Genomic DNA, 57,671 nt, shown 5'->3' with positions numbered 1-57,671 from the left:
CGCCAGAGCGGACCCGCGTAATACTGCCCGACCCGGCGCTGATATTCCGCCTCAGTGACACACTTGTTGAGGCGGTAATCCGTATCCGAATAGCCTGTGCACATGCGTCCTCGAGAAAGCTCACCCGTGTCCAGATGACACGTTTCCACCTCGATCCAGCGATAACGATGCTCGCGTTCGTACAGTTCCAGAAAGTCAGACTCGCTGCACTCGAACTGAGCGGCAATGATGTCGATACCGTCTGCCGCTTCGGTGGAGCATGAGGCCAGCTCCAAACTGTCCGGCGGCATGCCATGCCGACTGATGAACACGATGCCCACCTTATCAAACACGCGGCGATAGCCTGGCACTCGCACCAAACGGTAATTGCTTAGATTCGGAACAGTTTCGCGCGCGGACTGCTCCGACAGCAGCGAGCCATACCCCACAACGGAAATCATGGCGTTACCAGAAGTACCAAAGCGCCACAATGGACGCCAACACCAGCGGCAGCATCAGCAACAACGCCTTGAGGTCACCCAGCAGGCGTTGAACCAGCACCAGATGCACCACCGGAAAGGTGATGAACAGGCAACTGACGGGAATCCACCAGTCAAGATGCCGAATGCCATAAGCCAGCGCGCCGATCAGTGTCAGCGCTCCCAGGTTACCGGCCATCACTACGGTCACCGCACCGTTGCGGGTCTGCATGAACGCCGGGCGCTTCTCCTCCGGCAACTTGTTCAGTGCTCCGGCACTCAGTGCCGCCGACATGGACACCAGGCCCGTCGCCAGAAACAGATACAAAGCTTCGTACATCAGAACTCTCCTTCAAATCAGCGCAGATTGTAAAAGATCAGGCCGCATTTCGGTATCAATATCCCTGACCGGGAAAAGTGCTGCGGGGTAATGCTAGAATTGCACTTTGCCGTTTGTGATTCAGGTACACCACCATGCCCGACTTTCTGGTTGATGAAACCATTGAAGACTATGCCTTTGTTAACACTCGCTCAGAGCCGCCACTGCTGCAGGAGCTGATCGACCAGACCAACCTCAACATGGGCTGGCCGCAAAAACTGTCGGGCCGCCTGGTAGGCCGCACGTTGAAAATGCTCAGTGCCCTGGCACAGCCAAAGCAGGCACTGGAGATCGGCATGTTCACCGGCTACTCCGCCCTATCAATCGCAGAAGGCATGCCAGCCGATGGCAAGCTGATCTGCTGTGAAACCAACCCTCGTGCCATCGAATTTGCCAAGGGCTTTTTTGATCGCAGCGAGCACGGTCACAAGATCGAGGTAATTTTCGGCCGTGCGCTGGATACGCTGGAAACACTGGATCTGGAGCTGGATTTCACCTTCATCGATGCCGACAAGCGTAACTACCTCAACTACTATCAGCGCGTTAAACAGATGACCCGTCCCGGTGGGCTGATTATCCTCGACAACGTGCTCTGGTCAGGCAAGGTGGTACAGCCCGAATCCGAGATTGACGACATTCTGGTTGAAACCAACCGCTTCATCGCCGCCGATCCCGAGGTGGAAAACGTGTTTTTGACCGTGCGCGACGGCCTTAACGTAGTCCGCAAGCTGCCATGAAGAAGTGGCTGGGCCTGCTGTTTCTGTTACCACTGTTGCTGGCAGGCCTGGTGTGGCTGTCCCTGCCGTGGAGCGCCCAGTATCTGATCGAGCGCTGGCTGACTGAACAGGGCTTCGTTGCACCCGCATTCAATATGCGCCACCCCTCATGGGAAAAGCTTCATATTGATCACCTAAGTGTCAGTCAAACCGGCGATGGCCGGCGTGTAACACTCAGCGCCGATCATGTTGAGCTGCATTTCGACCCGATCAACCTGTTGCAGGGACAGCTGGCCGAGCTGCGCGTGCAACAGGCTCGCCTCGATATCGAGGCTGATCATTCGCTCAAGGGCCGTACTGAACAACTTCAGCGACAACCCGACCCGATCGATCTGACCCATTTTCACCCACGGCAGCTGTTCAGCTACGCCCCCTCAAAACGATTGGTGATTGCCCAACTGGAGCTGAACTACACAGCGCCGGAGCAGCCACCCCTGACCTTGCTTGGCAATGTGGACATGGAGCCTCAGCTGCTGCAGAGCCGAATGCAGATCCAACTGGACCAGCAACCGCTTGGTTATCTCGATCTCAACTTTGATCCCGGTTATCAGCTGCAGCTTAGTGTGAGCAACACCCAGCAACCATTACTGCAGAGCCAACTACAGCTGTCTCCTGACGCACAACACTGGCGTTTTGAAGCCGATACCACGGTTCATCTCCAGCACCTGCTCCCTGCTCTTGAGTCATTGCAGATTTCACTGCCACAAGAAGTGCGCCGGCTCAGTGGCGTACTGAAGCTTAACAGTCAGCTGGAATTGCCGGTCCAGCTGACACCTGACGCGCAAACAGTGCTGCATCTCGACAGTCGGCACGACATTGCCGCTCAGCTCAGGCTGCCCGGCCAAAATTCCATGCCCGGCAGCAATCTGAATCTGCAAGCCGGCCTGCAATTCCTTGATGGCTCAATTCGCCTGCAATTGAAACCCTCAACCCGGCTGGTACTCCAGCAACCGGATATTCCAGAATTACCGCCGATCAGTTTGAGTGCCGACCTGCAACTGCAGCCTCACCTTATGCAAATAAATGGTGTGGTCGGCCTGCGCACACAGGAACCTCCGTTGCAGCTGGACACCGAACTGACACTGGATGCCAACCTCAATGGCCAAGCCAGCCTGAACCTGCAACCCGTTCAACTTGCTGCACTGTTACCGGCATTACAACGTTTACTGCCTCAGCAGACAACCTGGCCTGATATTCACCAGGGGCAACTTCAGGCCGGGGGTGAACTCCGTTTGAGTAAAGGTGATTGGCAACTGGAGCTGCGGCCAGCACTGACCAGAGTCAATCTCAGCCTGGACAACACTCATATCCACAGCCTGAATCTGGATAGCCAGATCGAGCTTGCGCCAAGTGGACGTTTCAGCGCACGCGGCAACTTCAGTATCGACCATACCGATACGGGCCTTAGGGTCCATGGCCCTGACCTCGACTACATCCTGACCGGCTATGGCAACAGCCAATACTGGCTGCAGTTGACCCCTTTCAGCCTGTCAGCCTTGGATGGCATCATCGCAGTACCGGCGCTGGGGTTTGATCCGCTCAAGCCTGATCTGGACACTCGCCTGGCCGTCTCGGCCTTTGACCTGAGCCGGATTCTGGAGCTGTACCCCCAGGAGGGCCTTTATGGCAGCGGTGTGCTGGGTGGAGAGCTGCCCATCCGTATCAACGGCAATAAGGTCAGCATCCAAAACGGCCATCTGCTCAGCGGCGCAGAAGGTGGCGTAATCCGCTATCAACCCTCCCCTGAAGTCGCGCTGATGGGACAACAGAACCCCGGCATTCAACTGGCACTGGGTGCCCTGACAGACCTGCGCTTTGAACTGTTGGACCTTAAGCTGGACTACCAGCCCAACGGTGATGCCGATATGAGAGCCCGGCTTAAGGGACACAATCCTGGCTGGCAGCAGGGCCGACCGGTCGATCTTAACCTGAATATAGAGGAGAACCTGCTTGACCTGTTACGCACGCTTCAGCTCACAGGCCGTGTCACCGACTCCATCGACCGTCGTTTCCGCCGCTAGCCCGTTTCCGTTAAGGCTGCTTTCAGCTAAGCTGCTGCTCAATGGAAACCATTGATGCGATTCTGTGTCAGACCGCATACAGCCCAGCAAGAAAAGGAACCTATTATGCTCAGCCGACAACTGCTGCCCGCCACGCTCTGCGCGCTTGGTCTGCTTGTCGCAGCCGGCTGCACCCCTACCGTGCAAGTGGCCGCGCCGTCCGAGCCGATCACCATCAATCTCAACGTCAAGATCAAGCATGAGATTCTGGTCAAGGTCGACAAGGAAATTGACTCCATGCTGGATGAAAACAGCGAACTTTTCTGAGGGGCGAACCATGTTGCGCACATTGAGTAAAATTCTGACCACAGGCCTGTTGGCTGTAAGCCTGAGCATGCCCGCCTTTGCCCTGTCACTGGACGAAGCCAAATCCAGCGGCGTTGTAGGTGAAAGAGCCACCGGCTACCTCGGCATCGTGACCTCCAACCCCAGTGCCGATGTAAAGGCGATGGTGAATGAAATCAACAACAAACGCCGCGCGCTGTATCAACAAAAAGCCAGCAAGGCCGGGGTTTCACTGGACGTAATGGAACTGCGTACAGGCCAGCGCCTGCAGGAAATGACCCCAGCCGGAGAGTATATTCAGGACGGTAACGGTCAGTGGCGTCGAAAGTGAAGCAAACTCTCTGTCTACTGAGCCTAGGCTGCCTGGCCTCGGCGGTAACCGCAGCCGAACAACCACCGGCAGAATCGCCCTCGCTCAACCCGGATCAAAGCTGGACAGCCAATTTCTATTTTGAAAACGACCTGTTCAGCGATACTGACCAGCAATACACCAACGGTGTGCGGCTATCGTTTGTATCGCCGGAAATCGACAACTTTATCGATGACCCAGACCTGCCCGGCTGGATGCGTGATGCCAACCGCCTGCTGGCACCGCTTGACCCCGAGCCTGTTCGTCTTGGCGAAGACGTGAGCCGCCGCCTGATCTTCACCTTGGGGCAATTGATGTATACGCCGGAGGATCGCGAGCGTACCAGCATCGACCCAACCGACCGCCCCTATGCAGGCTGGTTGTACATGGGCTTTGGCTACCATACCCAAACCCGAGATCGGATGAACTCCTTTGAGGTGAATCTTGGTATGGTTGGTCCTGCCGCACTGGCACAGGAGTCACAGGACTTCATCCACGACCTGCGCGGTATCGACAATTTTAACGGCTGGCATAACCAGTTGCGCAATGAACCGGGGCTGCAGCTGGTGTATGAACACAAGAACCGTTGGCTACGTCAGTCACTGGGCAAAGGCTGGGAGCATGAAGTCCTGCTGCATGCCGGTGGCAGCCTCGGCAACGTCGCAACCTATCTGAATACCGGGGCTGAGTATCGTATCGGCAAGCACCTGCCACATGACTTTGGCACCTCGGCGCTGCGCCCGGGGGGCGACAACAGCGTTCCGGGACGGGGCGATCCTCGCTTTCGACATCACTGGGGCATTCACGGCTTTGTGTCTGTTGACGGCCGTTGGGTACTGCGGGACATTTTTCTTGATGGTAACACCTGGCGCAGCAGTCACAGTGTCGACAAGGAACCACTGGTCGGCGATGTCGCCTTTGGCATTGCGGCCACGTGGCAACAGTGGAAGCTGTCTTACGCCCGCATCTACCGCACACGTCAGTTTGAAACTCAGCAGGGCAACCATAATTTCGGCTCTCTTGCCGTTTCCTATACATTTTAATATCTGTATCAACGTCAGCTGATTTAAGGGTAATTCCGTAAATCAGCTGACTAAAATTGCTTCACTTGTTAAACTTCTCGCTTTATTCCTGCAACGACACGCTGACACCATGACAACAACAAAACCGATCAACCTGCTGCTGGTTGATGACAGTCGTATTGCACGTCTCAGTCTCAGCCGTCACCTGAAATCTCTGGGCCTGGAACTGAATTTGCTGGAGGCTGATTCGGCTGATGCAGCCGAAACCCTGCTGCAGAGTCAAGCCGCCGATATCGCCCTGATCGATTTCAACATGCCCGGTCGTGATGGCCTCGAACTGGCCGAGGCGCTCAGTGCCCGTTTTCCGCAATTGCGGATGGCACTGGTGACCGCCAACATACAGGACGCACTGGCCCAGCGCGCCCGCGACATGGGCATGGCGTTCCTGCCCAAGCCCACCACCGCCGAGCAGCTCGCTGCCTTTGTCTGCCAGGAGGCGTGAATGGACCTGTTCAGCGCCGATGAGCATGACCTGATTGTAGAGCTGATGAATCTGGGGGTTGGCCGTGCTGCTAACGCCCTGTCACAGCTGGTCAATGACGAAGTCCTGTTGTCGGTCCCGCGTGTAGAGTTCATCTCTGTGCCCGAAGCTCAGGCAGCCTTCCGCAAGGACTTGCCCTCATTTCTGGCCGGTGTGTTGCAGGATTTTGAAGGCTTTATCAATGGCCGTGCCGCGCTGCTGTTCCCGGAAGCCCGAAGCCTGGAGCTGGTAAACGCCATGATCGGTGAAGAACTCAGTGCCGATGAGATCACCGAACTGGAACAGGAGACCCTGGCAGAGCTGGGCAACATCCTGCTCAACAATTGCCTGGCCACGCTGGCCAATCAGTTGAAGCAGCAGGTTCAGACCGATATTCCCAAAGCGTTCAGCGTCAGTGCAGCCGACCTGCCCAGCACCCTGAGCCTGTACGACTCAGACAACGAAAACACGCTGGTAATGCTGGTTCAAATCGATTTCAGTCTGCGACACAGTGCACTGCGCGGCTATTTAGCCTTCATTATTGATCTGCGCTCGGCTGATACGTTTATTACCGCCCTTCGCAGCTACCTTGCTGAGTTGTTGTAAGCAGGAATCGCATATGCACCAGACTGAACTCCAGAGTGCCTGCCTGTCCGATAGCCTCGAAAACCTCGACTGCACCGAACTGCTGCACAGCCTCGATGGCGGTGTCTTGCTGCTGGACGATGAGTGTCGCATCATTTTTTGTAATCGCTGGTTCAGCCGCCACACAGGCTTGACCGAACAGCAGATTGTTGGCCACACCATTGAAAGTCTGTTTTCCGCACAACTGCCCCTCGCTTTACTGGACGCCATTGAAAGCGGATGCCGGCTGCGCATGGGCCGCATTCTGTCACATCAGTTACACAAACGACTGCTTCCGCTTTGGCGACGCGGACCCGGGGGTGAACAGACGCCCCTGTACCAATCGATCCTGATCAAACCGCTCAGCCACAGTAACCTGACGCTGGTGCAGTGCCTCGACATCACCAATGCCGTCAAACGCGAGCAACACCTGCGCGCCAGCGAACGCATATTACGGCTGGAACGCAGCGTGCTGGAGCTGATCGCCACCGGTGACTCGCTGGAAGAGGTCTTGCTGCAGCTGTGCAATACTGTTGAAAGCCTTGTGCCGGGCGCCAGCGCGGCAATACTCCTGCCTGACGAAAGCGGTCGACGCCTGCATATCAAAAGCGCTCCGAACCTGCCCGGACATTTCCTGCAGCGCCGCGAGGGACTGGGCCTGACGGCAGAAGGTACCACCTGTGCACAGGCGTACCTCAGCCGTGGGCTTACAATCTGCCCGGATATCCATCAGGACAACAACTGGAACCATTGGCGTGATCAGGCACAACGCTACGGCATCGCTGCCTGCTGGGCCCAGCCGATCATAGCGGCCTATGATGAAGTGATCGGGGTGTTCGCCTGTTATCCACACAACCCGGCGGTGCCGGACGACACTCAGCGTCAGCTGCTGCAGCGCATGGCCCATTTGGCCGCGATCGCAATGGAGCGACACAAGCGCATCGAACGCATCCGATTTCTGGCGATGCACGACCCGCTGACAGGACTGCCCAACCGCAGCCTGCTCAACGAGCACCTGGGACGCAACCTGCGTCGCGCTCATCGCGAAGGCAATCAGTTTGCGCTTATGTTCATCGATCTTGACGGTTTCAAGCAGATCAACGACCTGCATGGACACGATGCCGGTGATGACCTGCTGTCGGTGTTGTCCGGCCGCATTACAGAGCAGCTTCGTGGTACCGACACCTGCGCACGCATTGGTGGAGATGAGTTTGTAGTAATGCTGGAAACCGTCACCACAACAGAAGCGTCAGAGCAGGTGGCAGAAAAGCTGCTGGAATGTCTCAGCCGCCCGGTCAAGCGCGGCCAACTGCAGTTGCAGGTGTCCGCCTCAATCGGCATTGCACTTTATCCACAGGATGGCAGCAGCGCGGATGCCCTGCTGACCCGTGCCGACGACGCCATGTACCGTGCCAAGGCACTGGGCAAGAATCGCTGGCACCGACTGGATTAATGCAGGCTTAGTGCCGGAACTTGCTGACAGCCTTTTTCAACTGCATGGCAAGCGCCGCAATCTCCTGACTGGTCGCCGCTACACTGTCAGCCGCTGTAGATGTTTCATCCGCAGCCATATTGATGCGAGTCAGATTCTGGTTCATCTCATCAGCGACTGAGCTTTGCTCTTCAGCAGCACTGGCGATTTGAGTATTCATATCATTCATTCGCATGATCTGCTGAATAATCGTCTCCAGCGCTTCATTGGCACGCGCGGCCTTTTCCACTCCATCAGTGGCCTGCTGCTGCCCCTGCTGCATCACTTTGGCCGCCTTGACCGCAGCCCCCTGCAGATGACTGATCATGTCATGAATTTCAGTGGTTGACGTTTGGGTGCGGCCTGCCAGGCTGCGCACCTCATCCGCCACCACCGCAAAGCCACGCCCCTGCTCACCGGCACGGGCAGCCTCAATGGCTGCGTTCAATGCCAACAGATTGGTCTGTTCCGCGATCTCCCGAATCACATCCACAACCTTGCCTATCGCCTGAGCATCTTCGGCCAGTTCCGCTATTACCTGAGCAGCTGACTCAACCTCGGATGCCAGATGGTTCATGCCATCAACGCTGTCGGTCACCACCGACTGACCATGGTGAGCCGACTCATCCGCGGCCGTAGCGCTTTCAGCAGCGGTTGCCGCACTCTTGGCTACGTCATGCACGGTGGCGTTCATCTCATACATGGCAGTTGCCACCAGATCGGTTTCAGCCTTTTGTGCCTGAATGCCACTGCGCGATTGCTCAGCCATGGCAGCCCCGCGCTCGGCCTGCTCACTCAGAGACTCACCAACCTGACCAATTTCACGTGCCAATTGGGCAAGGCTGTTGCGGGTCTGGATGAAGCGTTGGGTGATACGCCCCACTTCATCCTCATTCGAAGCAAACGGCAATGACTGGTCCCGGAAATCCCCAGCCGCCATGTTGTCGGCAATACTGCCCAGATTATCCATGCCGCGGTTGATACGGCGGGTCACGAATAAAGCGAAACCAAACGCCAGCAACAGGCCGAGAACACCAACGGCCAGTAGTTGAAGGTTCAACATCACGGCAGTTGCACTCATTTCAGCGCGTGCTTCCTGCGCCCCCCTCAACTTGCGGTCACTCAAGTCGGCACGTGCCTTGTCAGCCGCGGCAAAGAGTGGATTGACCTGTTGCAGAATCTGCCAGTTCGCCCCCACATAATTACCCTTTTCAATCAGGTCCAGAGTCGGATTCACCCCTTTTTCAAAAAAATTCTCGAACTCCTGTTCAAAGGCGCGGGACAACTGTGCTGCTTCTTCACCGTGGTGGACTGACATAAATGCTTGCCACAGGTTTCGAACCTGCTGCTCGTAGTCACGAACCAGATTGGTATGCAGACTGGTAGGATGGTTGTGGGCCTTGACGAATTCAGTCCCAGGCTGGTGCTGAATACTCAACAGCAGCTGCGCACGAATATCCCCCATCAAACCGCCAATGCGCTCCACCTGATACAGCGGCACCATGCGACGGTCGAAGTTATCATCAAACTGAAACGCTTCGTATTTGAGGCCATACATGGCGAAGCCGGTCAGGGCCACAACCACCAGAAGAAAAAGCGCCACAAGCATGCGAAGCAGGTTTTTGATCGAGCCGAACAGACTAATGTGCATAGAAACTCCTTGAGTGGGGGCAGTCCTGAATAAAACATGTAGTTATTCTAATACAGTTGAACACCTGTTTGTATAAGAATAATCTCATTGATCGATCTTACGCATGGCACCCGACAATTCGTTTACTCGCGTGTGTGTTTCTTCGACCAATTGTCCGATCTCACGGGCCGATTCACCCGATCGCTGAGCCAGCCCACGTACCTCGTCCGCTACCACCGAGAAGCCTCGACCCGCCTCTCCTGCTCGCGCTGCCTCAATGGCGGCATTCAGTGCCAAAAGATTGGTTTGCTCAGCAATCTGGTTAATGCTGGTGACGATATTGGCGATACGGTCACTGACCTCCTCTACCGAACTCATCGCCTGCAGTGTTTGAGTCACCGCCACCCGCCGATCAGAAATATCGATACCAAAGCCAACCAGGCGAGTAATCCTTCGTTTGAAGTCCCGCAGGGCACAGAAGCGCATATCCAACGTCAGAGGGTCTCCACTGGCGAGGGTAATCCCCAGCTTACAGGCCAGCTCACCCTGCTCTTTCAGCCGGTTAAGCTGCTGCGGTTCAATCTGTTGCCACAGGCTGTGAGCGACCTGCTCCGCACGGTTGCGACTGCGCTTTGTGAAGTAGGTGTTGGCCGATGCAAAGTGGCCCTCAGGGGTGTACTCAACCATCAGAAGGGATTCACTGATCGCTTTGAGACGGACTTCAGATTCCAGTGCTTCGCGCTTGGTTTCGGTAATATCCGCCTGGATGGAGATAAACTTGTCTGCGTGGCCGCGCTCATCCAGAACCGGTGAGATCGACAGCGACACCCAGTAGGGCTCGCCAGCCTTGTTGTAGTTGAGAATTTCATCATAAAACACATCCAGATCACGCAGATGCTGACGGATGCGCTCAATGGTTTCAGGACTGGTCTCTTCACCCTGCAGGAAGCTGCCTGGCTTGCGGCCCTGCACCTCAGCCAGCGTGTAGCCAGTCATACGAATGAAGCCGTTATTCACATACTCGATACAGCCTTCCGCATCGGTAATAACCACCGAGTTTTCAGTCTTGTCCGCGACCAGACTGAGCATGCGCATCTCTTCGCGCCGCTCGACCTCTTCAGTGATATCGCGCAGGAAGGCTGTGTAGGTGACGCGATCATCCACCGCCACCTTGGACAGAGACAGCAACGCCCAGCGGTGACCACCGTCAAGGCGCTCAATATCAACTTCACGTGACGTGCCGACAATTCGATCCTGTCCGCCCTCGCGATTGCGGCGTACATACTCATCATGGCGTGGCTGATGTATCTGGGGCACCAGCATTTTGACGTTTTGCCCCATCACCTGATCACGAGAACACCCCCAAAGTACCTCGGCCGCCTTGTTGAACAGGGTGATGCTATTGCGCTCATCAATGCAAACCACCGCATCCAGCGCCTGCTCAAGCGTTTGCTGCATCATCTCGCGTGCACTGCGCTCGGCCGTTACGTCACGCACGAAAGCGCTGTAGTATTTCTTGCGCCCGACCTTAACCTGCGACAGCGCCAGCTGAACCCAGATGCGTGAGCCATCCTTGCGTTCGACCTCAACTTCTCTCGAGGTCCCCACTATTCTGTTTTCACCGGTTTTACGGTGATGGCCCACATAATCATCATGCCGACTCTGGTGCTCCTGCGGCACCAGCATCGACACGTTGCGATTGATCACTTCTTCGCGACTGTAGCCCCACAACGCTTCGGCAGCCCGGTTGTAGCGTTTGATGCGGTTGCGCTCATCAATCATGACTACCGCAATCAGTGACTGATCCAGTGTTTGATCCGCCGAGCTTTTCCCTGGCCATAGGTGCATCTGTTGTCCTCTTCAACCCACAGGCCATCGAACGCTACCTGTGAGTGTCTTATTTTTATAACGGTTGTATAAACGTGAAATTTAGCAGCTCTGCATAAAGGGGGGGAACCAGCGATTGGGGGTAAATACCAGGGCCTCACGCCTCGGCAGGCTCCCCTGCGACATTATGTCTCAAGTCAGGTATGTCGCATTCCCCTAGAATAGCTCCAATTTTTCGCCCTTATGGACATCTCTCATGCGGCACCACAAGGTGAAACTTGTGGCATGACCCGCATCAGGGAATACACAGGAGACATCATGAGTAACACCTTCAAGGCTTCCCGGTTCAAACAGCGTCAACTGCTGACTGCGATTGCATGTGCTTCACTTTCTCATGCTGTTTGCGCAGAGCCTGGGCAAGCAGAGTCCGTGCTCATCGTAACCAAACCCGCGCCAGAGGTACTGGACCATTCTGTACAGCAGTCTCCTGCGGTGATTGACATGCTTCGAGCCGCAACCAATGACAGTGCCAGCCTGCTCAGAGATATGCCTGGCGTCAGCCTGAACGGCGCCGGTGGTGTTTCCAGTTTGCCCTCGATTCGTGGACTTGCAGACGACCGTCTACGCATCAAGGTGGATGGCATGGACTTGATTGCGGCCTGCCCCAACCACATGAATCCGCCCCTCTCATACGTTGAGCCGAGCAACATTGGATTGATGAAAGTCTATGCCGGCATCTCACCTGTCAGTGTGGGGGGTGACAGCATTGGAGGTACCATCATTGTCGAGAAACCAGAGCCTGAGTTTGCTCACGCCGGCAATGACAGTATTACCAAAGGAGAGGTTGGCGCCTTTTATCGCAGCAACAATGACGCCGTTGGCGGTCATCTCAGTGCCACTCATGCAACTGAGGACCTGAGCATCAACTACAGTGGCTCATGGAGCAAGGCTGACAATTATACCGCAGGTGCCGACTTCAAGGATTTTGTCGAAACCGGCACGCTGGGTCATACATTGAGCCTGGATGAAGTTGGCTCGACCGCTTACGAAACGCAGAACCACGCATTGGGGCTTGCCTTCAAGGCCGGGGACAATGTGTTCGAGTCCCGATTCAGCTACCAGGACATGCCTGAGCAGCTGTACCCCAATCAGCGCATGGACCTGTTGGAAAACACACAAAAGCTTGCGAACCTTACATGGACGCGTAATTTCAACTGGGGGGTCATGGAAGCAGCCGCATACCATGAAACCGTTGATCACTTTATGGACTTTGGAGCGGATAAACGCTTTTGGTACGGCGCTCTCTCCAACACACCCGACCCAACAGTAGGCGTACCTTGCAGCCCAATTGGCTTTATGGTCGATGGCATGATGAATACATGTGCCGCAGGGATGCCGATGTACTCTGAAAGTGAAAACACCGGCCTGAGCCTGAAAGCCGATATCAATCTGAATTCAGACCGTCTGCTGCGCGTTGGTACTGAACTGCAGCGCTATCGCCTCGACGACTACTGGACAGCCTCCGGTGGTGGCATGGGCCCTGACACCTTCCTTAACATCAACAATGGTCAACGTGACCGTGCAGCCCTTTTTGCAGAGCTTGAGTCTAAGCATGATGCGCGCTGGACCACTCTGATGGGTGTTCGCTATGAGCGTGTTCGCATGGACGCAGACGAAGTGCATGGCTACAGCATGATGGCAAATCAGGGGGCTGAATCCGCGACCTTCAATGCACAGGATCGCTCACAGACCGATGACAATATCGATGTGACGGCGCTCGCTCGCTACCAATACAGCGACCAGCTGGATATCGAAATGGGACTGGCACGCAAGGTACGCTCTCCCAACCTGTACGAGCGCTACACCTGGTCCAGCTGGGCCATGGCCGCCACCATGAACAACTTTGTCGGTGACGGCAACGGTTATGTGGGTGATGTAAACCTCGAACCGGAAACAGCCTATACCCTGTCGACCACCTTTGACTGGCACGCAGCTGATCGCAGCTGGAATGTAACGGCAACCCCCTTCTACACCCACGTCGATAACTATATTGATGCTGTTGCCCTGCCGGCCTGGGGTGATGATCAGTTCAACGTACTCCAGTACGCGAATCAGTCGGCCAGACTCTACGGTATCGACCTGTCTGCACAGGTACCGCTGGGCAGTAATGCATGGGGTCAATGGGGCTTCAAGGGCGTCATCAACTATACCAACGGCGAAAACCGCGATACCGGCGATGCACTGTATAACGTCATGCCTTTGAACGGCAGCTTCACCTTGACTCACCAAAAAGCTGGCTGGGACAACGCAGTGGAATGGGTTGTTGTGGACTCCAAGAAAGACGGTTCAGATGTACGCAATGAGATTGACACCTCCGGTTACAGCCTGCTCAACCTGCGCTCCAGCCACAGCTGGAATCAGGTGCGCCTCGACCTTGGCGTCGAAAACCTGTTTGATCGCAGCTATGCGCTCCCAACCGGCGGTGCATACACCGGTCAGGGGCGTACCATGTCAATCAATGGCATCCCCTGGGGCATCGCAGTACCGGGTATGGGGCGTTCAGCCTATATCGGTATAAACGTTCAATTCTAAGCATCACTCCTCCCCTTCAAAGCCGGCAACGCCGGCTTTTTTCATGCTTGTGAATAACCTTCCGCTGATAACACGACCTGTGCCCTGCCTCTCTTACGACCAGAGTTCTGCTGCGCCGCTCCCCTCTTCCCTGCTAGAATAGCGCCCATTTGATGAACAATTCGGGATCGATCTGCCATGAGTGAACTGTCTTTGCGCCCGCTGCATGCCCTTGAACAGCAGGATGCCTTTATCGGCCGCCATATCGGCCCTTCAGCAGACGAAGCCGCCGCCATGCTGGCAGAACTGGGCGTTGACAGCCTTGCGGCACTGATCGATGAAACCGTGCCCGGCAGCATTCGCGTCAAGCAGCCGATTGCATTAGGTAACCCGAAGACCGAAGCCCAGGTTTTGACCGAGTTGAAAGCGATTGCCGGCCAGAACCAAATCAAGCGCTCTCTGATCGGCATGGGCTATCACGACACACTCACGCCCAATGTCATTCTACGCAACGTGCTGGAAAATCCGGGCTGGTATACCGCCTACACCCCCTATCAGCCAGAAGTGTCGCAGGGCCGTCTGGAAGCGATTCTGAACTACCAGCAGATGGTACTGGATCTGACCGGACTGGATCTGGCCAACGCCTCCCTGCTGGATGAAGCCACTGCCGCCGCCGAAGCGATGACCCTGTGCAAGCGCATGAGCAAGGCCAAGCGCGCCAATGTATTTCTAGTCGATGAAGAACTGCACCCCCAGACCATCAGCGTGATTCAGACCCGTGCCGAACCACTGGGCTATGAGGTTATCGTCGGTGATGTGGAGGCCCTGCTGGATCAGCACGAAGCCTTTGGCGCAGTGGTTCAGTACCCCGGCACCAGCGGTGTGGTGCGCGATTTCTCGGCACTAATAGAAAAGGCCCACGCACAGAAGGCACTGGTCTGCGCCGCCGCCGATCTGCTCAGCTTGGTACTGCTGAAATCGCCGGGCGAAATGGGGGCCGATGTGGTGTTCGGCTCTGCCCAGCGCTTCGGTGTTCCCATGGGGTACGGTGGCCCACACGCCGCCTTCTTTGCCACCCGTGACGAGTACAAGCGCTCAGTGCCCGGCCGCATCATCGGTGTGTCGGTGGACACCCGCGGCAAGCCGGCGTTGCGTATGGCGATGCAGACCCGCGAGCAGCACATCCGCCGAGAAAAGGCGACTTCCAACATCTGTACCGCTCAGGTACTGCTGGCAAACATGGCCGCCTTTTACGCCATCTATCACGGCCCTGAAGGGCTGAAGACTATTGCCGGTCGCATCCACCGTCTGACCGACTTGCTTGCAGCAGGCCTGCAGGAAAAAGGTCTGAAGCTGGTACATGACAGCTGGTTCGACACCCTCTGTGTTGAAGCCGGCGACCAGCGCGATGCACTGTATGAGTCCGCTCAGGCTGCAGGCTTCAACCTGCGCAAACTGGGAGATGATCGACTGTGCATCAGCCTGGATGAACGCACGGACCGCAATGAAATTGAGGCCCTGTGGACCGCTCTGCTGGGCGCTGATCATGGCCTGAATATCGGCGCACTGGATGCAGAACTGGTTAGCAACGGCTCCGATAGTATTCCTGCCGGACTGGAACGCACCTCAGCCTTCCTGACCCATCCGATATTCAACGAGTACCACAGCGAAACCGAAATGCTGCGCTACCTCAAGCGGCTGGAGAACAAGGACCTGTCGCTGGCCCACAGCATGATCGCGCTGGGTTCCTGCACTATGAAGCTCAACGCCACCGCCGAGATGATCCCGGTCACCTGGCCCGAGTTCGGCGCCCTGCACCCCTTCGTGCCGGTCGAGCAGGCACAGGGCTACAAAACGCTGATCGATTCGCTGGAAACCATGCTCAAGGCCGTCACCGGCTTCGATGCGATCTGCATGCAGCCCAACTCCGGCGCTCAGGGTGAATATGCGGGCCTGCTGGCCATCCGCAACTACCACCAGTCACAGGGTCAGGGCCATCGCAACATCTGCCTCATCCCTACCTCCGCTCATGGCACCAACCCGGCCTCGGCCGCGCTGGCGGACATGAAAGTGGTACTGGTCAACTGCGACGACAAGGGCAACGTGGATATCAACGACTTGCGCAGCAAGGCCGAGACCCACGCCGAAGACCTGTCCTGCCTAATGATCACCTACCCCTCCACCCACGGCGTATATGAGGAAGGTGTCCGCGATATCTGTGACATCATTCACGCCAATGGTGGTCAGGTCTACATGGATGGCGCCAACCTCAACGCGCAGGTAGCGATCACCCGCCCGGCGGACATCGGTGCCGATGTATCGCACATGAACCTGCACAAAACCTTCTGTATTCCCCACGGCGGCGGTGGTCCCGGCATGGGTCCCATCGGCGTCAAGGCACACCTGGCACCCTTCGTTGCCAACCACCCGGTGGTCGGCATTGACGGCCCCAACCCGGAAAACGGGGCCGTATCCGCTGCACCCTGGGGCAGCGCCAGCATCCTGCCGATCAGCTGGGTGTATATCGCTTTGATGGGCGGCGAAGGTCTGCGTCAGGCGACCGAGTACGCCATTCTCAACGCCAACTATCTGGCGAAGAAACTGGGGGCACATTACCCGGTGCTGTATTCGGGCCGTAACGACCGCGTGGCACACGAGTGCATCATCGACCTGCGCCCGCTCAAGGAGCGCTCCGGCATCAGCGAGGAAGACGTGGCCAAACGCCTGATGGACTTCGGCTTCCATGCACCGACCATGTCCTTCCCGGTACCCGGTACGCTGATGATCGAGCCGACCGAGTCCGAATCCAAGGCCGAGCTGGACCGCTTCATTGAAGCGATGGTGAGGATTCGTGAGGAGATCGCGCTGGTGGAAGCGGGCGAGCTGGATGCGGACAACAACCCGCTGAAAAATGCTCCACACACACAGGCCGACCTGATCGACCCGGACTGGAACCGCCCCTACAGCCGCGAGCAGGCAGCCTTCCCGGCCAGCTGGCTGAAGGAGTCCAAGCTGTGGCCATCGGTCAACCGCATCGACAACGTCTACGGCGACCGCAATCTGTTCTGCAGTTGTATACCTCTGGATGCATACGCGGATTAGACAAGCATAGATGAAGCCGGTTTAATAAGCCGGCTTACATTTATAATCAGGATGATTGGAGCTTCATGGCATGCTTAGATTTGGAACCATATTTTTTGTTTTGCTTGTATCACTGTTCACAATAGAGCTGCTGAACCCTGTTCAGGTACATGTAATCACCCCTTTCACCAGCTTGATTGCCGACATCAGTGCGACCCTTATCCGATTGTTTGACGAAAATGTCATATCCTACGGAAAAATAATTCAAAGCACAGAAAACGGCTTTGCCGTATCAATTGAACCTGGCTGTAACGGTGTAGAGGCGATCATAGTTCTCGCAGCAGCCGTTATCGCATTTCCCGCTTCGATAAAGCATAAAATCTACGCAATATTTTTCGGTTTTATTTTCATACAGATATTCAACCTTGGCCGAATTATAAGTCTTTTTTATATTGGGCAATGGAATATTGATATTTTTGAATGGGCGCACCTATACATTTGGCCAGTCGTAATCATGCTTGATGTACTGATTGTATTCCTGATCTGGCTACGATTCTTGCCAAAGGCACACAGTCAAGAGGAGCCTCAGCATGAGTCATGAATCTGCACAGTTTAACCTGAAAAAGTTCTTCGTTGCTGTAATATTTTGGATGAGCTGTAGCTTTGTTTTCTGGTACCTGCTCCATGACCTCCTCATACAACCGGCAATATTAATCTCAAGCCTGGCTCTTGAATCCATACTACCCGACGTTTTCGATAGCTTGAAGTTACATAAAGGTAATATTGTATTAATCACCAAGCTGGGTGAACTCAATGGTATGATCATGTCTGCAAAAGAAGCAGGCAATCAAATCGCGTATCAAATAAACCCTAAAGTTTTATCTTACTCTCTACCTTTCATCGTTTCCTTGTTGTTGGCATCATCAGATGAAAAAACTTTCAACAAGATACTAATCGGCATTATCATACTCTATCCGATCATAGTCATGGGCATTTTATTTCAATCCATGAAAGAGCTTTTCTTCGGCAATGCGTTAATGCATGATTTCATCACCCAGAAAGTGGACTTTCCCCTTGTTAATGAAATAATTGCCATTGGTTATCAATTCAACACTCTTATCATACCAGCCGTGACTCCAATTATTATATGGTCTTGGCTTGAAAACAAAAAAATATCAAGTATTGCAAACAATAAATAGAATATCAGTACAAATAGCGCGTCACTTTTAGAGCCGGAGAACAGCAGTATGAGTTCCAGACCTGAGTCAGCCAATCACTACCCAAATGACGAAATCGATCTCTTTGATCTCATGGAGAGTATTTGGGAACACAAGTGGACAGTTGCCATCATTACAGCCTTGGCGGTGGTAGCTGGCGCTGTCTATGCTTTTTCAGGAACACCCGTTTACAAAGCAACTGCTCAAATTCAGCAACCGCTGGCTCATACCGCTGCCCCGCTCAAAGCGCTCTATGGTCTCAACGACCTCACCTCTAGTCAGTTAACCAATATGTACTTCAGAACCCTGAATTCGAATGAGTACAAACGGTACTTCATTGATAATCTCAGCGATACAGTAAACGACTACCTGCCAACCGATACCAGCAGCAACCACCTGATCACGCGGTTGAACAGCATGATTGAGTTGCAAATTCCCGACACCGAAAAAACGAGCGCAATTGAATCAGGCAGTATTACGCTTGCAGCATCTCCCGCGGCAACCGCCGATGCAATGCTGACCGAGTATGTAAACACGGCAAATCAGTACCTGGTCGACGTACTACGGAAAAACTTCAATCAGTTACGTCAAGAAGAACAGGCTCGTATCCACCGAGAAATTACAGCACTGGAAACAGCCGAGGTGCAAAAGCGCCAATCCCGCATCAAGCGCCTGGAAGAACAACACGCTCTTGAAATTATAAAACTTCAGGATCAACTCAAGGCACAAAAGGAATTGTATGACGCACGTTTAAGAGACCGCATCATCAACCTTCAGGAAGCCCTTACAATTGCAAAAGCTCTGAACTTTGATGAACCGGTTTCCTTGTCACAGCTGAATAACCAGGTGCGTGGACAGGTCGTCATCAGTGCTGATATTCGTAGCCTGTCAGACCCTTTGTACCTTAGAGGCACCCGGCTGCTGCAGGCCGAACTGACAGAACTTAAAAACCGCCCGACCGATCATTACCCTGATAGTCAGGTCAGAGAACTGGAGGCCATGTTGGCCGCACAGTCCAATAACAGAGAAGCAGAAATACTTGCTGCACGCAGTAATGACGGTGACTTCAGCGAAGAAATCATAGATCTGAAGAGCCAACTGATCGAACTTGAAAGTCAGCAATTTCCTGATTCATTAGCTCTCAACTTTATCAGTGGCAATGTCGTTACCGATCAGACTCCAACGACCCCCAGCAAGAATTTGATTTTGTCGCTTTCTGCAATTTTGGGCTTTATGGCCGGCATATTTGTTGCCCTTATCATGGGCGCCATTCGCAAACGCAGGGCAGCCTGTAACGCGTCATGACGTCGCTTTTTTAAGCCAATCAACCGAGGTAGCAGGCGTGAACCCACTCACTGCCTGCTGCAGCCACTCAATGCCCGCCTCACAATTACCCTGCAGCATGGCCGTTTCAATGCCCTGCATAACCTGCTCCAATTGCGCTTGAGTCAGGCGTTCCTCATGCGCACGCATGATCTTGGGATGTTCAGTCCCCACTACATGCTCACCGATCAACAGCTCTTCAAACAGTTTCTCGCCGGGACGCAAACCGGAAAACTCGATGGCAATATCACCTTCAGGATACTCGTGAGAACGCACTTCATAGCCCATCAGCTGGATCATTCTGCGCGCCAAATCTACAATTTTCACCGGCTCTCCCATGTCCAAAACGAATACATCCCCTCCTTCCGCCATTGATCCTGCCTGAATCACCAGCGAAGCCGCCTCGGGAATCGTCATGAAAAAGCGGGTTATATCCGGATGCGTAACAGTTACCGGCCCCCCTGCCTGGATTTGCTGTTTAAAAAGTGGCACCACCGAGCCGGAAGACCCCAGAACGTTACCGAACCGCACCATGGAAAATACAGTTGAGCCTTTATTGTTTTCATTGCCCTCAACGGCGAGACTCTGAATGATCAGCTCAGCCAGTCTTTTTGTAGCTCCCATTACATTGGTGGGACGAACAGCCTTGTCCGTTGATATCAATACAAAGCGCTCAACCCCCGCTTTTTGGGCTGCTGTTGCCAGCACTCTCGTGCCCATGGCATTGTTACGCACGCCTTCAAAAATATTATGTTCAACCAATGGCACGTGCTTGTAGGCAGCCGCATGGTATATGGTTTTGACCTCAAAATGGCTGATCACCCGTTCAACACGGACTTGATCCAACACAGAGCCCAATAAGGGATAGACAGGCACTGCCAACCCTTCATTCCTGGCAATTAACTCCAACTCCTGAACAATTTTATAAAGCGCGAACTCACTCAGCTCGTACAGAACCAATGCCTTGGGCTGATTGCGCAAGACCTGACGGCAAATTTCTGAACCGATAGAACCGCCGGCCCCCGTAACCAGCACAACCTTACCCGTGATACTGGTGGTAATTAATTTCTCCACGGGGGGAACAGTTTCCCTGCCCAGCAGATCTTCAGGATCAACATCTCGCAGAGACTCAAGCGACTCACCTGAAACCAGTTCCTGCATGGAAGGTATTGTTTTGACGTGTACAGCATGATTCGCCAACTGTTCGAGCACACGGCGACGCTCAGAGCGCGTAGCGGAAGGAAGCGCCAACAGAACATGCGTAACATTCCGCTGCTCTATCAATTCGCCTACCTGAGAAGGTGCATAAACAGGCAGCCCCGCTACAGTTGTTTTCCTTACCGCAGGGTCATCATCCAGAAACCCTATCGGCACATATTCCCCTCCAGCAGAAAGCGCAGCGGAAAGCTGAGCACCTGAGTTGCCGGCTCCATAAATGAGAACAGGGGTTTTATTGATATAGTGGCCTATTAACCAATGATAGTAGTTGCGCACAAACAAGCGACTACCGCCAACATACACCAGCGCCACCAATGCAAAATTAATCGGAATAGAGCGCGGAAACTTTTGCAGTTCAAAAAAATATGCAGAGGCCCACATAAGCACTGCCAGCATCATGACCCCTTTGGCAACTGCCCAAATGGCCTGTGCGCCCATAAAACGCACCACTGCCCGATAGAGGCCAAGCCGTGTGAAGATGACAAGGCCGGCAATGGGCGTAGCAATAAACAGCCACCAGACAGGCTGCAGGTAATCCACTGGCCACCACTGTGTCAGGCGCAGTGCATACGCCGACCACAGGGCTACAGGCAAGGCGATAAAATCCGCCAATACCATCAGCGCTTTTTTATACCGGCGTCCCAGCGTCAACACACGATAGTGAACGGACCGTGAGTGCAAACCTATTGAATCCATACTTGCCTATTCCGTCGACTTCATTAAATGCCAAAGCACCATTAATATCCGTTGGGGTTAAGCTGCTGCCAACGCCAGGCGTCGGCCACCATATCCTCAAGGGTCCTGCACGCCTTCCAGCCCAGCTCAGCACCTGCCTTTGACGGATCAGCCCAACAGGTCGCCAAATCGCCTTTGCGGCGACCAACCACCCGATACGGGATTGGCTTACCTGAGGCCCTCTCGAACGCATGAACCAACTGCAACACGCTACTGCCGATACCGGTCCCCAGGTTCCATGTTTGTACGCCCGAAGTCGCGTCTATTTTATCCAGAGCTTTCAGATGCCCCTGTGCCAAGTCCATCACATGAATGAAATCACGCACTCCAGTACCGTCAGGTGTAGGATAGTCTGCGCCATGAATCAGCAACTCCGGACGCCGCCCCAGAGCCACATCAATAATCGCGGGAAAAAGGTTTTCCGGCCGCGTTAACGGGGCCTCTCCAATCAAACCGCTTTCATGAGCGCCCACAGGGTTGAAATAACGTAGCAGGGCTATCTTCCAGCGGGGGTCAGCATGAGCAAGATCCTGCAGCAGAGACTCAACAAACAGTTTGGTTCTTCCATAGGGACTGATTCCCCCACCCGTCAATGAATTTTCTCTGACCGGCATTTCATTCGCGGGGCTATAAACGGCTGCAGAAGAACTGAATACTATTTTGAAAACCCCTGCATCACTCATGGCTCGGCAAAGATTAATCGTACCCAGCACGTTATTCTCATAATAATACAGCGGCCGATCAACACTCTCGCCAACGGCTTTAAGGCCTGCAAAGTGAATGACAGCAGTCACGGGAAATTGAGAAAAAACACTGCGCAAAACAGTCGGATTACAGATATCACCTTCTATAAAAGGTATACGGCTGCCCGTGAGAGCCTCAACACGTGCCAAAGACAATTTTGAACTGCAGGCCAGGTTGTCAAGCACCACAACTTCATGCCCAGCCCGAAGCAAGTCGAGGGTTGTATGTGAGCCGATGTAACCCGCTCCTCCCGTTACCAGAATCATCGGGGGTCCTTACAGGCAGAATAAAGAAAACGCATCGTTGGGATCACTGCAGGGTGGAGCTTATCGGCTCTGCACACACAACAAACCAGGGGTTCAGGACTGTCTCGGGCGAGCCGTAGTCCAGGTGAGCGCCGTCCAGTGTTGTAAGGCGTCCACCGGCCGCATTCACCACAGCATGGGCCGCCCCGGTATCCCAAAGGCACGTTGGTCCAAGGCGAGGATAAACATCAGCCACGCCCTCGGCTACCAAACAAATTTTGAGTGAGCTGCCCATAGGCACCAGCTCATAATCGCCCAGCGCCTTAAGCCAGTCCAGCGTGTCCTGACTGGCGTGAGAACGGCTACCCACCACGCGCCAGGGCGTACCCACCAGATGCTCAACGACCTTGATCGGTTGCCGCTCACCTGCCCCATCAACCTTGAACGCACCCACGTTTTCGGCGCCCAAATAGGTTACATTCAGTGCCGGGGCAAACACGACACCCAGTACCGGTTGTCCCTGCTCGATCAACGCAATATTGACCGTGAACTCTCCATTACGCTTGATGAACTCTTTGGTTCCATCCAGCGGATCAACCAGCCAGTAACGCCCTTGTCTATCCGCTCCGGTGAAAGCCTCAACAGCCTCTTCGGTTAGCACGGGAATGTCGACTGGAAGCGCCTCGAGCCCGGCAAGAATAATGCTGTTGGCAGCCTTGTCTGCTTCAGTCAGCGGGGTTTTGTCTTCCTTTTCCTCCACTGTGAACTCGCGGCCATAGATCTCCAGAATGGCTTTACCTGCATCCAGCGCAATCTGTTCGACCTGGTCCAGCAGCTCTGACAAAGCGATGTCGGTCATTAATCTATCCCTTAAATCTTTCTGAAGTCACTTAAGTGGCAGGAACGATACCACATTCCTGCAGGTGCAGAATCACCTGATCCGCCGCTTCATCCGGCGTATACCGGGTGGTATCAAGGGTAATTTCCGGCGCTTCCGGGATTTCATATGCAGAATCAATGCCCGTAAAATTTTTCAGCTCACCGCGGCGCGCTTTCTTGTACAGTCCTTTCGGATCACGGCCCTCCGCCACATCCAAAGGTGCATCGACAAAGATTTCAACAAACTCACCGTCCTCCACCATGCCGCGCGCCATGGCACGCTCAGAACGGAACGGGGAGATAAAGGCACTCAACACAATCAGCCCCGCATCTGCCATCAGCTTCGAAACCTCCGCGACACGCCGGATATTCTCCACCCGGTCGGCATCGGTGAAGCCAAGATCCTTGTTCAAGCCATGACGAACGTTATCCCCATCCAGCAAGTACGTGTGGCGCCCCAGCGCGTGGAGCTTTTTCTCCACTTTATTCGCAATGGTTGACTTGCCTGCGCCGGACAATCCCGTAAACCACAACACACAGGGCTGCTGGTTTTTGGCCCGAGCTCTCGTCGCTTTATCCACATCCACATGCTGCATGTGAATATTCTGACTGCGACGCAGGGCAAAGTGGATCATCCCGGCAGCAACAGTGTTGTTGTTCATGCGGTCGATAAGGATAAAACCGCCGGTGTCCTGATTCTCTGTGTAGGGGTCGAACGCGATGGCACGATCCAGACTGATATTACAGATACCGATACCGTTCAGTTCAAGCTTTTTGGCGGCCATATGTTCCAGCGTGTTCACATTCACCTGGTATTTGATATCGGTGATGGTGGCTGTCACGGTACGCGTGCCAATCTTCAACAGATAGGGTCGCCCCGGCAGCATCGGCTCTTCATGCATCCAGACAATGCTGGTCTCAAACTGATCGGCTGTTTGTGCCGGCTGATCGATACCCGAGATCACATCCCCGCGTGAAATATCGATCTCATCGGTCAGCGTAAGTGTAACCGACTGCCCGGCCACCGCTTCATCCAGCTCGCCATCGTAGGTATAAATACTGGCAATGCGGCTTGTCTTGCCAGAGGGCTGCACACGAATCTCGTCTCCCGGGCGAACCACACCACTGGCCAGCGTGCCGGCAAAGCCGCGAAAATCCAGATTGGGGCGGTTAACCCACTGCACCGGCATACGGAAGGGGTTACGCTGAAGCCGGTCATCATCCACCTCAACGGTTTCCAAATACCCCATAAGCGTCGTGCCGTGATACCAGGGCGTTTTATCGCTGTGTGCGGTAATGTTGTCACCCTTCAATGCCGACATGGGGATAAACGTAATGTTATCCAGACCGAGCTGGCCGGCAAATTCACGGTATTCGTCACGTATCCTGTTGAAGACCTGCTCGGAATAATCCATCAAGTCCATCTTGTTGATCGCGACCACAATGTTGCGAATGCCAATCAGCGACATCAGAAAGCTGTGACGGCGAGTCTGTGTCAAAATACCTTTGCGCGCATCAACCATCAGAATGGCAGCATCAGCCGTAGAGGCACCTGTCACCATGTTGCGGGTGTACTGCTCATGCCCAGGGGTATCGGCAACGATAAACTTGCGCCGATCGGTTGAGAAAAAACGATACGCCACATCAATGGTGATGCCTTGTTCACGCTCGGCGGCCAAACCATCCACCAACAGTGCAAAGTCGATCTCTTCACCTTGGGTACCATACTTTTTGGAGTCGGCTTCAATCGCCGAAAGCTGGTCTTCAAACAACATCTTGGAATCGAACAGCAGACGGCCAATCAGCGTACTCTTGCCGTCATCCACGCTGCCGCAGGTGATGAAACGCAGCAGACCCTTGTTCTCATGCTGTTTGAGGTACTGTTCAATATCGCGGCTGATCAAGTCTGAAACATGCGCCATCAGAAATAACCCTCCTGCTTTTTCTTCTCCATGGAAGCAGCCGAATCATGGTCGATCACACGGCCCTGACGCTCTGACGTTTTCGTCAGCAACATCTCCTGAATAATCGCAGGCAAAGTATCCGCCTCAGACTCAACCGCACCCGTCAGGGGGTAGCAACCCAGTGTACGGAAGCGCACCTTGCGCATCATCGGCACCTCGTCCTGCTTCAGCGGCATACGCTCGTCATCCACCATAATCAAGGCTCCATCACGCTCCACCACCGGGCGCACGGCCGCATAGTACAGCGGTACAATGGGGATATTTTCCAGGTAGATGTACTGCCAGATATCAAGCTCAGTCCAGTTGGAGAGCGGAAACACACGAATACTCTCGCCCTTGTGCTTGCGGGCATTGTATTGCTTCCACAACTCAGGCCGCTGGCCCTTTGGGTCCCAACGGTGCTGGGCGGTACGGAAAGAGAAAATACGCTCTTTGGCACGGGACTTTTCTTCATCGCGGCGTGCGCCACCAAACGCTGCATCAAAACCGTATTTGTCCAAGGCCTGTTTAAGGCCTTCGGTCTTCATGATGTCGGTATGCAGGGCAGAACCATGGGTAAAGGGGTTGATATCCTTTTTAACGCCCTCCGGGTTGATATGGACAATCAGATCCATACCCAACTTCTTGGCCATCTGATCCCGAAACGCGTACATCTCACGAAATTTCCAGCGGGTATCCACATGCAGCAACGGAAACGGCGGTAACGAAGGCGCAAAGGCTTTCTGTGCCAGGTGCAGCATCACGGCGCTGTCCTTGCCGATGGAATAGAGCATCACCGGGTTTTCCGCTTCAGCCACCACTTCGCGCATGATGTGGATGCTTTCCGCTTCCAATCGCTTCAAATGTGTAAGAGACATTCGCTTCCTCAAAAATGTACTCAAAGTCTGATCTGTTGATGCATATCGCCGCTGGCAGCAATGGGCTGATACAATAGCATTTTTCGTTCTATGCTGCTGCGAGGGATGCATAATGGCGTGGCTGGTATTGGGTTCCATTTTACTGTTGCTGGCCGTACTGGCCAGTGGACGTGTGCAACCGGCCATTGCATTCATGACCCTGGCAGGCTCATTCCTGATTACGGGGCTGGTTGAGTTGCCCGTCATGCTGACAAGTTTTGCCAACCTTGCCCTGGCTACCCTGATTCTTCTGCTGTTGGTCTCACTGACACTGGAACGCTCACCTCTGCTTGACTTGCTTGCAGCCAAAATTCTGGCGGGACGTGAAAAACCGGCACTGCTCAAGTTAATGGGAACCGGGGCGTTGCTATCGGCGTTTCTCAACAATACAGCTATCGTGGCATCGTTTCTCGGCACACTTTCACGTCAAACCCGCATTGCACCTTCACGCTTACTGATTCCCCTGTCCTATGCTTCAATTTTCGGCGGCATTACCACACTGGTGGGTACTTCAACCAACCTGGTGGTCAGCTCTTTTGCCACCAGCGCAGGACTGGGGGAACTATCCATGTTTCAGTTCAGCCTTGTGGGCATCCCGGTCGCGCTGGTATGCATTTTCACATTGCTGATCAGCTCATCCTGGCTGCCACGACATGACACCGCAACAGAGCAGAAATCATTACCCTATTTTTTGTCTGCCGAGGTGATGCCTGAGTCTACCTTGATCGGCAAAACCATCGAAGCCAACGCGATGCGGCAGCTGGACGGGCTATATCTCCTCGAAATTGAACGAGACGGACGGCTGATCAGCCCCGTCACCCCTGACGAAATCATTCATGCGGGTGACCTGCTTGTGTTTACCGGCGAGGTCAACAAAGTGCAAACGCTGCAGCGTTTTTCGGGGTTACGACTGCTGGGGGAAAGTGCGGATGAGTTGCTGACCAGCAACCTGGTTGAAGTGGTTATCTCGCATGAATCCATACTGGCGAACCGCACGCTGCAGGAAGTGGACTTTCGCACCCTGTTCAACGCAGGCGTCGTTGGGATCAGGCGTGGAGAACGCCGGTTGGAGGGGCAACTGGGACGCATTCCCTTGAAGGTAGGAGACAGCCTGCTACTGGCCGTGGGCAGTGATTTCAGTCAACACCACAACCTTGACCGCAACTTTCACCTGCTGAGCGGCACCCTGCAGCGCCCCCGATTAAGCCTGCACCAAAGCCTGGCCGCACTGGGCGGATTTGCTGTTGCCATTGTATGCGCCAGCTTGGGCCTTTTGAGTTTATTTGAATCGTTGCTATGCCTGATGGCACTGTTTCTGATCGGCGGGTTACTCAGCATAAACGAAATGCGCCGCCGCTTTCCGTTTGAGCTCTTTCTGGTGATCGGCTCAGCGCTCACGCTCGCCAAAGGAATGGAGGCCTCAGGTGCGGCGGCACTGGTGGCCGATGGAATGCAGTATCTGTTCAACGGCTACGGGGTTTACGCCGCGTTTGTTGGTGTTTTTCTGCTTACAGTGCTGATGACGGAAACCGTCACCAACAACGCGGCTGCGGCATTGGCCTTCCCGATCGCACTGTCTACGGCACAGGCATTCAATGCAGACCCGATGCCTTTCATCATGGCCGTCGCCTATGGCGCCAGCGCCTGCTTTTTGATCCCCTTTGGCTACCAAACCCACTTGATGGTGTACTCACCAGGCCGCTATCGTCTGCAGGATTACCTCAAGACCGGACTGCCGGTATCCGTCATGTACAGTTTGACCGTGCTGCTTCTGACCCCGATTATCTTTCCTTTTGATTAGAGTCTCGCAACGCAATCAGGCTCGGATTCCGCAGAAAAGCAGGATAGACTACGGCTTCCAGCGGCACAAATATCCAATACAAACCTGCACCACCTTTATCCTCATGCACTCAAAGGTTCTGCACATGACCAGCACCATGCCCCCCTACATACTGGACCTAAGCCCGCTTCAGGATGCAATACAATCGCTGGAAGACGGGATCGAGGTCGTCAGTGACAATGCATGGCTTAACCAGCAGAACCAAAAGGTACGAAACACCCTCATTGCCGGTGTTATTCAAAACTTTGAATTCGTGTATGAGATTTGTATCAAGATGCTGCGAAGACAACTGGAACTCGAAGCCGCCAGCCCCGAAGAGATCGACCACTCCAGTTTTCGTGACCTGCTGCGCGCAGGTGGCGAGAAAGGACTACTAAGTAACGTTGAAGCCTGGCTTACCTATCGACAGATGCGCAATATCACGTCGCACACCTACGATCACGAAAAGGCCGAGCGCGTCTGGCAACAAACCAAAATATTCATCCACGACGCAAAAGATCTACTGCAAGCGCTGGAGTCCCGCAATGCCACTCCCCATGCCTGACATTGATATCGAGCCGCACCAGTGGGCGGTTGTGTCAGACATACTGGAAAAACATCTTGCTGACTACACCGTATGGGCATTCGGCTCACGCGCACGCCATAATGCCAAGCGTTATTCTGACCTTGATTTGGCCATTATTAGTGACCAACCTTTGTCGCTGCAAAAGATGGCCATAGTCAACGCTGAATTTTCAGATTCCGACCTACCCTGGCGGGTTGACCTGCTTGACTGGGCAACAACTGGAGAAGCGTTTCGCAAACAGATTCTCCAGTGCTACTGTGTTGTAAAAAAGGCGTAATCCCTTTAGCAATAAAGCGCCTTCTCATATGGACTCCTTCCGTGGAGTGTCAGGGTTAATTCATCTCACGATCATACACAAGTTGACCTACCCGCTGGATGTGTGCGATCAGTTCCGGATTATCAATATGATGCTTGAGTATCAGATCAAGACTGTAGGGTAACAACCGTTCATCCAGTGTCGCTGCAAGCTGCAGGAAGCTTTGAAACGGCAGCGTAGGTGCGTCAAGGCAGAGGTCAATGTCCGAGTTATGTCGATGGGTGCCCATGGCGCGCGATCCAAACAGAATCGCACCTTGTACCTCGGGATAACGTCTCAACTCAGCTTGGAGCGTTTCAAGCACACCCGTTGGTAGCCCCGTCAATGCCTTAGTGCTGGTCACGTCGCTGTTCCAGTGCCACCAATAGCGCTTTAAGCAGCGGGTGGTAGTTGTTCAGAATTTGATCAGCAATCAAGCGGGCTGTTTCACGGTTGTACGTATGCGATGTCAGCGTACGGCTTTTGATCATTGCCATCCACTGCTCTCCCGATTCGATCAAGCCGCGCTCAAAGGCCAGGCGAATGGCGTCTCGACTGCCCTGTATGCCGGTTTCACCCTGATTCTGGTAAAAGTCCTTGATGGTGTTCCAGGCCAGCTCATACGTATATTCAAAGGCCTGAATCAGCCCCTGCTCTTCCAGCTTGGAAAGGCCGCGCTGGTTGCTTAAGGCAACCGCCTCATCCAATTCATTGAATGCAGATCGGTAATTCTGTAAGCGCTGATGCCAACGAATATCATCTGTTTGCGTCATGGTTTACCTCTGCCAACACCGCGCAGGTTTTGTCGATTTCGGCTTGAGTCAGCGTCGGATGCACCAGAAACATCAAGCTGGTATCGCCCAGCCGATGCGCCACAGGCAAGGGCTTTTCGGGACGCCACCCTGTGCCATCAAACGCCTTTTCACGATAGACTTCAGAGCATGACCCTGAAAAACAGGGTACCCCACGCTCATGGATTTGCTGCATGATGCGATCACGCTGCGCGGCAGTACCATCAACAAACACATAGCACTTATAAGCCGCATGAACGATATCGTCAGGCACCTCGGGCACGCGCAGTCCGGGCAACTGGCTGGCGGCTTGCCAGATCTGCTGCGCATAACGCAGACGAGTTTCATGCCATTGCGGCATACGGCCCAGCTGAATGCGTCCAATCACGGCCTGCATCTCGGTCATGCGCCAGTTGGTGCCGAAAGACTCATGTACCCAGCGAAAGCCCGGCGGGTGCTCGCGCTCGTAGACCGCTTCCCAGCTTTTGCCATGATCCTTGAACGACCACATTTTTGACCACAGCGCCCTGTCGTTGGTGGTGACCATTCCACCTTCACCGCCGGTGGTCATGATCTTGTCCTGACAGAACGACCAGCAGCCCACATGACCGATTGAACCAACCGCGCGCCCCTTGTAACGAGCACCATGCGCCTGGGCGCAATCCTCAATCACATACAGTCCATGCTGCTGCGCCAGCACCATGATCGGGTCCATATCACAGGGCCAACCAGCCAGGTGCACACAAACAACAGCTCGGGTGCGCGGGGTAATCACGGCTGCAATGGTGTCAGCGGTCATGTTCTGGCTGTCGGCATCCACATCGGCGAACACCGGCACGGCACCGGCATTGACGATACTGGAAACGGACGCCAGGAAGGTACGCGAGGTCACAATTACCTCATCTCCGGCACCCACGCCCAGCGCATTCAACGCCAGATCAAGTGCGACCGTACCGTTGGCAAGCGCAATGGCATACTCAGTGCCAACATACTCGGCAAACTCATGTTCAAAATGACGCCCTTCCTGCCCGGTCCAGTAATTGACCTTATTGGACAGCAGAACATCGCGCACAGCGTCGGCTTCTTCCTCTGTGAAAGAGGGCCAGGGGGAAAAAGGTCCGTTTAGCATGGTTTACCCAAGAAGTATGAAGTTTTAACGCCCGGTACTTTTTCCCCGGCGGTGATGCGACAGCTGCCAGGCAGGCAGCACAATGCGCGGTAAACGCATGCGTTCACATTGCGACGAGAGAAACTCACGCCAATATGGCCACACATGAAGACTGGCATTTTGAGTAGCGAACTCATCAATACACGTTTGTTTAATCTCTTGATCAATCGTATATTCAGCGATGAACTCCGCTTCAATATTCGCCACAACCTCTAGCGCGCCGTGCTCATCTGCAGAGCGCTCTACAATGGGGTTGACCCAACGCACACCAAAACGCACAAACACGCGCACCAGCTTCCCATTACCTTCAAGGTCGGCGATCACGGTTTGACGCACTACGTGCATCTGCTGAACATCCAACTCTTCCTGCTCATCCGAATATTTCGGGTCAAAGTCATCATGGCAGTGAGAAAAGTTATCCCGAAGATATACGTCCTGTAGCTTCAGGCTATCTATAGCCTTTTGGAGGGAGGGTGAAATGGTCATGCGTACTCCCTTACCGTTTCATGATTAGAAGACGACACAACATGCAACCTGGGCCTTTGTTTGAGGCGTGTCACATCGCTACGCTTTGCCGTAACAGGCACCATTTGCCACAAACCTTCAGGCTTCGCAGGTGACACACCTGCTTCGGCAGCAAGAATAGCAAAAGCCTCGGGCAGCGCATCCGTTATACGCAGCAGCTTATCCATGGCCTCAGACTGGCTCACGTCGTCACTTTCGTACTTTGAGAAAGCTACCGGGCCGCCACCAAAAATTTTAGCGGCTTCACTCTGACTAATCCCAAGACGCTCGCGCAGCGCACGCACTTGCGAACCTGTAAGCAGACCATCCACCTCTTTCTTAAATGCGACCATCGCGCGCTTGTTTGCACGTAATTCTGCAGATCCAGCTTGTTCGGACCCACAACAATCACATATGGATATATGACTTACGATCTGCCTGCTGACTCCGCGGTATTCCGCCGGAACCATTTCGACCTGAGGAGTCAATGAACCCTCCCCGCAAATGGGACAAACAGCTGATTTGATCATACCTAACCTCGATCTTCCGGCAAGTGACAGGATACCAACAGTATTACGGTGCCGGTTTTAGCGATCGCAAACTTGATGTAGTACTCAACCGGTAACTCTTTGTACGCATAAGGTATCCATTCCATCCTGGTCAATGTATACGCATCACAGGCAGCCCAGGGGCCTATCGGACGCTGCTGACACCATTCAGAATTCCTATAACGCCCATTCCGAAGCGCCTCTTTCAACAGCACTACAACGTCTTGTCCATCCAACGTATATTTCTGTAGATCATGTATGCATTTGCGCGTCCAAGCACGTGTAGATAACACCCCTTGGTGTAAAACCGCCAACACACAGTCAGGCTCATACAACGGTCCGCCTGAAATGTCTCGGGGTGCGCCTTCCAATGGCGGCACACCAACATAGGCGCTCACGTTTAATTGATTATTTACCATTATGGTAACCCATGCAAGTGAGATTCCTTCTCCGCTTCAGCACGGTCGTCCGCGCTCCCTATGTTCAGGTGAGTAGGCGATTCACATCAGCTTCGCCGGCACGCCAACCGCAGTAACACCATCCGGCAGGTCTACCAACACTACCGCGCCAGCACCTACTGTAACCTGGCGGCCAATATTGATGAGCTGTTTTACGGAAGCACCAATACCTACCCAACTTTGCATGCCAACCTTAACGCCGCCGGCCAATCGTGCCCCCGGGCTAATATGCGCACAGTCACCAATGGTGCAGTCGTGGTCGATGCTACACCCGGTATTGAGAATCACCCCCTTACCGATGCAGGCAGATACATTCACCACCACGCCTGGCATCACGACTGTGCCTATATCCAACTTTGCGTATTGGCTGATTACCGCAGACGGATGCACCAGCGTCACTACAGGCGCCGCAATGTCAGACAACCAGTGCAACTTTTCCGCGCGAATAGTGTTGTTACCAATCGCTACGATAACACCGTCAAACGCATCCAAACGATCAGCCAATGACTGGCAAGTGCCTTCAACAGTCCAATCGCCGTTCGCTGACACACCGGGCCAAGCATCGTCGAAGAAAACAACCTCATCCCAGCCGCTGCACTCAGCGATATCGGCAACAACCTTGCCATGCCCGCTGGCACCCAAAATTGCCAGACGCTTCACTTGTCACTACCCGTAAACTTCGACATGGTTACCTCACCTTCAGCCGAGATCCCATCCCTGACCAGCACTTTCTTGACCGTCAAATAAATAATCCTCAGATCGAGCCAGAGCGAGCGGTTATCCACATACCACACATCCAGCTTGAACTTCTCTTCCCAGCTTATCGCGTTGCGACCATTCACCTGCGCCCAGCCGGTGATACCGGGGCGAACGTCATGGCGGCGGTACTGCTCTTTTGAGTACAGAGGCAGGTACTCCATCAGCAAAGGCCGTGGCCCAACCAGGCTCATATCGCCCTTGAGTACATTCCACAGCTCTGGCAGCTCATCCAGACTGGCTGATCTCAGGAACGACCCGAAAGGCGTCATCCGCTCCGAGTCCGGCAGCGGGTTGCCGTCCTTGCCTATGGCATCACGCATAGTACGGAATTTGATCATTTCAAAGGGCTTGCCGTCTTTGCCGGGGCGCACCTGACGGAACAGAACAGGAGAACCGAGTTTGCGGCGGATCTGGAAGGCGACGGCAGCGATCACGGGGGCAAGCAGCAGCAGGCCAATTGTGGACGCAACAATATCGAAAAGACGCTTGATCACTTGATTCCCATTTCCCTCAACATATGCGCATTCACTTTATCCACGTCATACTTCTCTTCCGCTATCTGGCGCGAACGCTTGCCCATACGGATAATCAACTCAGGCTGCTCAACAAATTTCAGCATTGCAATTGCCAGTTCATCCACCGACTTGACCGGTACCAAAAAACCGTTGTCACCATCTACCACTGTCTCCCGACAACCAGGTGCATCCGTCGTGATAATTGGACGGCCCATGGCCATGGCTTCCAGCACTGTCCGCGGTGTTCCCTCGCGATATGAAGGCAGAACATAAATGCTGCTTTCGGCTATGACAGGCTTCACATCGGCTAAACGGCCATAGAACTGCACATCGCCTGATTCGATCCAATGCTCCAGCTCATCTTCACCAATTGCATTTGGATTATCGTCAATCCAACCTACGAGTCCAAAGCGTACACAGGGATACTGCTGACGCACCATGGTGGCAGCTTTTACGTACTCCCTTACCCCCTTGTCACCAAGGAGCCTGGCGATCAGCAAAAACTGAGTGACTTTCGGCAACGGCGCTACCGCAAAGCGGCTGACATCTATTCCAGAGCCATTGACGACAACCGTTTTCCGATCTGATTTGTTGGTAATGCCCAACGAGTGGAACAGCGCCTCATCATCCGGGTTTTGGAAGAACACCCTGTGAACCTTGCCAAGCGCCATTCGGTACAAGCCTTGTACTATCCGTTTGAGCCAAGAGCGCTGCCCTCCTTCTCCCTGGAATGCATAGCCAAGACCGGTAATCAATGCAAAACGGCTCGGCACACCTGCAAGCCAAGCCGCAATATTGCCGTAGATAACCGGCTTAATGGTGTAACCGAGTGAAAAATCAGGTTTGATTCGACGCATCAAGCACCAAAGCTGGTACACAGTCGTCATGTCAGCCAGTGGATTCATACCGGTACGTTTCAGAGCAACCTCGTGTACCCGAACCCCCAAACCCTCAAGTTTTTGCCTGATCATACTGTTGGGCGGTAAATCCGGTGCGGCTACATGAACTTCGAGACCTTTTGCCACCAGAGCCCGCAGTAGCGGACCCCGAAAGTTCAACAAAGATTCAGGATAGCCCGCTATAAGCAGGAATATTTTACTGGCGTCTTTCATTCGCTAGGTTTCGCAGGCCTATTGATATGTAACATTATTGATTTTGAACACAGACAATTAATTCAGCTATACGTGTGTGGTTGACGAAGACTGCGCCTTACGCATGCGTTCCAGCGCCGCTTCGGTAAGAAAGGCCGAGCGGGATCGTGCCTCTGCAGGGTGCTGCTGCACATAGCGATCAATTTGTCTCAGCACCAGGCTGGGCACTGTGATGTTGATTTTCTCCGCCTTGCCAAGAAATGGAGTGATATCAACCTCGACAAAGCCCCAGATCGCTTCATCGTAGTCCGGATTGGCGCGATGGACAGTTATTGCCTGAGCAGTGGGTATCTCATCACCCATTTCTGCCAGCAACTCTAAATGGCCGAGAATTGCTTCTTTCACGTTGTCCAGGGCTTCGTCTTCACTATTACCTGCTGAGAAACACCCTGGGATATCCGGCACCGTAACACCGAACTGTTTGCCATTGTCAGTGTGTAGTGCAACTGAAAAACGCATTGCCTTTACCTCTATTGTTGAGCATCCAATGCCACAAAATCATTTCCACCCTGCCTGCCTCCAGATGCTTCTAAGCGTACCTTTGGGCACTTCTGACTTGGGATGCGGCAGTGTCACCAAGCCAGGCTTCTCTTGTCGAATGCTTACCCCACATTCTCAATATACCAAGGCATCGCCTTGGCGATACCGTCCATGATGCGATACTCCGGCGCGTAACCCAGCTTGGTTGCTGCCTTGCCAATATCCGCCTGTGAATGGCGCACGTCACCGGCACGAAAGTCGCGGTACACCGGCGCATTCTCATAAGGCCTGCCGTTTTCCGCCAGGGCCGCCTGCAGCGCACGGTACAAGTCATTCAGCGTGGTACGGTCGCCCACGGCCACGTTGTAGACTTCGTTTTTGGCACTTTCCTCCGCTGTTGCCGCCAACAGGTTGGCCTGTACGGCGTTTTCGATAAAGCAGAAGTCACGGCTGGTTTCACCATCACCATTGATGAAAACATCATCACCCAGCAGCATGGATGCGGCCCACTTGGGTATCACCGCCGCATAGGCGCCATTGGGGTCCTGACGTTTGCCGAATACATTGAAATAACGCAGGCCGACGGTGTTGAAGCCGTAGGTTTTGGCGAACACATCCGCATACAACTCATTGACGTACTTGGTAACCGCGTAGGGTGACAGGGGCTTGCCGATGTTCTCTTCCACCTTGGGAAGTGCTGGGTGGTCACCGTAGGTCGAGCTGCTGGCGGCGTAGGTGAAACTCTTGACCCCGGCATCGCGAGCGGCGACCAGCATATTCAAAAAGCCGCTGATATTGGTCGCATTGGTAGTGATGGGATCATTGATGGAGCGCGGCACCGATCCCAGTGCTGCTTGATGCAGCACATAATCCACACCGGTACACACTTTGTGGCAATCATCCAGATTGCGGATATCACCTTCGATAAAGGTAAAACCCACCCACTGTTCCGGGCTGACCAACCTCTGAACTTCATCCAGATTATGCTGATGGCCGGTTGCGAAATTATCCAGACCGACGACACGCTGGTTCAGTTTGAGCAGGTGCTCCAGCAGATTCGAGCCTATAAAACCGGCCACGCCAGTAATCAGCCAGGTTTTTGGGTTGGCCGGGAGGGTTTCAAGCAGTTTTGAATAGGCAGTCATAGTCCCATGCACCCGCCCTTTTATTGGGGCAGAGCGTCCTTAGTCCGTTCCAAGAAAAACACAATTACAAAAATCAGGCCTAGAGGCGCAGATCACAGGCATCCGCCGGCAGGATATATTTGAGGTCATACAACACATGCGCGGGCTTACCCAGTGCGCGAATCCTCTCTTCGCCCATCTCGGTAAACTGCTTGTGTGCAACTGCAACCACAACAGCATCATATTCACCCGCCTTGGGAGCAGAAATCGGGGTGATGCCATACTCATGCTCTGCATCTTCGGGATTCACCCAAGGATCGTAGCAGTCCACTTGCACACCATAGTCCGCCAGCTCGGTGACGATATCCACCACCTTGGTGTTACGCAGGTCCGGGCAATTTTCCTTGAAGGTCAGGCCCATTACCAACACACGTGCACCATCAACCTGAATTCTTTTCTTCAGCATCGCCTTGACCAGCTGGCTGGCGACATAAGCCCCCATACCATCATTCAGGCGGCGGCCTGCCAAAATAATCTCGGGGTGATACCCCACCGACTGTGCCTTATGAGTGAGGTAATAAGGGTCCACACCAATGCAGTGCCCACCTACCAAACCGGGTCGAAACGGCAAGAAATTCCATTTGGTACCAGCCGCCTTCAGTACCTCTTCGGTATCGATCCCAAGCTTATTGAAGATCAGCGCCAGCTCATTGATCAGTCCGATATTAACATCCCGCTGAGTGTTCTCGATCACCTTGGCAGCTTCTGCCACCCTGATGGAGCTGGCCTTGTGCGTGCCCGCAGTGATGATGGAGCGGTACAGCTGATCCACGGTTTCCGCCACTTCAGGTGTCGAGCCGGATGTTACTTTAAGGATGGAAGTAACACGATGTTCCTTATCGCCGGGATTGATACGCTCAGGGCTGTACCCGCAAAAGAAGTCTTTATTGAAGGTCAGGCCTGATACACGTTCCAACACCGGAACACAGTCTTCCTCGGTGGCACCGGGGTAAACCGTGGATTCGTAAATCACGATATCACCTTGCTTGAGTACCTTGCCGATGGTTTCACTGGCTTTGATTAGCGGAGTGAGATCGGGCTGTTTGTGCTCATTGATCGGCGTCGGCACGGTAACGATAAACACGTTGCAGGTTTTGAGATCATCCAACGCGCTGCTGTAGGACAGATGCCTGGCCTCTGCCAGTTCCTGATCGTCCACTTCCAGAGTGCTGTCGTGGCCCTGCTGCAGTTCAGCCAGGCGAGCCGTGTTGATATCAAAGCCCAGCGTGGGGTATTGCTTGCCAAATTCGACAGCGAGTGGCAGGCCGACGTAGCCGAGGCCGATGATGGCTATCTGTATATCTTGCATAAATTTAAAGTCCAAACACGTCAAAAAGTAACATTCGAGGGCTATCTGGAATCAACCAGTGAAGCATACAGGTCGTAATAACGCCGACTGATTACATCCATTGTGAAATTTTCACGAATTCGGCTAGCTGATGTTCGCCCCAACTGTGCCCTTTCTGCAGCAGAAAGAGAAAGCATTGCACTGAGCTTTTCTGCCAATCGATCAGGTGATGCAGCAGGCACCACCCATTCTGGGGTGTTCAACAGATAGGCGGCATCACCCACATCTGTAGTTAAACAGGGTAGACCTACAGCCATTGCCTCACCCAGAACATTTGGGAAACCTTCAGTAATAGAATGCAGGCAGAAAACATCGCTTGCCTTCAAACAAGCAGGCACATCATTACGCTCGCCTAAAAGATAAAACGCATCTGCTTGTCCCGTTGCCTCAATCAAGTCCATAACCTGTTGATTAGAAGGCTCAAGGTCACGCCCAACCAGCATAAATTTAACATCATTACGCTGTGCGGCGACCTTACCGGCCGCTTTAATAAATGTTTTGTGATCCTTAACCGGGTTAAACCGCCCTACAGATACCACTAACGTACAATCAGTACCTATACCGAGTTGATCTCGCAACTGGATACCGTTGGCGTCCGAGAGCAATAACTTATCCAATTCAAACCCGTTGGGTATGACCTGCATTTTATTCGAAACATAACCAACCGACTCATGAACACGGCGTGATGCATCTGCAGCACACACTATCACACGGGGTAACCAGCCAGAGAGTAAGGCGCACAGTTTACGAATCAACAAAGTAACTTTGCTGCCACCTTTACGAATATCGGTACTGCGAATGCACCAAACGATCTTGCATATGCCAATGCTGCGGGCCGCAAGCCCACCCAACAAATCGGCATGATACATCCAGGTATGAACAACATCAGGGCTCAGTGTCTGCAACAGCTTGCGCAATTTGAAAAAGGTTGCGGGGCCTTTAATTATGGAGGACATACCCAAGCAATGGACCGCTACCCCCTGTTCGGCTAACTGATCCCCCAATACCCCCTTGTCGGTGAGCGAAATTACATTATGCTCAATACTCTGCTGTTCACGGTGCGACTCGATCAAGCGCTTGAGCATTAATTCAGCGCCCCCGACATTAAGGCCGATGATGATGTGAGTAACTTTCACTGCTTTTCCAACCAGGCCTGAAACATCAAAATACTCCAAAGCTTACGCGCATGATTGCGTTTACCTTGCAGGTGTTCTGACCAAATACGTTGTACAGCACTGGGAACGAAGTAGCCTTCTTGTGCCAAACGCTGCTCATTAAGCAGCGCTTCAGCCCAATCCCTCAAGGGGCCACGTAACCACTGACCGAGCGGGACAGAAAAGCCCTTTTTGGGCCGTTCAATCATTTCACGTGGCACATGGCGATACAGCACTTCCTTGAGTATCCATTTTCCCACTCCTGCGCGTATTTTCATGTTCAACGGCAATTGCCAAGCCAATTCCACAACACGATGATCAAGCAAAGGCACACGAGTCTCCAGGCTGTTGGCCATGGCTGCGCGATCAACTTTTACCAGAATGTCATCGGTCATGTACTGACCAGCATCCATTGCCATCATCCAGTGTTCAAAGCTATCGGTTTGCGGCCATTGCTCAGGGCTACTGATCAATGTCGAGCATATTTGCCCACCGATAACCAGTTGATCAGGGTTATCCCAATGACTCATTAGAATGTGATAAAACTGCTCTTTGTCTTTCGCAGGCAAAACGCGCAAAAGCTTGGCGAACTTATCCGGTAGTGGCAGCCCAGATAGCAAACGGTATGCGATTTGCCGCAGTGGCAAGGGCATCACTCTCAGCTTGCTCCACACACGCGGCGCAAATTGATAGGGGTTGTAGCCGCCAAAAAGCTCATCACCACCATCGCCACTCAGTGCAACGGTGACATGCTGTTTTGCCATTCGGCTGACAAGAAATGTTGGCAACTGAGAGCTATCGGCAAAAGGCTCACAATAGATATCAGGCAAACGCGGGACTAAATCCAGCGCATCCTGCGCGCTGACATAAAGCTCTGTGTGATCTGTCCCCAAATGTAGCGAAACTTCTTTGGCGTACTCCGCTTCATTGTAACCCGGTTCATCAAAGCCAATGGCAAAGGTGCGAACAGGTTGCCTGGATTGCTGTTGCATAAGAGCCACAACGGTGCTGCTATCCACACCGCCACTGAGGAAAGCCCCCAAAGGGACATCAGCCAGCATCTGTCCGCGTACCGCTTGGCTGATTACATGTTCCAACAAGTCCGTTGCTTGAGCATCCGTTCCGCTGAACGGACTTGCCAGTCCGCGCTCAATCGCCTGATTCAACTGCCAATACGCCTTGGGCTGAACGTCTGCACGCAGCTGCCCCTTTTTGATCTGCACATACTGGCCGGCAGGTAGTTTTTCTATACCCTGGTAAATTGTGTAAGGCGCTGGAATATAGTTATGACGCAAAAGCAAAGTTAAAGCGCCACGATCCACTTCTGCCTTGAAGTCAGGATATGCTTTCAGCGCCTTAAGCTCCGAGCCAAACAGTAAAGCACTACCACACCATCCCCAATAGAGCGGCTTTTCACCTAAACGATCACGAGCAAGCGTCAGTTGCTGCTCTTGTTTATCCCAAAGCGCAAGCGCAAACATTCCGACAGTTGATTGCAGCGTTTTTTCAATCCCCCAAGCACTGAAACAAGCAAGCAGGGTTTCAGTATCGGAGTGCCCGCGCCAACTTGTTGGTGCTGAGCCCTGTGACTCAAGTTGTTTACGCAGATCAAGGTGATTGTATATCTCCCCATTGAACGCGATTACAAAGCGGTCACAGGGTGAAGCCATGGGTTGGTGGCCTGCGGGGGATAGGTCAACAATTGCAAGACGAGTATGCCCGAGAGCAATAGTCTGTCTCTCGTCATACCAAGTGCCCGAGTCATCGGGGCCGCGATGGTATAGCTTATTCTCCACAACATCCAACACGCCAAAATAAGCTTTTTTGCCACCTAAAAAACCAAAACAACCACACATAATATTTTCAACAATCAACTTAAGCGATGAAATTTTATATTTCTAGTAAAAATAAAAATACCGAAAAGCAAGCTATAAGCAAACACCCACTGAACAAAAAGGGCCGGATCGGAATTCATAAAAGCAAAAGGCAAATATATTGAAATAACAGCGAGTAAAGGAAAGCTTAAAGCCACATCCCCTTGTGCCCTTATAGTATTCACAACAAGAGCATCAATATACCTCATCAAATAACCAAATAGAAAACCAATTAAAGGGACAAAAAAGATACCACCTTGATAATAAGAAAAAGCAACAATACCTGGTGGTACTTCACTATCCCATTCACCTTTAAGGGTGAAAGTATTGTAGTATGAAATAGAGTCAGGAACATGAAAACCAAATAAAATCAATGGCTTTAGAAGCCAGACATAAAGATCCTGAAAGAGTCTATCGGCGCCCAAACCTTGATTTACAGCAATAACCAAAGAGTAATATTGATGTGCATATTCCATAAGCACCTTATCAATTTTTTCGAGATAGCTTAACTCAGGCATAACTATACTTTCAGAGCCAACAGCTTGAAATATATAAAGCTTTCCATATATACCGACAACTAACGAAATTAAGAATATAAAAAACAAATAAAGAACTGGAAGTCGACCTCCCTTCAAATAGATAGACAAAAACAATATTCCGACAAATAGGTTAATCAATCCACCACGACCACCATCCAAAACCGCCTTAGCAATACCAAATGAAAGAATTAATAAAAACAAGAAAAAACTTAAAAAGGTTCTATACTTATAAAATCGAACATAAAAAAAGAAAACCAGAAACTCTATATAATATGTAAACAAACGTACAAAAGCACCGAGGTAGTTTTTATTTTCATCAGTTCCACTCCTAATTCTAGATATATTATTCAGCACATAATCCAAGCCACCATAAGAAATCACAAAAAAACAAAATGCAAACAAAACAATAAAAAACAAAGCAACTATGAAAAACCATTTAGACCTTACGAAATAGAATTCCACATAATTCCTTGAAAAAGATAAAGAAAAACCAATCATGGAGCTAACAAGGAACAACATGACAATGAAGTTCACAACAACCATAACAGGTCTTAAACTTGATACATCATTTTGATGCGGAGTCATTCCAAACTCGTAAAAATACACAAAAAAAGGATTTAAAACGTAACTCAATAATAAAAATAAAAACACATAAGACACAAAATAACTTGATTTACCAGAAACCAAATCGCGAAAAATAAAAAAAAAGCAAATCAAAGCATTGGCAGATAGACCAAGCAAAAAAACTACATTTATAAAAAAAGGCGACACTATCATTAAAAACCAAACAATAAAAGTTTAAAAAAACAAAAAGTAAGTTACCTAATAAACCAGCCATGTCGCCAGAGAAAAATCAAAAAACCTAAATCAAAACTTTTCAACCAAAGTCTAAAATATAAATACCACGTGGCGCGTAAATTTTTCACATCAAGAAGCATTAAGAAAAATGCTACCGAACATATAGCCACTTTATTTTCTTTAGGCAAAAATGACAGCAAATACTCATATCCTTCGACTGTAGCAGCTTTAGTTCTCACACCCGAAGAGGATATACCAACCGAACTTCTATATACACCGAGCGCAACATCACTAATAACTTTGACTTTTTTATCATTTATAATCAGACAATTTAAAACGGTATCAACGAGAGGAAAACCCGGGTCTTGAAAACTGGAAAATAATTCACGCCTGAACATCTTTGATGAATTTACTCCCAAAGCCATCAACCATATCAGATCTTTTCTACGCCAACCGTCATCAGGCATCCCTTTGCAATTAATTTTTTCAAAGGCCAACGTACCTTTCGGGTCAAGCTTCATTACTGAATGAAAGGTAATACCACAGTTAGGGTCAACATCCATTAAACCAACCTGTTTTTCTATTTTATCTGGTAAAAAATAATCATCCCCATCTAAATGAGCGATAAATTCACCACGGGCAGCCCTATATACAGAAATTACGTTATTAGATGGCCCAATATTCTTATCATGCAACAACAACTTTATTTTATCTGGATACTGAGATTTCAGCTTGAAAAGAATGTCTCTTGTATCATCGGAAGAGGCATCATCTCCAATAATAATTTCAAATTCATACTGGGTCTTCTGCTCTAAAACACTTCTCACACACTGCTCTATATATTTTTCTTGATTGTAAGTAACAATGCATACCGAGACTTTGATATCTGAAATCATGATTTAAAACCAAATATTTTTTGCTTAATAATTCCACGCGCAACAGAAGATGAAGCTGTTGCAACAATAAGAGCAATTAATGAAAAAACAACCAATTCTAAAAAAGCCTCTAGTCGTGTTTGATAACTAATATAGGTACTAGTAAGCAATAACAGTAGGATAACTGATACGTAAATCCATAAAACATCTTTCATTATCCACACCTTATGTACACCAGGCTGTAATTTTTGATGCACATAGCCGACCCAAAGTATTAGATATAAGCTATTAATACTTAGCCACGCCCAGCCTGCTCCAACACCACCATACTCCGATGCTGCCAGAATTATGGCAGGGATAAGTGTGATTACGGTGATAAGGTTTCCCATCAGGTGGTAACGTAAGTTACCCAATGCGTATTGCAGGTAATATGGAAAGGCGGATATAGCCAGTATTCCGTTACCTAGCGCATATAGCGTCAAAATCGGTGCAGTATTATCGGCAATTTCTTTATCACCTGTCCATGCGTAAAGCAGTTGCCCGGAAAAAAATGCAATAATGAGCGAGGCTGAACCGGCCACTATACTCACCAACTGTGTTGCCTTGCGGTATACTTGGATCACTTCTTCATGTTTACCTTCAGCGTGAAGCTTAGCCATACGAGGCATAATGACAGTACTTACCGGAGCACTCAGAATCATAACTCCACTGGCAACCAACACAGCCAGTGTGAAAAAGCCGTATTCTGCCAAAGGCAAAATACCTGAAAGCACTAGCTTGTCGGCTTGTGTTACTAATACCCAGACTGATGAAGTAAACGCAATTGTCAGCGCAAACTTCAGGACTGGCTTTATGGGTTTGAATGACCAACCAATCTTTCCCTGCAGACCTGCTTTGCTAGGCAGTAAACGATTACCCATCCAGCAAAGGCCTGTCAACTCTACCAGTGCGACAACTAGTTGATGAATAAAAAAGACTAAAGGCGTAAAGCCGAATTGCAACATACTCACAAAAACAGCAACAAAACGCAGCGTGGCAATCAACACGTTATAGCTGCTAAGCCATACCAAGCGCTCAGAGCCCGTCACAACCCCACGGTACAACCCACACATCCATCTAAGCGCAACACTGATCGCCATAATTTCAACAGCTATTACTACAGCGTTCATATCAAGCGATTCAATATTAAGCCACTGCTCTGCAATAAGATCCGCCAGTAGAAACAGGCCGCTGCCGCCGACCACTGCAGTCGCCAAAAAAATCAGGCTAAGGGCACGAAAGAGCTGACGATACGCCAAAGCTGACATACTACCACCGTGGTAACGTGCTGTTTCACGACCTATTGTGGGTGTTAGCCCCATATCCAGCAAACTAAACCAGGCTTGCAGCATTGTGAAGAAACCAACCAGACCATAGGCTTCTGCCCCCATATATTTTATATAGAGCGGAAGGATCAATATGCCTACACCCGTCACATAGAGCTGACTGATGTAGTTGGCTAGAATATTTTTATTTAATGACACTCAGTGGCCCTTGAAAAATATTCTTGGTAATGCTCATCCAAGTTAGGTGAGAACTCACTTACCAGAAATTTTGATTCATGAACATAAAGAGTATTATCAGTATACTCAACTCTACCATCCAAAAACCACTGAATAACCTGTGCAAGTGATACTACCTGCTGCAAAAAAACTCTATGTCTCAGATCTGGAATACTCATTTTTGGATCACGAGGGAATGCAGCTTGAATCAAAGGAGTGCCCGTATCCATGCCTTCGTCAACTAAGTGTACTGTCGAGCCAACAAACCTAGAGCCCGATTTGATCGTATCGCCAAACCCATCTTGACCAGGACAAGCCGGTAGAATTGATGGGTGAAAGTTTATAATTCTACCTGCATGCTCTTTTATAAATCGCCCCTTAAAAAGCTTTGTATAGAATGAAAAAAAGATAGTCGTTTCATCACCTTCAAATTCTTTAGCCAAAAAGTCAGAAAATTCCAACCCTGATTTAGCCTCATAAACATTAAAATCAATACTGGCTTCTTTAGCAAAATCTATAGCACCACATTTACGATCACTATAAATACTAAAATCGACAGAATCATCAAAGTCATAAAAATATCTTTTCAGCACACTGGCATTTGTCGAGCATAGTATAACTATTTTCAATACTCTCACTCCAAGATAGTGAAAACCTTATTATAAAACGGACATCCACTTCCTATCATCAACCATATAAAGACTCGGATATTTAAGAAACCCTTACTCAAAATACCGAACTTATTGGTCAAGTTTCTAGCATCACATATGATATCAAGTCAATTTGTAGCAGCTTAAGAAATATTTAACTTCTTGGGGTGAACAATGCATCAATACATCGATAATAGATAGGTTTGGAATAAAATCGATATTCCCCTGCGAATACTTCACTGGCAACGTGTCAACAAACTTCAACTCGATCCCTTGCTCGGCAAAATCTTGCTTGGCATACAGCTTCCTGCCTCCCGATGCGTTGACGTAACAATCGGCATCGAACAGATGACACAAAGCTATCAGGCGGTCACGGGCAGAGGCAGAGCGGTCGTATTCAAGTTCACTGGTTTTCTTGAACTGTTTTTCTAGCCCAAGATAGGAAAATATATCCTCAAAACTTTTCTGGCAAATGGATGCGATCGAACGATCATCCAGCTCTAGAGCCCGCCGAACTATTGGGAATACATACTCAAAATAAGAAGCCTTAGAGTAACTATGCTCTATAGTCTTAAGGATCTTATCTACGTCTTTTGAAAATTGCAGATCAGAGAATAGCTTATTCTGGGAAGCTCCGGGTACCGGAACTGTAAATCGAGTTACGCCACTTGGTGCCAATATATTGTTACGGTTCACGAATCCACGTTTTATATAGGCAACATCGTCATAAATCAGAAAAAGATCAGCTGCGTAGATCAGTTGAAAGTAGCCAATGTAGGGGAATAGGTATGGCTGCATAACAGCAAGCTTCATCCTTTCAGCTCCGCCTCAATCAAATTGATAATACTTTTCTGGTTGTGCTGGGAGAGTTGATCAAAGATCGGCAGACAGAGTATTCTGCTGGCGATATCTCTGGATACGGACTGTGCTGCATCTGAGCCCAAACATTCCACCGATTCCAGCGACGGGTAAAAATACCTCCTCGCCAGCACGCCGTTCTCTTTCAGAGCAGCTGCTACTCGCACAGCCTGCTCTTCACTCTCGAACACCACCGGGAAGTAGGCGTAGTTGTAACCCAGAGCTTCCGGTTTTGCTTGCAGTTGCAGGGCCTGGCTCAGTGATTGCGCGTAACGGTGCCACACGGTTGCACGGGCTGTCAGGTTGACTTCTATTTCATCCAACACACACAAACCCATCGCCGCCTGCAGCTCATTCATCTTGGCATTTATACCCAATTCCTCAATGGTTTCAGGCCCGGTGATGCCGAAGTTGATCATTTTCTTCGCCCGCTCCAGATCTTCTTTGTGCTTGAAGATAATCGCACCGCCCTCGCCGGTATGGAATAGTTTGGTGGCGTGAAAGCTAAGAGTGGCTGCGTCGCCGTGTTTAAGCAGGCTTTCGCCTTTATAGGTGACACCGAAGGCATGGGAGGCGTCGTAGATGACTTTCAGTTTGTGCTTTGTGGCAATACCATCAATTGCTTCAACATCGCAGGCGTTACCAAATACATGCACAGGTACGATAGCGCGGGTGTTCGAAGTAATGGCGGCTTCGATTTTATCCGGTGAAAGACACCAAGTGTTTGAGTCAATATCTGTAAATACCGGATTAATACCCTCCCATTTCAAGGAGCTGGCAGTAGCCACAAAGGTGAAAGGCGTGGTGATGGCTTCAATTTCCCTATGACGGTCAGTATCACTTACACCAAGGGCACGGTAGGCAATTTGAAGAGCAAGGGTGCCGTTTGAAACCAGCAACAGGTTTTCAACCCCCAGATAGGCTTCAAGCCGCCGGGTAAGTTCTTGTACCAATTGACCATTATTGGTGAGCCATTGGCGCTCGTATATACCATCGATATATTTTTCGAGCTTTTCACGGTTTGGGAGATATGGTCTTGTTACCGGGATCATGTTCTTTCCCCTGCCAACCTTAGCAAATATTGACCATAGCCATTTTTACTGAGCGCTATACCCTGCTCTTTCAGCTGTTCTTTTGAAAGCCATCCATTGTTAAATCCAATTTCTTCCAGGCACGCTACCTTCAATCCTTGACGGTGCTCAATCGTCTCTACAAAACTACTCGCTTCCAGCAGGCTTTCGTGGGTGCCTGTGTCCAGCCAGGCGAAGCCACGCCCCAGCAGCTCTACATTCAGGTCGCCACGTTCAAGGTATGCCTGGTTTACAGTAGTAATTTCCAGCTCTCCTCGGTGCGAAGGTTTCACCTGCTTGGCAATTGTCACTACGTCGTTGTCGTAAAAGTAGAGGCCGGTCACGGCGTAATTCGATTTTGGCTGCTCTGGCTTTTCTTCAATCGAGATTGCTTTGTTGTTTTTATCAAAGGCGACCACACCAAAGCGCTCTGGGTCTTTCACTTGATAGCCAAACACGGTTGCACCAGACGTGCGGGCGGCCGCCTGCCTGAGCTTCGGCGAGAACCCCTGACCATAGAAAATATTGTCACCCAGCACCAGGCAGACACTGTCATCACCTATGAACTCTTCACCGATGATGAAGGCCTGTGCAAGGCCGTCCGGGCTGGGCTGCTCGGCGTAACTGAGTTGAATGCCAAAGCTGCTGCCATCGCCCAGAAGCTTTTCAAAATTGGGAAGATCTTCGGGGGTTGAGATGATCAGGATGTCACGAATACCCGCCAGCATCAGCACCGAGAGTGGGTAATAGATCATTGGCTTGTCGTAGATCGGCAGCAACTGCTTGGACACGCCCTTCGTGATCGGATACAAACGGGTGCCGGAACCGCCGGCGAGGATAATGCCTTTCACTGTTAACTTGCCTTATCAACTTATGTGTTTCACTGCAGTGCGTCGGTCAGTTTAATCCACCACCCGCACCCGTTCCCAATCGTTATTCACTCGCGCCAACAGTGCCCGAAGCGCCGGACTGGCATAACGTACCGAATGATCCTGCCAGCGCAGGCGCACACTGATGTGCAGCACGGGCTCCACTTCACGCACAACACGTCGGCGCAGCACGCGGTAAAAGCCCTTGTATTCATTGTGTAACGGGCCGGTATGGTCAGGGGCCAGATCGCTTACAAAGTGTGGCTCGAATGCAAGGCCACAGGTTTCCGCTTCGCGGGCCAACCACTGGCCAGCATGATCACCCAACGTACGATCCGCATAGGCACCGCCTATGTCAGAGTGTACACCGGCGAACCAGACTTGTTGCAGGTCAACACCGGCACGGGGCGTCCATAGCGTGGGTTCAAAGTCCTGTCGGTTCTCATCGATTGACACCGCATGGCGGGCATGACGAATCACATTGCTCGGTTCGGTATCATGAAACAGGTAACGTTCGCTGCCCAGCGTGCCCAAAAACGGTGCCGGTATGCCCAGTGCGCCGACTGTATCGAGTGCACCAATGAAGTGTACTTGGGGCGATTCCGCTACTGCGTACTGGTGGCGAAAGGCGGCGGCCTGTTCACTATTGGGGGCAGCGCTTTTGCTGCGCCTGCGGTAGAGCGCGTAGGCACTGGTGATTTTGGCCGCATACTCACGTCGGACGATGCCACAATTGCCGATCAGCCCCGCCAACGAACGAACGGTATAGGCTCCGCGACTGAAGCCAAACAGATAAAGCTGGTCACCCGAGTCATAGTTGTGGACCAGGAACCGGTAGCAATCGAGTATGTTTTTATCGATCCCCTTGCCGGTGATACCGCCAGTCAGTGCATCGCTGTCGGAACCAATGCCCCAGTCGTAAAATACGATCTGTTTATTGCCATCGGTATCTTCGGGTGCAATGCCACGAGCGATACGCAGGATGTGGGTGACGCTATCGGATTCCGGCGACTGCCAGGTGCCATCGGCACAAATGATGATCTTTTTCATGCTAACTCCTTCCGTGGAGTGGTTTTTATTCTGAAGTTCGGATCAGAGTAGAATTTATCCGCATTGTCATGCGTTCAATGCTGTGACTTGTTCCACCAGCCTGGCCGCAAACCGCTTGAACATATCGATATTGGCAGCTGCTGTGCTTATGGCATCGTACAGGGTGCGGGCGTTTTCGATGAAGCTCAGCCGTTCCTGCATTGCGCTTGGTGCGTTCACAAGATGATTCCTGTTTCTTCAGCGATCCGGTGAATCGCCGCTTTGGGGGTATCGGGCGTATCCAAAACCACATCGATTTTGCGCTCACCCAGTTGCCTGATGATGCTGGCTTGCAGCCGAGCCACGTCCCAGGCGGGGTGTTCAACGGTATGTGCAACTTTGACCAACAGGTCAATATCACCACCCTTGGCGTTGTCATCTGTACGTGAGCCGAACAGTATGACTTCAGCGTTTGCACCGAAGATAGCGGCAACGGCAGATTTGATGGCGTGTATGGCGTGTGGGTGGCTAAAACAGTTCACTATGACTGCCAATACGTGCAAGCTGAAGTGCCCCTTCGTGCACCCTGTATATCAACACAAGGTCCGGCTTTATGTGGCAATCTCTGAACCCCTGCCAGCCACCCGTTAGCGGGTGATCAACATGCTTGTCCTCAAGCGGCTCCCCCCGTTGTAGCATCGAGATGACGCGGCCCACTTCCAAAATATCCGGAATTGGCAGTTTGGTAATTTTTTTGAAGTCCTTCTTGAACTGTGTGGCGTACTCAAGACGGTGCATGCGTGATTTTGCCTTCCGTGAGCTCATCCATCAGGCAGTCCAGTGACTCGGCACTGTGCCCTTCACCTGCCAGCAACTCCTGCATGGCAGCGGCACTTGTTTCGTTTGGTTGCGGGGCCTTCAGTTCAAACGGTATGCCACCGTAGTTGATCACTGCGCGGGCAAACAACTTAATGGCTTGCGATGGGCTTAACCCCACTTCGTCGCATATATGCGTAAACGCGACCTTGGTTTCGTGGTCAATGCGGGTACTGAGCATATCAGTTTTCATCACACCCTCCGTTTTGTGCTCATTTGTCTTACATTGTAGCACTTATGGTTACACATGGAGTGATATCTGAAATTGGGGTCAGGCGCATGGTTGTTTAAAATAGTTCCGCTATGGATGCCAATGCTACGAGTTGGTCTTTGAGTAGACCTCAAGCCCTACCCGGTCTATATGTGCCTTGAGTGCCGGTTCTGCCAGTGTGTTGTAATCCAGTACATCGAACATGTAGGGCAGCGGTAGCACCTCATTGAGCTGTTCGGCCAGGGTTGTGATGCTGTCATAGGTGACATCTGCGCCCTGCACTGCCAAGTCAACGTCTGAGCCTTTGCGATAATTGCCTTTTGCGCGAGAGCCAAACAATATCAGGTGCTCGATTTCTGGCTGACGTGCAGCTGCCTGGGTGATCATCTCAACGTCGCGTGCCGTGAGGCCCGTTTGCTGCTCCAGGCTCATGAGTTGACCATACCTGCGAACCGGTCACGCAATTGCACCAACAATGGGTAATAATCATCACGGATTTTCTGCTCGATGATGATGGCTGTTGCTTCGTTGTAGGTGTGCGTGGTCAGGTTGCGGTCTTCAAGCGCTTGCATCCAGCGGTGGCCATCTTCGATCAGTCCGTTCTGAAATGCCTGCTTAAGTGCTGAGCGCGGGCTGTTCACATCGAAGCCTTCTGCCTGCTGGTAATCCTTCAGGAGCTTCCAGGCAAGTTCAAACGCCATCTCAAAAAACTGGATGATGCCAGCACGCTCAACAACGCTGGGCTGCTGAATACGGATGGCCTGCTCCAGTAGGGCGAAGGCGTTACAGTACTGCTGGTAACGCTGATGCCAGCGAATGTCTTGTTCAGTCATAGTGTAAATTCCGCATTATTCATACCTGCCAGTACCAACGCTTCTTTCAACCCCAGCTTCGCACCCTTGTCCCCGTGTACCAGCCGAATCTCTTGCGGTTTATGCTTGATGCCCTTGACGAAATTGACCAGCCCCTGCTGATCGGCATGGGCAGAATAGCCGCCGATGGTTTCGACACGGGCGCGGATGCTGTAGCGTTCGTTGTCGAGTTCCACCCAGCCGCCTTGCGGGCCGTATTGTTGTATCGCACGCCCCGGTGTACCTTCAGCTTGGTAGCCTACAAACAATACATCGTGCCGCTCATCGCCCAACATCGCCTTGAGGTAGTTGACGATACGGCCAGAGTTGCACATTCCACTGCCGGCGATAACGATGGCCGGGCGACCGGAGCGCGACAGGTGGTGGACCATTTTCAGGTGTTCGTGGTGGCTGTCTACGGTCAGCAGTGTATCAAAGGCCAGTGGCTTGCGGCCCTGTTTCAGCCGGGCGTGAGCTTCATCATCCCAAAAGGGTTTCAACTCTCGATAGGCTGCAGTGAATTTTGATGCCAGTGGCGAATCGAGAATGACCGGCAACTCGTCGTCAAGCAACTCTTCCAGCTCGTATAGCAATTCCTGAGTACGCCCAATACTGAAAGCCGGAATCAGTACGGTGCCGTTGTTGTGCAGTGCGCGGTCGATCGCAGCCTTTAGCCGGTGTTTACGCGTGGCGCGGCTTTCATGGTTACGGTCGCCATACGTGCTTTCCAGCACCAGAATATCGGCACGGTACGGCGGCTTGGGTGCAGGCAACAGAGGCGTGTGGCTGGCCCCCAGGTCGCCGGAAAAAACAACACGGACACTTGGCTTTATACCTGGCTGACTGACATCCACCTCAACGTAGGCAGAGCCCAGAATATGCCCGGCGCGCTGCAGCCTGATCTGCACTTTGTGTTCCGGCGTATCAATTAGTGTGAACCACTGTTTGTACGGCAGGGCAACGATGCGTGACTCTATCTGTTTCAGATAACGTTCGACCCGTGTCTTGTCGCGGCTGATACCCAACTTGAAGGCGTCTTCCAGCACCAGTGGCAGCAGTTTGGCCGAGGGCTGCGAGCAGATAATCGGCCCATCAAAACCGGCGGCGAGCAGCCAGGGGATACGCCCTACATGGTCGATGTGCACGTGGGTTGCAACCAGCGCTCTGACACTGCTGATATCAAAGTGGATAGCGTTGTGCTCGATGCTGTCTGCTTCGTCCCCCTGAAACAGACCGCAGTCGATCAGCAGGCTTACAGCGTCATCTATATGTAACTGGTGGCATGATCCAGTAACGCCGTTGCGGGCGCCATGATGTTCAAGCTTCATGTTGGCAGGTCCTTTTGCCGTTTCAGACACGCTACCGCCCAAAGGTTCGCTCGGGCAATCCTCAACACCCTTGGCCAGTTTCAGTGAAATCATTCATATACATTATGCACACATGTACAGGGTTGCCATCATACTGCCCACTTGTGGCATTGCAATCCAAAGCGGCATACGGCCGTTTGAGGCAGAAATGAAAAAGCCGGTCGCATGACTGCGATACCGGCTTTTAAGAATTACACGACGTACACGTTTATTATCGTTGTATACGCCTTTTCCTTCGCATGTAGCCTCCCACCAGCAGCAGTTGCACTGCCAACAGAGCAAGCCAGCCAACCCCGGCAACGGGTATGGCACGCTGACTGCTCGGTGTCGGTGGCAAGTCGGCCAGCCCGATCGGGTCTGAAATCACCCCGACCGCCGGGTTGGAATCACCCAAGGCGTTATCCGTCAGTACGAACTCTATCATGTGCGCTGCCGTGTCGATGCGGCTGGTTGGCAGTTCGTACCAACTGCTGCCACCGGCAAAGTCTGGTGCCTGCGGGCCATATTTGCGAATCGCCTGATTACCCGAGAAGTCAGCACCTGGCAGGTACAATCTCACAGTTGACTGAGCACAGCTGATACTGAAGCTTGCCATCCCTTCAGGGAACGACACACCGGGCTGCACCGTTCCGATACTCGCGGCTGTCACCATTTCAAAGCTGTTGATTGTGCACTGCGGATCAACTTCAAGCCCTACCGGTCTGCCGGTAAGCGGGCTGATCGTGCTGGCAATAAAGCTTTGCACTGCATCAGCGGTACCGTCCCCGTTGAGGTCACCCGCCTGTTGCTCGGTGGTGGTATCGAACGGGTCGTTATCCGGGTTTGGCTCATCCAGGTTACGCTGCTCGGAAATATCACTGATACCTCCAACCTCCAGCACCTCAAGTATGGCTCCCGTGTTCAAGGCCACCAGCGAATTACTCGACTCAACGTAACTAAGGTTCTTCTGCAGGATCGTATACAGGCCCGGCGCTGCTGATGGCTTGATCATGATATCAACCGGAATTTGACATTGCTCTCCCGGCGCCAGGCTTATATTCGTTAGCTGTAGGGTCGTGTTTGTACTCACGGGGAAGGTGTTCAGCTGAGAGCCCGAACCACATACATCTACAGCATTGACAGAAACAGCAAACGCATAGGGCGTACTATTGCGAGTAGAAACCTGGTAGGAAAGATTAGTGACAGCCTCGGATGCACTCACGTTCTGCAAATTAAGCGTGACTCTGGCGGGCTGCCCCACCTCCACCGCGCGCGGTTCCACCACCGTGTCGATCATAAGGCCACTTACACGGATAGTTGTATCAACATCCGCACCACTGACTGATATCCCCTCAACCTGAGCCGAAATATTTGTCAGGCCGAACATCACATTCCTGCCGCTGGCTGCAGAAACAGCTGACGCCTGTTGCGTGAAAGTACAACCCTCGCCAGCCCCCAACGAAGGCAAGCTAAAGGTACTCCCGACCTGAGAAAGGCCCGGGCAGGTCTGAGTCAGACTGACAGGATCAATAAAACCGCCACCATTAAAAGTGAACTCGATATCACTGAAATCAGTATACCCATCCAAGTCTTCCGGGTATCCATCGCCATTGAGCACACTGATATTGATGTCAAAGGGTTCGCCCGGGGTAACTGTGGTGCGCGAAGGTGTCATTTGAATGATGGGCGCTTGATTCACAACACGGCCGCTCTCACGCTGCACCTTCACCAAACGCTTAACCCCATTAATTTCACCAAAAGCTTCTTCAACAAGAGCACCTTCAAACACACCCTTGGAGCCAGGAGAAAACGTAATGGTGAACGTGAATTCACAACTCTGACCAGCGGCAAGAGGGGTTGATGTCTCAAATCCAAGAACATCGCCTGCTGCGGCCACATTAAGAATAAACGGAGAACCCGACGAACAGGTGTTGCTGCCAGACTTTACCGTGGCTGATGCAATACCAAAGGTATAAGCATCCTGAAAACTGATGCTGTTCAGTGCGTGTTCACTGCTGGTGTTGGTGAGGGTGTAGGTGACATCCACTTGATCGGAAAACACACTTTCACTCAGCGAGATATCCAACAGCGGTTGGGGAATGACAGGAATGGGGGTAGCGTTTTCCTGACTGAGCACAACGCCACTGCTGCTGTCAGCAGACGCTTGCACGACATTGCTATACTCGCCTTCGGATACCCCTGGGGGTGCTTGCAGCGTAAGGGTAAATTCACAGCTTTCTTCCGGCGCGAGAGAGCCACCGCTTAGGGCAGCAAGCCCACTTCCCGCGTCCCAACCCAGTATTGAGCCAGTACCGCACGCCTGGCTGGCAGGCATGCCGACAACAGCCAGGCCAGATATTGTTGCATCCAGATCATCGGAAAAAGCAATGTTAGTCAACGTGTCGCTGCGACTGTTATTGCTCAAACGGTATGTCACGTCAAACGGCTGGCCGGGCAATACCGAATCAGCAAGTACGGTCTTTTGCAGATTCAACACGCGCGGCTGAACAGACACGACATTGGTCGCGAAGCCGGTAGACCCGGAAGAATAACTGATATTGGATGTTTGCAACTCAATTTCACCAACACCCACCACATCCATTTCGATTGTGACCTCGCAGACACTTGTATCGGTCACAAACATACCAGACAGGGTAAATGCATCTTCCGACAGATTGATGCTAGCGCCACCACATATGCCTGAGCGGACGGGAGCAGTGCCGTTACGTGGTTTTATGCCATCCGGAAATTGATGTGAGAATTGGATGCTGGTGTAGACGCCGCCAGGACCCTGAATGTGATAGGTCATCGAGATCGTGTCGCCCAGCTCAGCTGTGGAAGAACTCACGTCCATCGAGAAACTCATTCGGTTTTCAACAACCGTCAATGTGTCGCCGCTGTTACCGTAGTCACCACTGTTTTGGTCACGCAACACACCACTGGTGGACGTATACAACCCTGCGGTGTCAGATGTAACATTCAGCTTCACCAAACAGCTTTCGCTTGCCGCAACTCGGCCACCGGAAAGCGAAATATTCCCAAGTACATCGTCCACCACAAAGATGCCACCACAGGTATTATCCAATCCCTGTACATCAGAAATACGTAGGCCGGCCGGCAAGCTGGAATCAAAGGCAATATCCCAGGAAGCCTCTGTTGGGGACGTGTTCTGAATTGTGAACGTCAAACTGGTATTGTTGCCCACATCAAGCTCATTGACACCAAACGTCTGACTAAAGGACAGTGCGGCCCAGGATGAAGGCGCGATCAGCAGCAATATCGCCGCGGCTACACCCGAAAATAATGTTTTCATAGCTCACCTCATGAAAGTCAGGTCAGAGTCATTACTGCTGCATGAGGGCTTGTTGCAACGCCTTGATTTCTTCCTGCTGCTGAAGTGTATAAAGAGTCAGCTCTTCGACTTTTTTCAGGAGTTTGACCTGAAATTCCGTCATGTTCAGGCCGCTCTCTCCTACCTCATCCGCCGAAGGGATGTCTGGCAAGTGACGATTTGAAGCGACGAAATCCTGCAATTCTTCCAGGGGCATTAAACGGTATTGTGGGTTGAACACATAATCAGGGAAAGTGGACGCTGGAGTACCTGCCGTGAGCGACCCAGCCAGCCGTACGTTACCGGTTGAATCCACTGTCAGGAGACTCTGGCCATCCAGGGCAATCTGAAGCCCTGATTCATTGGCAGACACATCCCACACCGCCGCCGGAAAACCACCGGTCCCTGACTGCTCAAGCCTCAGCACAGGGGAGTTGGATCGTACAACATGCACAGCGGCATCCGGTTGATCTGTGCCAATCCCAACATCACCGCTTTGGCCAACAAAGAGACTATAGCTGGGCGCGCCCCCCATCATCGTAAAGATTTCACTCGAGTTGGTCAGATCTTCAATTGAAAAGCGATTGCGGCCACCATTAGCCGTATCATTTGCTGTCAGTTGCCAATCGATGTTGGGAAAGCTGGCCGAAGAGCTCGTATCATCGAACGTGATTCGGAGGTTGTTCTCTTTCAGCTGAATCGTCGAATACCCAAACTCTGGCGTACTCGCGCAGTCAGTGCCTACACATTGACTGCCTTGTACAACGGTATCCTGTGGAATGACCTCGACTGCAACTGCTTGAGTTGCAAAAACAAACGCGCCCAGTACAAGGAGTTTTTTATTCATGATCAGTTTTCCCGTGAAATTCTGAACTCAACGACCAGACGGTTCATCCATCCATGGCCACTCTATGCAGTACAATACACATAACATGTTTAAAAAACGAACAAAAAACAACCGCTTTCAATCATTTGTTTAACGCTGGTTACATGCATCAATTCTTATATAAAATCTGTACTGTCGGAGCTGCACATGAACGCTGATTATCGGTGGTACGTGGTCCGGTCAAAGCCCGGACAGACCAAGCGAGCGGTTCAGGAGCTCCAAAACCAGGGCTTTGAAGTATTTTGTCCGAGCATAACAGTTGAGCACATACGCGCGGGCAAGAGAGTCACCTGTGTTGAACCTCTGTTTCCCGGGTACCTTTTCATTGAGCTGTCAGAACTGACCAGTAACTGGCGCCCCATTCGTTCCACACGAGGCGTTGCGCAGATTCTGACTTTCGGTGACAAGCCCGCAGTAGTACCTGATGACGTGGTCGAAAACCTGCGTACACAGGTTCAGGCTCGGAGCGAGCTGCGGCCGCAACAGCCTGTTCGAATTGAAGACGGCCCTCTCAGCCACCTGAACGCTGTATTTCTGGAATATGATGGCGAAAAGCGGGCTTTCCTGTTGCTGGAAATGCTGGGGCGCTGGCAAAAGCTGTCATTACCGCTGGGGACATTCGGGCCAGTGTAAGATCCTAAAGATAGCTGTACACCTGAAGCTTATCGATTGATCAAAGTGCTGGTAGCCACACTTTGGGTTCAATAGTAACTTCACCGTGGTCACCACTGATCCAAACCTGTCCATCCTGAATGGTGCAGTTCAGATGCATGCCGCGCTCAGCCAGCGCGGCGAGTGCATCACTCTGCTCTGGTGGAATACGCAGCACTTCGAGGTTATCAAAACGGCCAATCTGACCCTGCAACCCCGACCACCAGGGGTTTACCGCCTGGTCAGTTCCATACACCAGCAGTAAAACCTGCTTGGATCGGTTACACGCCTTGCGGATACGCTTTTCACTGGGCAAACCGGTATCGATCCACAGTTCGATCTCATCAGAGTAGCTTTTCCGCCACAGATCCGGTTCGTCATC

58 protein-coding genes (2 of these 58 running past the window's edge) are annotated in these 57,671 nt (G+C 52.0%); 17 read left to right on the top strand and 41 right to left on the bottom strand.

Annotated features, from left to right (window positions below):
- Together ACAM29_RS01160 and ACAM29_RS01155 are read right to left on the bottom strand one after the other, a co-directional pair.
- Positions 1–440, bottom strand: partial view of a gamma-glutamylcyclotransferase gene (locus ACAM29_RS01160; protein WP_369622917.1) — the 5' portion only. Its footprint begins 187 nt before the window's first position; the window shows 440 of its 627 coding nt (coding positions 1–440); the start codon lies at positions 438–440; its stop codon lies off the left edge, out of view.
- A 4-nt stretch (positions 441–444) separates the two neighbouring features.
- Complete coding sequence (locus tag ACAM29_RS01155; RefSeq protein ID WP_091824882.1) at positions 445–798, bottom strand: hypothetical protein; 354 nt, start codon at positions 796–798, stop codon at positions 445–447.
- Between the two features lie 134 nt (positions 799–932).
- Here ACAM29_RS01155 and ACAM29_RS01150 point away from each other — a divergent pair, with 134 nt between their 5' ends.
- From ACAM29_RS01150 to ACAM29_RS01115, 8 genes are all read left to right on the top strand, one after another.
- A complete protein-coding gene (locus tag ACAM29_RS01150) occupies positions 933–1,574 on the top strand; it encodes an O-methyltransferase (RefSeq protein WP_369622916.1) in 642 nt (213 codons plus the stop codon).
- Positions 1,571–3,634, top strand: coding sequence for a YdbH domain-containing protein (locus ACAM29_RS01145; protein ID WP_369622915.1), 2,064 nt, complete (start codon positions 1,571–1,573; stop codon positions 3,632–3,634). The genes ACAM29_RS01150 and ACAM29_RS01145 overlap by 4 nt, the downstream gene beginning before the upstream one ends.
- A 105-nt stretch (positions 3,635–3,739) precedes the next feature.
- Complete coding sequence (locus ACAM29_RS01140) at positions 3,740–3,940, top strand: YnbE family lipoprotein (protein WP_206835261.1); 201 nt, start codon at positions 3,740–3,742, stop codon at positions 3,938–3,940.
- A gap of 10 nt (positions 3,941–3,950) precedes the next feature.
- Entirely contained in the window at positions 3,951–4,289 is a 339-nt protein-coding gene (locus tag ACAM29_RS01135; RefSeq protein ID WP_206835266.1) for a YdbL family protein, read from the top strand.
- Positions 4,286–5,350 carry a lipid A deacylase LpxR family protein gene (locus ACAM29_RS01130; RefSeq protein WP_242529990.1) on the top strand — a complete coding sequence of 355 codons (1,065 nt, stop codon included), beginning with the start codon at positions 4,286–4,288 and terminating at the stop codon, positions 5,348–5,350. Before ACAM29_RS01135 ends, ACAM29_RS01130 begins: the two co-directional genes overlap by 4 nt.
- A gap of 109 nt (positions 5,351–5,459) precedes the next feature.
- Positions 5,460–5,831 (top strand): response regulator, encoded by a 372-nt coding sequence (locus tag ACAM29_RS01125; protein ID WP_369622914.1) that lies wholly within the window; start codon positions 5,460–5,462, stop codon positions 5,829–5,831.
- Complete coding sequence (locus tag ACAM29_RS01120; RefSeq protein WP_206835270.1) at positions 5,832–6,455, top strand: chemotaxis protein CheX; 624 nt, start codon at positions 5,832–5,834, stop codon at positions 6,453–6,455.
- A 13-nt stretch (positions 6,456–6,468) separates the two neighbouring features.
- Positions 6,469–7,926: a diguanylate cyclase gene (locus ACAM29_RS01115; protein WP_091824863.1), complete on the top strand. Its 1,458-nt coding sequence runs from the start codon at positions 6,469–6,471 to the stop codon at positions 7,924–7,926.
- Positions 7,927–7,933: 7 nt separating this feature from the next.
- Here ACAM29_RS01115 and ACAM29_RS01110 read toward each other — a convergent pair whose 3' ends face one another.
- Both ACAM29_RS01110 and ACAM29_RS01105 read right to left on the bottom strand, forming a co-directional pair.
- Entirely contained in the window at positions 7,934–9,595 is a 1,662-nt protein-coding gene (locus tag ACAM29_RS01110) for a methyl-accepting chemotaxis protein (protein ID WP_369622913.1), read from the bottom strand.
- Between the two features lie 84 nt (positions 9,596–9,679).
- Positions 9,680–11,422: a PAS domain S-box protein gene (locus ACAM29_RS01105; RefSeq protein WP_369622912.1), complete on the bottom strand. Its 1,743-nt coding sequence runs from the start codon at positions 11,420–11,422 to the stop codon at positions 9,680–9,682.
- A gap of 297 nt (positions 11,423–11,719) precedes the next feature.
- Between ACAM29_RS01105 and ACAM29_RS01100 the strand changes: the two genes are divergently transcribed.
- The 5 genes from ACAM29_RS01100 (at position 11,720) to ACAM29_RS01080 (ending at position 19,575) form a co-directional block, all read left to right on the top strand.
- A complete protein-coding gene (locus ACAM29_RS01100) occupies positions 11,720–13,993 on the top strand; it encodes a TonB-dependent receptor (protein WP_369622911.1) in 2,274 nt (757 codons plus the stop codon).
- A 177-nt stretch (positions 13,994–14,170) separates the two neighbouring features.
- Positions 14,171–17,074, top strand: coding sequence for an aminomethyl-transferring glycine dehydrogenase (gene gcvP / locus ACAM29_RS01095; RefSeq protein ID WP_369622910.1), 2,904 nt, complete (start codon positions 14,171–14,173; stop codon positions 17,072–17,074).
- A 70-nt stretch (positions 17,075–17,144) separates the two neighbouring features.
- Complete coding sequence (xrtH, locus tag ACAM29_RS01090; protein ID WP_091824852.1) at positions 17,145–17,654, top strand: exosortase H; 510 nt, start codon at positions 17,145–17,147, stop codon at positions 17,652–17,654.
- Positions 17,644–18,252: an exosortase H-associated membrane protein gene (locus ACAM29_RS01085; protein ID WP_369622909.1), complete on the top strand. Its 609-nt coding sequence runs from the start codon at positions 17,644–17,646 to the stop codon at positions 18,250–18,252. Before xrtH ends, ACAM29_RS01085 begins: the two co-directional genes overlap by 11 nt.
- 48 nt (positions 18,253–18,300) lie before the next feature.
- Positions 18,301–19,575: a Wzz/FepE/Etk N-terminal domain-containing protein gene (locus tag ACAM29_RS01080; RefSeq protein ID WP_369622908.1), complete on the top strand. Its 1,275-nt coding sequence runs from the start codon at positions 18,301–18,303 to the stop codon at positions 19,573–19,575.
- Here ACAM29_RS01080 and ACAM29_RS01075 read toward each other — a convergent pair.
- The 5 genes from ACAM29_RS01075 to cysD all read right to left on the bottom strand — a co-directional run bounded on the left by ACAM29_RS01075 (position 19,570) and on the right by cysD (position 26,235).
- The gene (locus ACAM29_RS01075; protein ID WP_369622907.1) at positions 19,570–21,351 is read right to left on the bottom strand and encodes a polysaccharide biosynthesis protein; all 1,782 of its coding nucleotides are present in this window, start codon (positions 21,349–21,351) and stop codon (positions 19,570–19,572) included. The two genes, ACAM29_RS01080 and ACAM29_RS01075, sit on opposite strands and share 6 nt — an antisense overlap.
- A gap of 197 nt (positions 21,352–21,548) precedes the next feature.
- Positions 21,549–22,556, bottom strand: coding sequence for a UDP-glucose 4-epimerase GalE (galE, locus tag ACAM29_RS01070; RefSeq protein ID WP_369622906.1), 1,008 nt, complete (start codon positions 22,554–22,556; stop codon positions 21,549–21,551).
- 43 nt (positions 22,557–22,599) lie between these two features.
- Positions 22,600–23,394, bottom strand: a complete 795-nt coding sequence (gene cysQ / locus ACAM29_RS01065; protein ID WP_369622905.1) for a 3'(2'),5'-bisphosphate nucleotidase CysQ — start codon at positions 23,392–23,394, stop codon at positions 22,600–22,602.
- Positions 23,395–23,425: 31 nt separating this feature from the next.
- Positions 23,426–25,336: a sulfate adenylyltransferase subunit CysN gene (gene cysN / locus ACAM29_RS01060; RefSeq protein WP_369622904.1), complete on the bottom strand. Its 1,911-nt coding sequence runs from the start codon at positions 25,334–25,336 to the stop codon at positions 23,426–23,428.
- Positions 25,336–26,235 carry a sulfate adenylyltransferase subunit CysD gene (gene cysD, locus ACAM29_RS01055; RefSeq protein ID WP_091824836.1) on the bottom strand — a complete coding sequence of 300 codons (900 nt, stop codon included), beginning with the start codon at positions 26,233–26,235 and terminating at the stop codon, positions 25,336–25,338. Before cysD ends, cysN begins: the two co-directional genes overlap by 1 nt.
- Positions 26,236–26,347: 112 nt before the next feature.
- Here cysD and ACAM29_RS01050 point away from each other — a divergent pair, with 112 nt between their 5' ends.
- From ACAM29_RS01050 to ACAM29_RS01040, 3 genes are all read left to right on the top strand, one after another.
- A complete protein-coding gene (locus ACAM29_RS01050; RefSeq protein ID WP_369622903.1) occupies positions 26,348–28,075 on the top strand; it encodes an SLC13 family permease in 1,728 nt (575 codons plus the stop codon).
- Positions 28,076–28,199: 124 nt separating this feature from the next.
- A complete protein-coding gene (locus tag ACAM29_RS01045; RefSeq protein WP_369622902.1) occupies positions 28,200–28,658 on the top strand; it encodes a nucleotidyltransferase substrate binding protein in 459 nt (152 codons plus the stop codon).
- Positions 28,651–28,956, top strand: a complete 306-nt coding sequence (locus ACAM29_RS01040) for a nucleotidyltransferase family protein (RefSeq protein ID WP_369622901.1) — start codon at positions 28,651–28,653, stop codon at positions 28,954–28,956. Before ACAM29_RS01045 ends, ACAM29_RS01040 begins: the two co-directional genes overlap by 8 nt.
- A gap of 55 nt (positions 28,957–29,011) precedes the next feature.
- Here ACAM29_RS01040 and ACAM29_RS01035 read toward each other — a convergent pair whose 3' ends face one another.
- The 31 genes from ACAM29_RS01035 to ACAM29_RS00885 form a co-directional block, all read right to left on the bottom strand.
- Positions 29,012–29,338, bottom strand: coding sequence for a nucleotidyltransferase domain-containing protein (locus ACAM29_RS01035; RefSeq protein ID WP_369622900.1), 327 nt, complete (start codon positions 29,336–29,338; stop codon positions 29,012–29,014).
- Positions 29,325–29,747 carry a nucleotidyltransferase substrate binding protein gene (locus tag ACAM29_RS01030; RefSeq protein ID WP_369622899.1) on the bottom strand — a complete coding sequence of 141 codons (423 nt, stop codon included), beginning with the start codon at positions 29,745–29,747 and terminating at the stop codon, positions 29,325–29,327. Before ACAM29_RS01030 ends, ACAM29_RS01035 begins: the two co-directional genes overlap by 14 nt.
- On the bottom strand, positions 29,731–30,894 hold the full coding sequence (locus ACAM29_RS01025) for a DegT/DnrJ/EryC1/StrS family aminotransferase (protein ID WP_369622898.1): 1,164 nt from the start codon (positions 30,892–30,894) through the stop codon (positions 29,731–29,733). The genes ACAM29_RS01030 and ACAM29_RS01025 overlap by 17 nt, the downstream gene beginning before the upstream one ends.
- Before the next feature lie 24 nt (positions 30,895–30,918).
- Positions 30,919–31,419: a hypothetical protein gene (locus ACAM29_RS01020; RefSeq protein WP_369622897.1), complete on the bottom strand. Its 501-nt coding sequence runs from the start codon at positions 31,417–31,419 to the stop codon at positions 30,919–30,921.
- A complete protein-coding gene (locus tag ACAM29_RS01015) occupies positions 31,416–31,967 on the bottom strand; it encodes a type II TA system antitoxin MqsA family protein (RefSeq protein WP_369622896.1) in 552 nt (183 codons plus the stop codon). Before ACAM29_RS01015 ends, ACAM29_RS01020 begins: the two co-directional genes overlap by 4 nt.
- A 518-nt stretch (positions 31,968–32,485) precedes the next feature.
- A complete protein-coding gene (locus ACAM29_RS01010) occupies positions 32,486–33,103 on the bottom strand; it encodes an acetyltransferase (protein ID WP_369622895.1) in 618 nt (205 codons plus the stop codon).
- Positions 33,100–33,696 (bottom strand): sugar transferase, encoded by a 597-nt coding sequence (locus tag ACAM29_RS01005; protein ID WP_369622894.1) that lies wholly within the window; start codon positions 33,694–33,696, stop codon positions 33,100–33,102. Before ACAM29_RS01005 ends, ACAM29_RS01010 begins: the two co-directional genes overlap by 4 nt.
- Complete coding sequence (locus ACAM29_RS01000) at positions 33,693–34,829, bottom strand: glycosyltransferase family 4 protein (RefSeq protein ID WP_369622893.1); 1,137 nt, start codon at positions 34,827–34,829, stop codon at positions 33,693–33,695. The genes ACAM29_RS01005 and ACAM29_RS01000 overlap by 4 nt, the downstream gene beginning before the upstream one ends.
- Positions 34,830–34,895: 66 nt before the next feature.
- Positions 34,896–35,327 (bottom strand): type II toxin-antitoxin system HicB family antitoxin, encoded by a 432-nt coding sequence (locus ACAM29_RS00995; RefSeq protein WP_369622892.1) that lies wholly within the window; start codon positions 35,325–35,327, stop codon positions 34,896–34,898.
- A gap of 39 nt (positions 35,328–35,366) precedes the next feature.
- A complete protein-coding gene (locus tag ACAM29_RS00990; protein WP_369625112.1) occupies positions 35,367–35,468 on the bottom strand; it encodes a type II toxin-antitoxin system HicA family toxin in 102 nt (33 codons plus the stop codon).
- Positions 35,469–35,470: 2 nt separating this feature from the next.
- The gene (locus tag ACAM29_RS00985; protein WP_369622891.1) at positions 35,471–36,493 is read right to left on the bottom strand and encodes an NAD-dependent epimerase/dehydratase family protein; all 1,023 of its coding nucleotides are present in this window, start codon (positions 36,491–36,493) and stop codon (positions 35,471–35,473) included.
- 79 nt (positions 36,494–36,572) lie between these two features.
- Positions 36,573–37,841 (bottom strand): Vi polysaccharide biosynthesis UDP-N-acetylglucosamine C-6 dehydrogenase TviB, encoded by a 1,269-nt coding sequence (gene tviB, locus ACAM29_RS00980; RefSeq protein ID WP_369622890.1) that lies wholly within the window; start codon positions 37,839–37,841, stop codon positions 36,573–36,575.
- 41 nt (positions 37,842–37,882) lie between these two features.
- Positions 37,883–39,016, bottom strand: a complete 1,134-nt coding sequence (locus tag ACAM29_RS00975; RefSeq protein WP_369622889.1) for a glycosyltransferase family 4 protein — start codon at positions 39,014–39,016, stop codon at positions 37,883–37,885.
- Positions 39,013–40,908: an asparagine synthase (glutamine-hydrolyzing) gene (asnB, locus tag ACAM29_RS00970; protein WP_369622888.1), complete on the bottom strand. Its 1,896-nt coding sequence runs from the start codon at positions 40,906–40,908 to the stop codon at positions 39,013–39,015. Before asnB ends, ACAM29_RS00975 begins: the two co-directional genes overlap by 4 nt.
- Entirely contained in the window at positions 40,905–42,218 is a 1,314-nt protein-coding gene (locus ACAM29_RS00965) for an O-antigen polymerase (RefSeq protein ID WP_369622887.1), read from the bottom strand. The genes asnB and ACAM29_RS00965 overlap by 4 nt, the downstream gene beginning before the upstream one ends.
- 47 nt (positions 42,219–42,265) lie before the next feature.
- Positions 42,266–43,141 (bottom strand): glycosyltransferase family 2 protein, encoded by an 876-nt coding sequence (locus tag ACAM29_RS00960; protein ID WP_369622886.1) that lies wholly within the window; start codon positions 43,139–43,141, stop codon positions 42,266–42,268.
- Positions 43,138–44,643, bottom strand: coding sequence for an oligosaccharide flippase family protein (locus tag ACAM29_RS00955; RefSeq protein WP_369622885.1), 1,506 nt, complete (start codon positions 44,641–44,643; stop codon positions 43,138–43,140). The genes ACAM29_RS00960 and ACAM29_RS00955 overlap by 4 nt, the downstream gene beginning before the upstream one ends.
- Complete coding sequence (locus ACAM29_RS00950; RefSeq protein ID WP_369622884.1) at positions 44,634–45,290, bottom strand: formyltransferase family protein; 657 nt, start codon at positions 45,288–45,290, stop codon at positions 44,634–44,636. Before ACAM29_RS00950 ends, ACAM29_RS00955 begins: the two co-directional genes overlap by 10 nt.
- A gap of 144 nt (positions 45,291–45,434) precedes the next feature.
- The gene (locus ACAM29_RS00945) at positions 45,435–46,124 is read right to left on the bottom strand and encodes a WbqC family protein (RefSeq protein ID WP_369622883.1); all 690 of its coding nucleotides are present in this window, start codon (positions 46,122–46,124) and stop codon (positions 45,435–45,437) included.
- Positions 46,121–47,221: a DegT/DnrJ/EryC1/StrS family aminotransferase gene (locus tag ACAM29_RS00940; RefSeq protein ID WP_369622882.1), complete on the bottom strand. Its 1,101-nt coding sequence runs from the start codon at positions 47,219–47,221 to the stop codon at positions 46,121–46,123. The genes ACAM29_RS00945 and ACAM29_RS00940 overlap by 4 nt, the downstream gene beginning before the upstream one ends.
- A complete protein-coding gene (gene rfbA / locus ACAM29_RS00935) occupies positions 47,218–48,090 on the bottom strand; it encodes a glucose-1-phosphate thymidylyltransferase RfbA (protein ID WP_369622881.1) in 873 nt (290 codons plus the stop codon). Before rfbA ends, ACAM29_RS00940 begins: the two co-directional genes overlap by 4 nt.
- A 51-nt stretch (positions 48,091–48,141) precedes the next feature.
- The gene (locus ACAM29_RS00930) at positions 48,142–49,158 is read right to left on the bottom strand and encodes a DUF2235 domain-containing protein (RefSeq protein WP_369622880.1); all 1,017 of its coding nucleotides are present in this window, start codon (positions 49,156–49,158) and stop codon (positions 48,142–48,144) included.
- A gap of 66 nt (positions 49,159–49,224) precedes the next feature.
- Positions 49,225–49,377 carry a hypothetical protein gene (locus ACAM29_RS00925; protein ID WP_369622879.1) on the bottom strand — a complete coding sequence of 51 codons (153 nt, stop codon included), beginning with the start codon at positions 49,375–49,377 and terminating at the stop codon, positions 49,225–49,227.
- Entirely contained in the window at positions 49,374–49,700 is a 327-nt protein-coding gene (locus tag ACAM29_RS00920) for a nucleotidyltransferase domain-containing protein (protein WP_369622878.1), read from the bottom strand. The genes ACAM29_RS00925 and ACAM29_RS00920 overlap by 4 nt, the downstream gene beginning before the upstream one ends.
- Positions 49,666–49,935: a type II toxin-antitoxin system YafQ family toxin gene (locus ACAM29_RS00915; RefSeq protein ID WP_369622877.1), complete on the bottom strand. Its 270-nt coding sequence runs from the start codon at positions 49,933–49,935 to the stop codon at positions 49,666–49,668. Before ACAM29_RS00915 ends, ACAM29_RS00920 begins: the two co-directional genes overlap by 35 nt.
- Complete coding sequence (locus tag ACAM29_RS00910) at positions 49,922–50,206, bottom strand: type II toxin-antitoxin system RelB/DinJ family antitoxin (RefSeq protein ID WP_369622876.1); 285 nt, start codon at positions 50,204–50,206, stop codon at positions 49,922–49,924. The genes ACAM29_RS00915 and ACAM29_RS00910 overlap by 14 nt, the downstream gene beginning before the upstream one ends.
- Positions 50,207–50,329: 123 nt before the next feature.
- Positions 50,330–50,656: a nucleotidyltransferase domain-containing protein gene (locus ACAM29_RS00905; protein WP_369622875.1), complete on the bottom strand. Its 327-nt coding sequence runs from the start codon at positions 50,654–50,656 to the stop codon at positions 50,330–50,332.
- Positions 50,653–51,057 carry a nucleotidyltransferase substrate binding protein gene (locus ACAM29_RS00900; RefSeq protein WP_369622874.1) on the bottom strand — a complete coding sequence of 135 codons (405 nt, stop codon included), beginning with the start codon at positions 51,055–51,057 and terminating at the stop codon, positions 50,653–50,655. Before ACAM29_RS00900 ends, ACAM29_RS00905 begins: the two co-directional genes overlap by 4 nt.
- On the bottom strand, positions 51,054–52,403 hold the full coding sequence (locus tag ACAM29_RS00895) for an MBL fold metallo-hydrolase RNA specificity domain-containing protein (protein WP_369625111.1): 1,350 nt from the start codon (positions 52,401–52,403) through the stop codon (positions 51,054–51,056). Before ACAM29_RS00895 ends, ACAM29_RS00900 begins: the two co-directional genes overlap by 4 nt.
- Positions 52,404–52,653: 250 nt before the next feature.
- A complete protein-coding gene (locus ACAM29_RS00890; protein WP_369622873.1) occupies positions 52,654–55,734 on the bottom strand; it encodes a choice-of-anchor U domain-containing protein in 3,081 nt (1,026 codons plus the stop codon).
- Between the two features lie 31 nt (positions 55,735–55,765).
- Entirely contained in the window at positions 55,766–56,599 is an 834-nt protein-coding gene (locus tag ACAM29_RS00885) for a hypothetical protein (protein WP_369622872.1), read from the bottom strand.
- A gap of 186 nt (positions 56,600–56,785) precedes the next feature.
- On the opposite strand from ACAM29_RS00885, the gene rfaH reads away from it, so the two are divergent.
- Positions 56,786–57,271, top strand: coding sequence for a transcription/translation regulatory transformer protein RfaH (rfaH, locus tag ACAM29_RS00880; protein ID WP_369622871.1), 486 nt, complete (start codon positions 56,786–56,788; stop codon positions 57,269–57,271).
- A gap of 40 nt (positions 57,272–57,311) precedes the next feature.
- On the opposite strand, the gene ACAM29_RS00875 is transcribed toward rfaH, so the two are convergent.
- Positions 57,312–57,671, bottom strand: the 3' portion of a protein-coding gene (locus ACAM29_RS00875) for a YaeQ family protein (RefSeq protein ID WP_091824766.1). 189 nt of this gene lie beyond the right edge of the window; 360 of the gene's 549 nt are visible here — the last part of the coding sequence; the start codon falls outside the window, past its right edge; the stop codon is at positions 57,312–57,314.

Source organism: Marinobacterium sp. BA1 (genome assembly GCF_041155135.1).
GTDB classification, from domain to species: Bacteria; Pseudomonadota; Gammaproteobacteria; order Pseudomonadales; family Balneatricaceae; genus Marinobacterium; species Marinobacterium iners.
Note: the sequence above shows the minus strand (reverse complement) of the source record. Positions and strands in the feature narration are given on the sequence as shown.

What these genes read in the sequence shown, in the direction of transcription:
- ACAM29_RS01150 (WP_369622916.1), top strand. Translation starts at nt 933, where the DNA reads ATGCCCGACTTTCTGGTTGATGAAACCATTGAAGACTATGCCTTTGTT.
- gcvP (WP_369622910.1), top strand. Translation starts at nt 14,171, where the DNA reads ATGAGTGAACTGTCTTTGCGCCCGCTGCATGCCCTTGAACAGCAGGAT.
- ACAM29_RS01000 (WP_369622893.1), bottom strand. Translation starts at nt 34,829, where the DNA reads ATGAAAGACGCCAGTAAAATATTCCTGCTTATAGCGGGCTATCCTGAA.
- ACAM29_RS01080 (WP_369622908.1), top strand. Translation starts at nt 18,301, where the DNA reads ATGAGTTCCAGACCTGAGTCAGCCAATCACTACCCAAATGACGAAATC.
- ACAM29_RS00895 (WP_369625111.1), bottom strand. Translation starts at nt 52,403, where the DNA reads ATGAAGCTTGAACATCATGGCGCCCGCAACGGCGTTACTGGATCATGC.
- ACAM29_RS00945 (WP_369622883.1), bottom strand. Translation starts at nt 46,124, where the DNA reads ATGAAGCTTGCTGTTATGCAGCCATACCTATTCCCCTACATTGGCTAC.
- ACAM29_RS00940 (WP_369622882.1), bottom strand. Translation starts at nt 47,221, where the DNA reads ATGATCCCGGTAACAAGACCATATCTCCCAAACCGTGAAAAGCTCGAA.
- ACAM29_RS01030 (WP_369622899.1), bottom strand. Translation starts at nt 29,747, where the DNA reads ATGACGCAAACAGATGATATTCGTTGGCATCAGCGCTTACAGAATTAC.
- ACAM29_RS01015 (WP_369622896.1), bottom strand. Translation starts at nt 31,967, where the DNA reads ATGATCAAATCAGCTGTTTGTCCCATTTGCGGGGAGGGTTCATTGACT.
- ACAM29_RS01045 (WP_369622902.1), top strand. Translation starts at nt 28,200, where the DNA reads ATGACCAGCACCATGCCCCCCTACATACTGGACCTAAGCCCGCTTCAG.
- ACAM29_RS01085 (WP_369622909.1), top strand. Translation starts at nt 17,644, where the DNA reads ATGAGTCATGAATCTGCACAGTTTAACCTGAAAAAGTTCTTCGTTGCT.
- ACAM29_RS01145 (WP_369622915.1), top strand. Translation starts at nt 1,571, where the DNA reads ATGAAGAAGTGGCTGGGCCTGCTGTTTCTGTTACCACTGTTGCTGGCA.
- galE (WP_369622906.1), bottom strand. Translation starts at nt 22,556, where the DNA reads ATGATTCTGGTAACGGGAGGAGCGGGTTACATCGGCTCACATACAACC.
- ACAM29_RS00885 (WP_369622872.1), bottom strand. Translation starts at nt 56,599, where the DNA reads ATGAATAAAAAACTCCTTGTACTGGGCGCGTTTGTTTTTGCAACTCAA.
- ACAM29_RS01140 (WP_206835261.1), top strand. Translation starts at nt 3,740, where the DNA reads ATGCTCAGCCGACAACTGCTGCCCGCCACGCTCTGCGCGCTTGGTCTG.
- ACAM29_RS01125 (WP_369622914.1), top strand. Translation starts at nt 5,460, where the DNA reads ATGACAACAACAAAACCGATCAACCTGCTGCTGGTTGATGACAGTCGT.
- ACAM29_RS00910 (WP_369622876.1), bottom strand. Translation starts at nt 50,206, where the DNA reads ATGAAAACTGATATGCTCAGTACCCGCATTGACCACGAAACCAAGGTC.
- cysD (WP_091824836.1), bottom strand. Translation starts at nt 26,235, where the DNA reads ATGTCTCTTACACATTTGAAGCGATTGGAAGCGGAAAGCATCCACATC.
- cysQ (WP_369622905.1), bottom strand. Translation starts at nt 23,394, where the DNA reads ATGACCGACATCGCTTTGTCAGAGCTGCTGGACCAGGTCGAACAGATT.
- ACAM29_RS01120 (WP_206835270.1), top strand. Translation starts at nt 5,832, where the DNA reads ATGGACCTGTTCAGCGCCGATGAGCATGACCTGATTGTAGAGCTGATG.
- ACAM29_RS00930 (WP_369622880.1), bottom strand. Translation starts at nt 49,158, where the DNA reads ATGAAAAAGATCATCATTTGTGCCGATGGCACCTGGCAGTCGCCGGAA.
- ACAM29_RS01155 (WP_091824882.1), bottom strand. Translation starts at nt 798, where the DNA reads ATGTACGAAGCTTTGTATCTGTTTCTGGCGACGGGCCTGGTGTCCATG.
- ACAM29_RS00960 (WP_369622886.1), bottom strand. Translation starts at nt 43,141, where the DNA reads ATGATTTCAGATATCAAAGTCTCGGTATGCATTGTTACTTACAATCAA.
- ACAM29_RS00985 (WP_369622891.1), bottom strand. Translation starts at nt 36,493, where the DNA reads ATGACTGCCTATTCAAAACTGCTTGAAACCCTCCCGGCCAACCCAAAA.
- ACAM29_RS00900 (WP_369622874.1), bottom strand. Translation starts at nt 51,057, where the DNA reads ATGACTGAACAAGACATTCGCTGGCATCAGCGTTACCAGCAGTACTGT.
- ACAM29_RS01110 (WP_369622913.1), bottom strand. Translation starts at nt 9,595, where the DNA reads ATGCACATTAGTCTGTTCGGCTCGATCAAAAACCTGCTTCGCATGCTT.
- ACAM29_RS01100 (WP_369622911.1), top strand. Translation starts at nt 11,720, where the DNA reads ATGAGTAACACCTTCAAGGCTTCCCGGTTCAAACAGCGTCAACTGCTG.
- cysN (WP_369622904.1), bottom strand. Translation starts at nt 25,336, where the DNA reads ATGGCGCATGTTTCAGACTTGATCAGCCGCGATATTGAACAGTACCTC.
- ACAM29_RS01040 (WP_369622901.1), top strand. Translation starts at nt 28,651, where the DNA reads ATGCCTGACATTGATATCGAGCCGCACCAGTGGGCGGTTGTGTCAGAC.
- ACAM29_RS01025 (WP_369622898.1), bottom strand. Translation starts at nt 30,894, where the DNA reads ATGCTAAACGGACCTTTTTCCCCCTGGCCCTCTTTCACAGAGGAAGAA.
- ACAM29_RS01115 (WP_091824863.1), top strand. Translation starts at nt 6,469, where the DNA reads ATGCACCAGACTGAACTCCAGAGTGCCTGCCTGTCCGATAGCCTCGAA.
- ACAM29_RS01050 (WP_369622903.1), top strand. Translation starts at nt 26,348, where the DNA reads ATGGCGTGGCTGGTATTGGGTTCCATTTTACTGTTGCTGGCCGTACTG.
- rfaH (WP_369622871.1), top strand. Translation starts at nt 56,786, where the DNA reads ATGAACGCTGATTATCGGTGGTACGTGGTCCGGTCAAAGCCCGGACAG.
- ACAM29_RS01020 (WP_369622897.1), bottom strand. Translation starts at nt 31,419, where the DNA reads ATGACCATTTCACCCTCCCTCCAAAAGGCTATAGATAGCCTGAAGCTA.
- ACAM29_RS00995 (WP_369622892.1), bottom strand. Translation starts at nt 35,327, where the DNA reads ATGCGTTTTTCAGTTGCACTACACACTGACAATGGCAAACAGTTCGGT.
- ACAM29_RS01105 (WP_369622912.1), bottom strand. Translation starts at nt 11,422, where the DNA reads ATGCACCTATGGCCAGGGAAAAGCTCGGCGGATCAAACACTGGATCAG.
- ACAM29_RS00890 (WP_369622873.1), bottom strand. Translation starts at nt 55,734, where the DNA reads ATGAAAACATTATTTTCGGGTGTAGCCGCGGCGATATTGCTGCTGATC.
- tviB (WP_369622890.1), bottom strand. Translation starts at nt 37,841, where the DNA reads ATGCAAGATATACAGATAGCCATCATCGGCCTCGGCTACGTCGGCCTG.
- ACAM29_RS01135 (WP_206835266.1), top strand. Translation starts at nt 3,951, where the DNA reads ATGTTGCGCACATTGAGTAAAATTCTGACCACAGGCCTGTTGGCTGTA.
- ACAM29_RS00905 (WP_369622875.1), bottom strand. Translation starts at nt 50,656, where the DNA reads ATGAGCCTGGAGCAGCAAACGGGCCTCACGGCACGCGACGTTGAGATG.
- xrtH (WP_091824852.1), top strand. Translation starts at nt 17,145, where the DNA reads ATGCTTAGATTTGGAACCATATTTTTTGTTTTGCTTGTATCACTGTTC.
- ACAM29_RS00915 (WP_369622877.1), bottom strand. Translation starts at nt 49,935, where the DNA reads ATGCACCGTCTTGAGTACGCCACACAGTTCAAGAAGGACTTCAAAAAA.